Annotated in this window: 57 protein-coding genes and 2 tRNA genes (2 of these 59 running past the window's edge); 19 read left to right on the plus strand and 40 right to left on the minus strand. The window is 69.4% G+C overall.

Features of this window, described 5'->3' with window-relative positions:
- On the plus strand, positions 1-254 hold the 3' portion of the coding sequence (locus tag ACYVGQ_RS17105) for a DNA modification methylase (RefSeq protein WP_460785884.1). 337 nt of this gene lie to the left of the window's left edge; 254 of the gene's 591 nt are visible here — the last part of the coding sequence; the start codon falls outside the window, past its left edge; the stop codon is at positions 252-254.
- Positions 255-315: 61 nt separating this feature from the next.
- On the opposite strand, the gene ACYVGQ_RS17110 is transcribed toward ACYVGQ_RS17105, so the two are convergent.
- Positions 316-999, minus strand: a complete 684-nt coding sequence (locus ACYVGQ_RS17110; protein WP_460785885.1) for a response regulator — start codon at positions 997-999, stop codon at positions 316-318.
- On the minus strand, positions 996-2,210 hold the full coding sequence (locus tag ACYVGQ_RS17115; protein WP_460785886.1) for a sensor histidine kinase: 1,215 nt from the start codon (positions 2,208-2,210) through the stop codon (positions 996-998). Before ACYVGQ_RS17115 ends, ACYVGQ_RS17110 begins: the two co-directional genes overlap by 4 nt.
- Before the next feature lie 193 nt (positions 2,211-2,403).
- On the opposite strand from ACYVGQ_RS17115, the gene phoU reads away from it, so the two are divergent.
- The gene (phoU, locus tag ACYVGQ_RS17120; protein ID WP_460785887.1) at positions 2,404-3,114 is read left to right on the plus strand and encodes a phosphate signaling complex protein PhoU; all 711 of its coding nucleotides are present in this window, start codon (positions 2,404-2,406) and stop codon (positions 3,112-3,114) included.
- A 93-nt stretch (positions 3,115-3,207) separates the two neighbouring features.
- On the opposite strand, the gene ACYVGQ_RS17125 is transcribed toward phoU, so the two are convergent.
- Positions 3,208-3,957, minus strand: a complete 750-nt coding sequence (locus tag ACYVGQ_RS17125; RefSeq protein WP_460785888.1) for a phosphoglyceromutase — start codon at positions 3,955-3,957, stop codon at positions 3,208-3,210.
- Positions 3,958-4,016: 59 nt separating this feature from the next.
- Between ACYVGQ_RS17125 and ACYVGQ_RS17130 the strand changes: the two genes are divergently transcribed.
- The gene (locus ACYVGQ_RS17130) at positions 4,017-4,865 is read left to right on the plus strand and encodes a class I SAM-dependent methyltransferase (protein ID WP_460785889.1); all 849 of its coding nucleotides are present in this window, start codon (positions 4,017-4,019) and stop codon (positions 4,863-4,865) included.
- A gap of 510 nt (positions 4,866-5,375) precedes the next feature.
- Here ACYVGQ_RS17130 and ygfZ read toward each other — a convergent pair.
- From ygfZ to ACYVGQ_RS17145, 3 genes are all read right to left on the minus strand, one after another.
- A complete protein-coding gene (gene ygfZ / locus ACYVGQ_RS17135) occupies positions 5,376-6,482 on the minus strand; it encodes a CAF17-like 4Fe-4S cluster assembly/insertion protein YgfZ (protein ID WP_460785890.1) in 1,107 nt (368 codons plus the stop codon).
- On the minus strand, positions 6,479-7,111 hold the full coding sequence (locus ACYVGQ_RS17140) for a nitrobindin family protein (RefSeq protein WP_460785892.1): 633 nt from the start codon (positions 7,109-7,111) through the stop codon (positions 6,479-6,481). Before ACYVGQ_RS17140 ends, ygfZ begins: the two co-directional genes overlap by 4 nt.
- 125 nt (positions 7,112-7,236) lie before the next feature.
- Positions 7,237-7,530 (minus strand): hypothetical protein, encoded by a 294-nt coding sequence (locus ACYVGQ_RS17145; protein ID WP_460785893.1) that lies wholly within the window; start codon positions 7,528-7,530, stop codon positions 7,237-7,239.
- 138 nt (positions 7,531-7,668) lie between these two features.
- Here ACYVGQ_RS17145 and ACYVGQ_RS17150 point away from each other — a divergent pair, with 138 nt between their 5' ends.
- The 8 genes from ACYVGQ_RS17150 to ACYVGQ_RS17185 all read left to right on the plus strand — a co-directional run bounded on the left by ACYVGQ_RS17150 (position 7,669) and on the right by ACYVGQ_RS17185 (position 16,856).
- A complete protein-coding gene (locus ACYVGQ_RS17150) occupies positions 7,669-8,352 on the plus strand; it encodes a winged helix-turn-helix transcriptional regulator (protein WP_460785894.1) in 684 nt (227 codons plus the stop codon).
- A 54-nt stretch (positions 8,353-8,406) separates the two neighbouring features.
- Positions 8,407-10,572: an RNA degradosome polyphosphate kinase gene (locus ACYVGQ_RS17155; protein ID WP_460785895.1), complete on the plus strand. Its 2,166-nt coding sequence runs from the start codon at positions 8,407-8,409 to the stop codon at positions 10,570-10,572.
- Positions 10,569-11,549, plus strand: coding sequence for an NUDIX hydrolase (locus tag ACYVGQ_RS17160; RefSeq protein WP_460785896.1), 981 nt, complete (start codon positions 10,569-10,571; stop codon positions 11,547-11,549). The genes ACYVGQ_RS17155 and ACYVGQ_RS17160 overlap by 4 nt, the downstream gene beginning before the upstream one ends.
- 148 nt (positions 11,550-11,697) lie before the next feature.
- A complete protein-coding gene (gene pstS, locus ACYVGQ_RS17165) occupies positions 11,698-12,804 on the plus strand; it encodes a phosphate ABC transporter substrate-binding protein PstS (RefSeq protein WP_460785897.1) in 1,107 nt (368 codons plus the stop codon).
- A 120-nt stretch (positions 12,805-12,924) separates the two neighbouring features.
- Positions 12,925-13,893 carry a phosphate ABC transporter permease subunit PstC gene (gene pstC, locus ACYVGQ_RS17170; RefSeq protein WP_460785898.1) on the plus strand — a complete coding sequence of 323 codons (969 nt, stop codon included), beginning with the start codon at positions 12,925-12,927 and terminating at the stop codon, positions 13,891-13,893.
- A gap of 2 nt (positions 13,894-13,895) precedes the next feature.
- A complete protein-coding gene (pstA, locus tag ACYVGQ_RS17175; protein ID WP_460785899.1) occupies positions 13,896-14,987 on the plus strand; it encodes a phosphate ABC transporter permease PstA in 1,092 nt (363 codons plus the stop codon).
- A gap of 35 nt (positions 14,988-15,022) precedes the next feature.
- Positions 15,023-15,802 (plus strand): phosphate ABC transporter ATP-binding protein PstB, encoded by a 780-nt coding sequence (gene pstB, locus ACYVGQ_RS17180; protein WP_460785900.1) that lies wholly within the window; start codon positions 15,023-15,025, stop codon positions 15,800-15,802.
- A gap of 259 nt (positions 15,803-16,061) precedes the next feature.
- Positions 16,062-16,856: a DUF559 domain-containing protein gene (locus ACYVGQ_RS17185; RefSeq protein ID WP_460785901.1), complete on the plus strand. Its 795-nt coding sequence runs from the start codon at positions 16,062-16,064 to the stop codon at positions 16,854-16,856.
- 129 nt (positions 16,857-16,985) lie between these two features.
- On the opposite strand, the gene ACYVGQ_RS17190 is transcribed toward ACYVGQ_RS17185, so the two are convergent.
- The 12 genes from ACYVGQ_RS17190 to ACYVGQ_RS17245 all read right to left on the minus strand — a co-directional run bounded on the left by ACYVGQ_RS17190 (position 16,986) and on the right by ACYVGQ_RS17245 (position 27,806).
- A complete protein-coding gene (locus ACYVGQ_RS17190; RefSeq protein ID WP_460785902.1) occupies positions 16,986-17,870 on the minus strand; it encodes an aminodeoxychorismate lyase in 885 nt (294 codons plus the stop codon).
- Between the two features lie 336 nt (positions 17,871-18,206).
- A complete protein-coding gene (locus ACYVGQ_RS17195) occupies positions 18,207-18,830 on the minus strand; it encodes a DNA-directed RNA polymerase subunit beta (RefSeq protein ID WP_460785903.1) in 624 nt (207 codons plus the stop codon).
- Positions 18,746-20,080, minus strand: coding sequence for an MFS transporter (locus tag ACYVGQ_RS17200; RefSeq protein ID WP_460785904.1), 1,335 nt, complete (start codon positions 20,078-20,080; stop codon positions 18,746-18,748). Before ACYVGQ_RS17200 ends, ACYVGQ_RS17195 begins: the two co-directional genes overlap by 85 nt.
- Positions 20,077-21,402: an NtaA/DmoA family FMN-dependent monooxygenase gene (locus ACYVGQ_RS17205; RefSeq protein ID WP_460785993.1), complete on the minus strand. Its 1,326-nt coding sequence runs from the start codon at positions 21,400-21,402 to the stop codon at positions 20,077-20,079. Before ACYVGQ_RS17205 ends, ACYVGQ_RS17200 begins: the two co-directional genes overlap by 4 nt.
- Positions 21,403-21,407: 5 nt before the next feature.
- Entirely contained in the window at positions 21,408-22,097 is a 690-nt protein-coding gene (locus tag ACYVGQ_RS17210) for a cysteine hydrolase family protein (protein ID WP_460785905.1), read from the minus strand.
- Entirely contained in the window at positions 22,094-23,161 is a 1,068-nt protein-coding gene (locus ACYVGQ_RS17215) for an LLM class flavin-dependent oxidoreductase (RefSeq protein ID WP_460785906.1), read from the minus strand. The genes ACYVGQ_RS17210 and ACYVGQ_RS17215 overlap by 4 nt, the downstream gene beginning before the upstream one ends.
- A gap of 43 nt (positions 23,162-23,204) precedes the next feature.
- On the minus strand, positions 23,205-24,305 hold the full coding sequence (locus tag ACYVGQ_RS17220) for an ABC transporter substrate-binding protein (RefSeq protein ID WP_460785907.1): 1,101 nt from the start codon (positions 24,303-24,305) through the stop codon (positions 23,205-23,207).
- Between the two features lie 117 nt (positions 24,306-24,422).
- Positions 24,423-25,301 carry an ABC transporter permease gene (locus ACYVGQ_RS17225; RefSeq protein WP_460785908.1) on the minus strand — a complete coding sequence of 293 codons (879 nt, stop codon included), beginning with the start codon at positions 25,299-25,301 and terminating at the stop codon, positions 24,423-24,425.
- 11 nt (positions 25,302-25,312) lie between these two features.
- Complete coding sequence (locus tag ACYVGQ_RS17230; protein ID WP_460785909.1) at positions 25,313-26,149, minus strand: ABC transporter ATP-binding protein; 837 nt, start codon at positions 26,147-26,149, stop codon at positions 25,313-25,315.
- 2 nt (positions 26,150-26,151) lie between these two features.
- On the minus strand, positions 26,152-26,643 hold the full coding sequence (locus tag ACYVGQ_RS17235) for a flavin reductase family protein (RefSeq protein WP_460785911.1): 492 nt from the start codon (positions 26,641-26,643) through the stop codon (positions 26,152-26,154).
- Positions 26,640-27,176 (minus strand): NADPH-dependent FMN reductase, encoded by a 537-nt coding sequence (locus ACYVGQ_RS17240; protein WP_460785912.1) that lies wholly within the window; start codon positions 27,174-27,176, stop codon positions 26,640-26,642. Before ACYVGQ_RS17240 ends, ACYVGQ_RS17235 begins: the two co-directional genes overlap by 4 nt.
- A 174-nt stretch (positions 27,177-27,350) precedes the next feature.
- A complete protein-coding gene (locus ACYVGQ_RS17245; protein WP_460785913.1) occupies positions 27,351-27,806 on the minus strand; it encodes a hypothetical protein in 456 nt (151 codons plus the stop codon).
- A 751-nt stretch (positions 27,807-28,557) separates the two neighbouring features.
- Between ACYVGQ_RS17245 and ACYVGQ_RS17250 the strand changes: the two genes are divergently transcribed.
- Positions 28,558-29,022, plus strand: a complete 465-nt coding sequence (locus ACYVGQ_RS17250) for a type 1 glutamine amidotransferase domain-containing protein (RefSeq protein ID WP_460785914.1) — start codon at positions 28,558-28,560, stop codon at positions 29,020-29,022.
- 18 nt (positions 29,023-29,040) lie between these two features.
- Here the strand turns inward: ACYVGQ_RS17250 and ACYVGQ_RS17255 are convergent, their stop codons facing one another.
- From ACYVGQ_RS17255 to ACYVGQ_RS17330, 16 genes are all read right to left on the minus strand, one after another.
- Positions 29,041-30,582: an MFS transporter gene (locus tag ACYVGQ_RS17255; protein ID WP_460785915.1), complete on the minus strand. Its 1,542-nt coding sequence runs from the start codon at positions 30,580-30,582 to the stop codon at positions 29,041-29,043.
- A gap of 7 nt (positions 30,583-30,589) precedes the next feature.
- Positions 30,590-31,195, minus strand: coding sequence for a PadR family transcriptional regulator (locus tag ACYVGQ_RS17260; protein WP_460785916.1), 606 nt, complete (start codon positions 31,193-31,195; stop codon positions 30,590-30,592).
- A gap of 42 nt (positions 31,196-31,237) precedes the next feature.
- Positions 31,238-31,759, minus strand: coding sequence for a CGNR zinc finger domain-containing protein (locus tag ACYVGQ_RS17265; RefSeq protein WP_460785917.1), 522 nt, complete (start codon positions 31,757-31,759; stop codon positions 31,238-31,240).
- Positions 31,760-31,965: 206 nt separating this feature from the next.
- On the minus strand, positions 31,966-32,631 hold the full coding sequence (locus ACYVGQ_RS17270) for a YigZ family protein (RefSeq protein WP_460785918.1): 666 nt from the start codon (positions 32,629-32,631) through the stop codon (positions 31,966-31,968).
- Complete coding sequence (locus tag ACYVGQ_RS17275; RefSeq protein ID WP_460785919.1) at positions 32,628-33,185, minus strand: DUF1697 domain-containing protein; 558 nt, start codon at positions 33,183-33,185, stop codon at positions 32,628-32,630. The genes ACYVGQ_RS17270 and ACYVGQ_RS17275 overlap by 4 nt, the downstream gene beginning before the upstream one ends.
- Positions 33,182-33,751: an isochorismatase family protein gene (locus ACYVGQ_RS17280; protein WP_460785920.1), complete on the minus strand. Its 570-nt coding sequence runs from the start codon at positions 33,749-33,751 to the stop codon at positions 33,182-33,184. The genes ACYVGQ_RS17275 and ACYVGQ_RS17280 overlap by 4 nt, the downstream gene beginning before the upstream one ends.
- Positions 33,752-34,046: 295 nt before the next feature.
- Positions 34,047-34,122 (minus strand) — tRNA-Thr (locus ACYVGQ_RS17285).
- Between the two features lie 59 nt (positions 34,123-34,181).
- Complete coding sequence (locus ACYVGQ_RS17290; RefSeq protein WP_460785921.1) at positions 34,182-35,744, minus strand: alpha/beta hydrolase; 1,563 nt, start codon at positions 35,742-35,744, stop codon at positions 34,182-34,184.
- Positions 35,741-36,889: a DNA polymerase III subunit delta' gene (locus ACYVGQ_RS17295; protein ID WP_460785922.1), complete on the minus strand. Its 1,149-nt coding sequence runs from the start codon at positions 36,887-36,889 to the stop codon at positions 35,741-35,743. The genes ACYVGQ_RS17290 and ACYVGQ_RS17295 overlap by 4 nt, the downstream gene beginning before the upstream one ends.
- A 587-nt stretch (positions 36,890-37,476) precedes the next feature.
- A complete protein-coding gene (gene tmk / locus ACYVGQ_RS17300; RefSeq protein ID WP_460785923.1) occupies positions 37,477-38,106 on the minus strand; it encodes a dTMP kinase in 630 nt (209 codons plus the stop codon).
- A complete protein-coding gene (gene topA, locus ACYVGQ_RS17305; RefSeq protein ID WP_460785924.1) occupies positions 38,103-40,922 on the minus strand; it encodes a type I DNA topoisomerase in 2,820 nt (939 codons plus the stop codon). Before topA ends, tmk begins: the two co-directional genes overlap by 4 nt.
- A 78-nt stretch (positions 40,923-41,000) precedes the next feature.
- Entirely contained in the window at positions 41,001-41,330 is a 330-nt protein-coding gene (locus ACYVGQ_RS17310) for a helicase (protein ID WP_460785925.1), read from the minus strand.
- Positions 41,330-41,671, minus strand: a complete 342-nt coding sequence (locus tag ACYVGQ_RS17315) for a TadE family type IV pilus minor pilin (protein ID WP_460785926.1) — start codon at positions 41,669-41,671, stop codon at positions 41,330-41,332. Before ACYVGQ_RS17315 ends, ACYVGQ_RS17310 begins: the two co-directional genes overlap by 1 nt.
- Complete coding sequence (locus ACYVGQ_RS17320) at positions 41,671-41,877, minus strand: DUF4244 domain-containing protein (RefSeq protein ID WP_460785927.1); 207 nt, start codon at positions 41,875-41,877, stop codon at positions 41,671-41,673. Before ACYVGQ_RS17320 ends, ACYVGQ_RS17315 begins: the two co-directional genes overlap by 1 nt.
- 60 nt (positions 41,878-41,937) lie before the next feature.
- Complete coding sequence (locus ACYVGQ_RS17325; protein WP_460785994.1) at positions 41,938-42,855, minus strand: type II secretion system F family protein; 918 nt, start codon at positions 42,853-42,855, stop codon at positions 41,938-41,940.
- Positions 42,855-43,847 (minus strand): TadA family conjugal transfer-associated ATPase, encoded by a 993-nt coding sequence (locus ACYVGQ_RS17330; RefSeq protein WP_460785928.1) that lies wholly within the window; start codon positions 43,845-43,847, stop codon positions 42,855-42,857. Before ACYVGQ_RS17330 ends, ACYVGQ_RS17325 begins: the two co-directional genes overlap by 1 nt.
- 354 nt (positions 43,848-44,201) lie before the next feature.
- On the opposite strand from ACYVGQ_RS17330, the gene acs reads away from it, so the two are divergent.
- Entirely contained in the window at positions 44,202-46,169 is a 1,968-nt protein-coding gene (gene acs / locus ACYVGQ_RS17335; RefSeq protein ID WP_460785929.1) for an acetate--CoA ligase, read from the plus strand.
- Positions 46,170-46,308: 139 nt separating this feature from the next.
- Here the strand turns inward: acs and ACYVGQ_RS17340 are convergent, their stop codons facing one another.
- Positions 46,309-46,770, minus strand: a complete 462-nt coding sequence (locus tag ACYVGQ_RS17340; protein ID WP_460785930.1) for a RidA family protein — start codon at positions 46,768-46,770, stop codon at positions 46,309-46,311.
- On the minus strand, positions 46,767-46,991 hold the full coding sequence (locus ACYVGQ_RS17345) for a DUF4177 domain-containing protein (RefSeq protein ID WP_460785931.1): 225 nt from the start codon (positions 46,989-46,991) through the stop codon (positions 46,767-46,769). The genes ACYVGQ_RS17340 and ACYVGQ_RS17345 overlap by 4 nt, the downstream gene beginning before the upstream one ends.
- Positions 46,992-47,072: 81 nt before the next feature.
- Between ACYVGQ_RS17345 and ACYVGQ_RS17350 the strand changes: the two genes are divergently transcribed.
- The 6 genes from ACYVGQ_RS17350 (at position 47,073) to ACYVGQ_RS17375 (ending at position 52,853) form a co-directional block, all read left to right on the plus strand.
- On the plus strand, positions 47,073-49,634 hold the full coding sequence (locus ACYVGQ_RS17350; RefSeq protein ID WP_460785932.1) for a transglycosylase domain-containing protein: 2,562 nt from the start codon (positions 47,073-47,075) through the stop codon (positions 49,632-49,634).
- Positions 49,634-50,566: a metallophosphoesterase gene (locus ACYVGQ_RS17355; protein ID WP_460785933.1), complete on the plus strand. Its 933-nt coding sequence runs from the start codon at positions 49,634-49,636 to the stop codon at positions 50,564-50,566. The genes ACYVGQ_RS17350 and ACYVGQ_RS17355 overlap by 1 nt, the downstream gene beginning before the upstream one ends.
- A 53-nt stretch (positions 50,567-50,619) precedes the next feature.
- Positions 50,620-50,693: transfer RNA gene (locus ACYVGQ_RS17360), tRNA-Pro, on the plus strand.
- Between the two features lie 70 nt (positions 50,694-50,763).
- Entirely contained in the window at positions 50,764-51,225 is a 462-nt protein-coding gene (locus ACYVGQ_RS17365; protein WP_460785934.1) for a VanZ family protein, read from the plus strand.
- Positions 51,222-51,977, plus strand: coding sequence for an HAD-IIB family hydrolase (locus ACYVGQ_RS17370; RefSeq protein ID WP_460785935.1), 756 nt, complete (start codon positions 51,222-51,224; stop codon positions 51,975-51,977). Before ACYVGQ_RS17365 ends, ACYVGQ_RS17370 begins: the two co-directional genes overlap by 4 nt.
- 36 nt (positions 51,978-52,013) lie before the next feature.
- Positions 52,014-52,853 carry a DUF1295 domain-containing protein gene (locus ACYVGQ_RS17375; protein WP_460785936.1) on the plus strand — a complete coding sequence of 280 codons (840 nt, stop codon included), beginning with the start codon at positions 52,014-52,016 and terminating at the stop codon, positions 52,851-52,853.
- Between the two features lie 244 nt (positions 52,854-53,097).
- Here the strand turns inward: ACYVGQ_RS17375 and ACYVGQ_RS17380 are convergent, their stop codons facing one another.
- From ACYVGQ_RS17380 to ACYVGQ_RS17395, 4 genes are all read right to left on the minus strand, one after another.
- On the minus strand, positions 53,098-54,357 hold the full coding sequence (locus tag ACYVGQ_RS17380) for an alpha-hydroxy acid oxidase (protein WP_460785937.1): 1,260 nt from the start codon (positions 54,355-54,357) through the stop codon (positions 53,098-53,100).
- Between the two features lie 56 nt (positions 54,358-54,413).
- Positions 54,414-55,136, minus strand: a complete 723-nt coding sequence (locus ACYVGQ_RS17385; RefSeq protein WP_460785938.1) for a FadR/GntR family transcriptional regulator — start codon at positions 55,134-55,136, stop codon at positions 54,414-54,416.
- Between the two features lie 190 nt (positions 55,137-55,326).
- Positions 55,327-55,983 carry a thymidine kinase gene (locus tag ACYVGQ_RS17390; protein WP_460785939.1) on the minus strand — a complete coding sequence of 219 codons (657 nt, stop codon included), beginning with the start codon at positions 55,981-55,983 and terminating at the stop codon, positions 55,327-55,329.
- Positions 55,984-55,992: 9 nt separating this feature from the next.
- Positions 55,993-56,028, minus strand: the end of a protein-coding gene (locus tag ACYVGQ_RS17395) for a malate:quinone oxidoreductase (protein WP_460785940.1). Its footprint extends 1,437 nt past the window's final position; the window shows 36 of its 1,473 coding nt (coding positions 1,438-1,473); its start codon lies off the right edge, out of view; it ends in the stop codon at positions 55,993-55,995.

Below are 56,028 nucleotides of genomic sequence, written 5' to 3' on the forward strand. Positions count from 1 at the left end.
AGGGCGTTCCCGACGAGGACTCGGGCCTCGAGGGCGTGGACTTCGCCCCCGGCTCGACGGTCGAGGTGCACTTCCAGTCCGGCGACAGCAACGGCGTCACCGCGAACGTGCCCGTCCTCGACGGCGCCCTCCCGTACTACACCGATCTCGTCCCCGAGCCCGTGCCGATGACCGCTCCCGGGGAGATCCCCGTCACGGACGAGACCTCGACGCCGGTGCCGACCGATGCGCCGGAGGACGACGGGAGCCACTGAGCCCCTCACCTCGAGAGAGGCCGGTCGCCCTCGAGGACGACCGGCCTCTTCTCTTTCGCCCTCAGCCCTCGAAGCGGTATCCGAGGCCGCGGACGGTGACGAGCATCGTCGGCTCGCCCGGGTTCTCCTCGATGCGCGAGCGGATGCGCTTGATGTGCACGTCGAGGGTCTTGGTGTCCCCGAAGTAGTCGCTTCCCCATACCCGGTCGATGAGCTGACCCCTGGTCAGCACGCGGCCGGCGTTGCGCATGAGCACTTCGAGGAGCTCGAACTCCTTCAGCGGCATGTTGATCTGGGATCCGGCGACGCTCACGGTGTGCCTGTCGATGTCGAGGGTGACCCTTCCGCCATCCAGCACGCGCTCGTCGAGCTCGCTCTCGGCCTGGACGACGCGGCGCAGCACTGCACGCATGCGGGCGAGCAGCTCCCGTGAGGAGTACGGCTTGGTGATGTAGTCGTCGGCGCCGAGCTCCAGGCCCACGACGATGTCGACCTCGGAGTCCTTGGCCGTGAGCATGATGATCGGCACGGCGGAGGTCGATCGGATCTGACGGCACACCTCCGTTCCCGGCATCCCCGGGAGCATGAGGTCGAGCAGGACGATGTCGGCGCCACGCTCGCGGAACGCGGCCAGCGCTCCGGGGCCGTCCTCGGCGATCTCGACCTCGTATCCCTCACGGCGGAGCAGGTACGCGAGCGGATCGGCGAGGTCGGGCTCGTCCTCGACGAGAAGGATGCGGGTCATGCGTTCTCTCCGGTTCGGGCGCGTGCGAGCTTGGTCGCCTTCTTCGCGCGCTTCTTGTTGATCTTGGCGGTCAACCGGTCCTGCTCCGGCGCTTCGATGCGCGGCAGACGGATCGTGAACGTGGAGCCTCGGCCCGGTCGCGACCACAGCCGCACCTCGCCGCCGTGCCTCTGCACGGCGTGCTTGACGATCGAGAGCCCGAGGCCGGTGCCGCCGGTACGGCGGGACCGGGCCTCATCCGCGCGATAGAAGCGCTCGAAGATGCGCTCACGATCCGCCTCGGAGATGCCGATCCCCTGATCGGCGACGGCGATCTCGACGACATCGCCGTCGATCTTGACGCCGACGCCCACACGCGATCCGCGAGGAGAGTAGACGATCGCGTTCGCGATCAGGTTCCCGACGGCCTCGATGAGGATCTGCGCCTCACCGCGCACCCATGCGCCTCGGTCACCGCCGCGGATGAGCTCGACGCCGGCGGAGTCCGCCTGGACGACGTGCGCCTCGATGGATGCGGCGAGCACCTCGTCGATGGCCACCGAGGCCACATCCGAGAGCCCGTCCGCCGCCTGGAGGCGGGACAGGCTCATGATGCGGCCGGTGAGCTGGCCGAGGCGGGCCGCCTCGGCCGAGATCCGCGCCGCGAACACCCGCACCTGCTCGGGATCGTCCGCGGCGGACTCGATGGCCTCGGCGAGCAGGCTGACCGCGCCGACCGGCGTCTTCAGCTCATGACTGGTGTTCGCCACGAAGTCGCGGCGCACCTGGTCGAGACGCTCCTGCTCGGTCACGTCGCGGATCACGAGCAGTGTGAGGCGGGCGCCGACCACGCTCGCGCGGGCGGAGACCAGTCGAGGATCGAGTGTCGAGCCGCCGCGGCTGAGCCGCATCGTCTCAGTGTGCGGACCACCGCTGGAACGTACCGTGCGGACCAGCTGGCGCAGCTCGTCGTTGTCCAGGGTCGCACCGATCTCGATGCCGAAACGAGCCGCGGCGCCGGAGCGCGCGAGCACGAGTCCCGAGGCGTCTACGACGCACGCGGCGTCGTCCATGCTCTCCAGAACCTCCGCCGCCCCGGGGGGGACGATCGTCGACGTCGCCTGCTCCGCACGAGCCCTGGCCCGGTATGCGAAGAGGATCAGCAGGACCAGGCCGGCACCGATCACTGCGCCGAGAGCGAGGGCGAGCAGCGCGATCTGCGGCGTGGTCATAGCTCAAGAGTAGAGTGCGTTCACCGGCGCTTCGGCGGGTTTCCGCGCCAGGACGGGGGTGCGAGAACTAGTATTCACGTTCTGGGCACCGTTCGTTAACCTTCAGCGAACACAATCGCCTCGGGCCTGCGCGAAGCGCTGCGCTCGAAGAACGGCCCCTTACGCCGCCGAGAACCGAAAGGTTGCGCCGCACATGCGCGAAGTCTTCCACCAGTCCCTCGAGGACGTCCAGTCCCGTCTCGTGGAGATCGCCGATCTCGTCACGGTGTCGATCGACAAGGCCACCAGGGCGTTCGCGACCAGCGACGTCGCCCTGGCCGAGGAGGTCATCGCCGACGACGCGAAGATCGACGAGCTCGCCGTCGCCCTCGATGAGCAGGCGATCGAGATCCTGGCCCGTCAGCAGCCCGTCGCGCGCGACCTGCGCATCGTGGTCACGGCGCTTCGCGTGAGCGCCTCCCTGGAGCGCATGGGCGACATGTCCGAGCACATCGCCCAGCTCGCCCGCCTGCGCTTCCCCGAGCGCGCCATCCCGAAGGGCCTCAAGGGCACCTTCACGAAGATGGGCGAACTGGATGTCGAGATCGCCCGGACGCTAACCGAGCTGCTGCGCACGCAGGATCTGCGCATGGCCGACACGATCCGCAACACCGACGACGACATCGACGAGCTGCACGCCAGCGTCTTCGAGAAGGTCCTCAGCGACAACTGGAAGGGCGAGGCGACCGCGACCGTGGACGCGACCCTGGCGAGCCGCTACCACGAGCGCTTCGCGGACCACGCGGTCGCCGTGGCCAAGAAGGTCGTCTATCTCGCCACCGGCGACTGGCGCATCGACGAGGAGGACATCGCCCTGGTGGTCGAGGCCCAGGAGGCCGAGCAGGGAGAGATCGGGCACGCCTGACCTCGGAGCTCCGAGACCCCGTCCTGACGACGAGACCCCGTCGCATCTGCGCAGATGCGACGGGGTCTCGTCGATGAAGAGGGCCTCGAACGTCTACTTCGAGCCCTGCGCCGCAACCGCGGCGGCACCGGCGGCTGCGGCCTCGGGGTCGAGGTAACGACCAGGACCGGTCGGCACGTTGTTCTCGTCCAGCTCGTAGACCAGCGGGATGCCGGTGGGGATGTTCAGCTCGGCGATATCGTCGTCGCTGATGCCCTCCAGGTGCTTCACGAGGCCGCGCAGGGAGTTGCCGTGCGCCGTGACGAGAACGGTCTTGCCCGCCTCGAGATCGGGGATGATCGCGCTCTCCCAGTAGGGCAGCAGCCGGTCGATCACGAGCTTGAGCGACTCGGTGCGGGGCACCTCGCCGTCGATGCCGACGTAGCGCGGGTCGTTCACCTGGCTGAACTCGCTCTCGTCGTCGAGCACGGGCGGCGGCACGTCGAAGGAGCGACGCCACAGCTGGAACTGCTCTGCACCGAACTGCTCGAGGGTCTCGGCCTTGTCCTTGCCCTGCAGCGCGCCATAGTGACGCTCATTGAGGCGCCAGGAGCGCGTCACGGGGATCCAGAGACGGTCGGCGGCGTCCAGGGCGATGTCCGCGGTCTGGATGGCGCGGCTCAGCAGCGAGGTGTGCAGGACATCGGGGAGGATGCCGGCCTCGGCCAGCAGCTCGCCGCCGCGGCGTGCCTCGTTCTTGCCCTGCTCGTTCAGGCGGACGTCCACCCAGCCGGTGAAGAGGTTCAGTTCGTTCCATTCGCTCCGGCCGTGGCGGAGCAGGATCAGGGTGCGCGTCGCAGTCATGACCCCAGTTTATCGGCGCAGGGTCTCCGCGCCCATCGGAAGACCGCGACAATGGAGACATGGCGTCATCTCCCCTCGGACATCCCACTCGAGGCACGACGGGGACGAATCGCCTGCGTCGCAACGACCGCTGGATCGCGGCGAGCCCTGCCCTGCGTCATGCCGCCGATCCGCTGGTGGTCGACCTCGGATACGGCGCGAGCGGGGTGACAGCCTTCGAGCTCGCCGCGCGCCTGCGACAGGTGCGGCCGGATGCCGAGGTGCTCGGACTCGAGCTCGACCCGGAACGCGTCGCGACGGCCCGTGCACAGCTGGACGACGTGCGCGCGGGGCGGACGCCTTTCCCCTCCGATCTGCGGGTCTCCTTCGCCAGGGGCGGATTCGAGGTCCCGACGCCCGGAGGCCGCCGCCCTGCGGTGATCCGCGCCATGAACGTGCTGCGCCAGTACGACGAGGCGGAGGTCGCCGGCGCGTGGCGGACGGTGGCCCCGCGACTCGCCCCCGGCGGCCTGTTCGTGGAGGGCACCTGCGACGAGATAGGCCGCATCGCGAGCTGGATCGACGTCACCGAGGAGGGCGCTCCCGCGCGCTTCACCCTCTCTCTGCGGCTCGCCGAGCTGGAACGGCCGAGCATCGTCGCCGAGCGTCTGCCGAAGGCGCTCATCCATCGCAACGTGCCCGGCGAGCGCATCCACACCCTGCTCGCAGACCTGGACCGGGAGTGGGATCGCGCCGCCGCCCTGTCCACGTTCGGCGCGACGCAGCGGTTCCTCGCCGCCGTCACCGCCCTGAAGGCTCAGGGCTGGCCGGTGGTCGGCGGTCGCGCCCGGTGGCGTCTGGGGGAGATGACCGTGCCGTGGGAGGCGGTCGCGCCGGCCTCCGCGCCACCCGCCTCATCCGCTCGTTGAGCGAGCGCCGTCTGCCCGCACGTTGGGCGAGCACCCCCACCCGCACGTCGAGCGAGTACCCCCTGCCCGCTCGTTGGGCACGCCACCCCCACCCGCTCGTTGGGCAGCCGCCCCCACCCGTTCGTTGAGCGAGCGCAGCGAGTCGAAACGCCCCCACCACAAGACCCGTTTCGACTCGGTCGGCTCCGCCGTCCTCGCTCAACGAACGAGAGGAAGGAACCGGCTGCTCCGCCGTCCCGCCTCGTCCGCTCGTTGAGCGAGCGCAGCGAGTCGAAACGCCCCCACCACAAGACCCGTTTCGACTCGGTCGGCTCCGCCGTCCTCGCTCAACGAACGAGAGGAAGGAACCGGCTGCTCCGCCGTCCCGCCTCGTCCGCTCGTTGAGCGAGCGCAGCGAGTCGAAACGACCCCACACGCGCACGCCCACCCTGCCCCGCTCGTTGAGCGAGCGCAGCGAGTCGAAACGCTCCGCCGTCCTCGCCCGACGAACGGGAGAAGACGAGCGGAAGGTCAGGCGTCGCGAGGGTCGGGGGCGGAAGGGCGACGGGACAGTCGCGTCAGCCGCGGGACCTCGACGGTCGCTCCGGCATCCGCGGGCACGATCACCTGCTGCGCCGCGGCGATCTCCGCCCCGTCTGCACGGACGACGAGATCCCCCTCCGGAGCACGCCGCGAGAGGATCGCGAGCGCGATGGGACCGTCCTCATGATGCCGCGCGACCGAGGTCACATGCCCCACCTCGACATCGCCGGCGAACACCGGCGAGCCGGGCTCCGGGAGGACGTCATCGCTGCCGTCGAGGTGGAGGGCGGCGAGACGGCGAGGAGGATGACCGAGATTGTGCACCTTCGCGACGGTCTCCTGTCCGCGATAGCAGCCCTTGTCCAGATGCACGGCGGTGCGGATCCAGTCGGTCTCGTGCGGCAGCGAGCGGTCGTCGACCTCGGCGGCCCAGCGCGGCCGCCACGCGGCGACCCGGAGAGCCTCGGCCGCCAGCATCCCCGCCGCCTCGACGTCGTCCAGCGACGCCTCCGCATCCGCACCCGCGATCGCGATGCGCCAGGCGAAGCCCGCACCGGGGTGATCGACGACGCCGGAGTACTGATGCCCGCCGGCCCGCACCTGCTGCCAGGGGTCGGTCCACACCAGCGGCACGTCGTTCGGCGACGACACGACCTCGGCGACGGACGCCTCCGCGACCCCGCCTGCGAAGAATCCGAGAAGCACCAGATCCGGTCGCTCCACGACGCTCACCTGCGCGCGGAAGACCATGCGCTTCAGCCAGCCGACCAGCGGCTCGACATCCCCGGCGTCCACGATGAGCCAAGCCGAGGCGCCGTCGTCCACGATGCCTGCGGCATGCTCGACGCGCCCCTGCGGGTCGAGGATCAGCAGTTCGCTGCTCTCCCCCGGCGCCAGCCGCGTCGTCGACTGGGAGGTGAAGGAGTCCAGCCAGGAGAGCCGCTCGGGGCCGCCGACCTCGACGGCACGACGATCGCCGAGGAGCGCGACCGCGTCGCCGGCGGCCAGCCGGCGCTGCTCGCGCATCGGCTCGCCGTAGTGCAGCACCACGTCTCCGTCGGAGACGGCGCCGGCCCGCGTGGCGAAGGAGCTCATACCTTCGCCAGACGTGCGGAGGCGTGCGAGGCGAGCTCGGACCCGAGGGCTGCGATGTCCCATGCCCAGAGCAGGTGCCCGTCGACCAGGCCGTACATCCGGGTGGCGGCGCCGTACGCCTTGCCGCCGGCCCCGCGGACGATCGCGTCCGTGGCGATGTCGATGCGCGGTCCCTTGATCTCCCCGAGGTACAGCTCGAGCGATCCGTCCGAGTGCGCGAGCGACACCTCGATCGGGAAGCCTCCGGACGCTGCGCGCAGCAGCTCGACGTCATCCGCGGTGCGGACGGGCGCCGCATCCACGGAGGGCAGCAGCGCAGGACCGGGGTCGGCGTCGGTGGCCGGCCGGGCCAGCCGCCAGTAACCGGTCTCGGCGACGAGAGGCCGCGCCTCGGGCTGCTCCGCGCCCTCGACGGGCTCCGCCGCGGGATCGACGGGGACGAACCAGGCGGTCGCCGAATAGTTCAGGTACGGTTCGCCGTCATGGCTGAAGCTCACCCGGTGGGTGAACTCGCCGCGATGCCGGTGCTCTCCGACGGTGTAGTCGATGACGCCTGTGCCTTCCCAGACGCCGATCAGCCAGGAGAGCGGGACGAGATCGGCGGGAAGATCCGTCGGCAGATCGAACACGATCAGCGCTGGCCGCGGAACAGGTTCCGCAGCACGACGCCCGAGACGAAGACGATCGCCAGACTCGCGAGGCCGAGCAGGCCGATGAAGAAGACCTCGAGCGCGAAGATATCCATGCGGTCAGTCTACCCCGCCGGTATCAGGGCGGCGAGGCCGAAGCCGACGGACACCACGCCCATCAGCAGCAGCGCTCCCATGATGCTGCCTGACACGCGCACGATGAATCCGTGCGTCCGGCCGTAGCCGAGCTGCACGGCGAACGACAGCAGCACAGCGCCGCCGAACGCGACCAGCAGCGAGGGCATCCGCCATTCCTCGCCGACGAAGATGCCGATCGCGACAGCGGCGAGCAGGGCGGCGATCCAGACGGCGAGCATTCCGCCGAGCGCGTTGCGCGGGGCCAGAGCCGGTTCGGACATGCATCCATTGTTGCGCATCCGTTGCCTTCGGCGGCCATGGGAGGCCGCACACAGCGGACGGCATCGGTATCATAGGCGCACGGCGTCGTACCCGATCGCCGTTCAGGGCGTCGGTTCTGACGCCCGGAAGGAAGTCGTGTGGCAATCCTGCTGGTCCTGACATCCGCATCCACCGCGGAGCCGGTTCTCCCCGCCCTGGAGCTGCTCAGCCACCGGGTGCGTCAGATCCCGGCCGAGCCGGCCCAGCTCGTCTCCGCGCCGGAGAGTGACATCGTCATCGTCGACGGCCGCACCGACCTCGCCGGCGCCAAGTCGCTGTGCAAGCTGCTGCGCACGACGGGCCAGGACGCCCCCCTGCTGCTCGTCGTCACCGAGGGCGGCATGAGCGCGGTCTCCGGCGACTGGGGCATCGACGACGTCCTGCTCTCGAGCGCCGGTCCCGCCGAGACCGATGCCCGCATCCGCCTCGCGATCGCCCGCGGCGATGCCACGGCGGAGCCGTCCCGCGTCCAGGCGTCCGGCGTCACGATCGACGAGCAGTCCTATTCCGCCAAGCTGCACGGCCGCCCTCTCGACCTGACCTATAAGGAGTTCCAGCTCCTGCATTTCCTCGCCACGCATCCCTCCCGCGTTTTCACGCGGGAGCAGCTGCTCAGCGAGGTGTGGGGATACGACTACTTCGGTGGCACCCGGACCGTCGACGTCCACGTCCGGCGACTGCGCGCGAAGCTCGGCGATGCAGAGCAGATCATCGGCACCGTGCGCAACGTCGGCTACCGGTTCAACGTCTACGAGGACGATCAGTTCGCCGACGCGCGCTGAGCGGCGCGCACCCCGTTCACGCTCTCGTCACCTGGCGGTGCTTAGATGAATCCCATGATCGATCCCGCACTCGCCGACGCCGGCCTCGGAGACGCCGACGACGATGACTTCGACGCGTTCGCGACGACGGACTCCCAGCTCCCCGATCACCGCTTCCTCGACCGCGAGCTGAGCTGGCTCGCGTTCAATCAGCGCGTTCTGGAGCTCGCCGAGGATCCCGCCCTCCCCGAGCTCGAGCGCGCGAACTTCCTGGCGATCTTCGCGAGCAATCTGGACGAGTTCTTCATGGTGCGCGTCGCGGGTCTCAAACGCCGCATCCTCACCGGTCTCGCGGTGCCAACGAACGTCGGGCGCACGCCCAGCGACGTGCTCGCGGACATCTCCCGCGAGGCTCACACCCTGCAGCTGCGGCACGCGAGCGTCTGGACGGACGCCGTCAGGCCCGCGCTCGCGGATGCCGGGATCGAGATCTCCGAGTGGTCGGAGCTGACCGACGGCGAGCGCGCCGCCCTCGGCGAGTACTTCCAGCTGCAGGTGTTCCCCGTCCTGATGCCGCTCGCCGTCGATCCGGCGCATCCCTTTCCCTACATCTCCGGGCTGTCGCTGAACCTCGCGATCCGGATCCGCAACGCCCGCACCGGTCGCCAGGAGTTCGCGCGGCTCAAGGTGCCGCCCATGCTCCCTCGTTTCGTCGAGGTGCCCGGCAGCGGCGAGATCAAGCGGTTCCTGCGTCTCGAAGAGCTCATCGCCAATCACCTGGACGACCTCTTCCCCGGCATGGAGGTGCTCGACCACCACGCGTTCCGCCTCACCCGCAACGAGGATGTCGAGATCGAGGAGGACGAGTCCGAGAATCTCATCCAGGCGCTCGAGGCTGAGCTGCTGCGCCGCCGGTTCGGTCCTCCCATCCGTCTCGAGATCACCGACGACATGGACGATCTCACCCTCGACCTGCTCGTCAAGGAGCTCGACATCACGGATCAGGAGGTCTATCGCCTCCCCGGGCCGCTCGACCTCCGCGGCCTCTTCGACCTCGGCCGGATCGACCGTCCCGATCTGCGCTACCCGCCGCACGTGCCGACGACCGCGCTGGCCTTCCAGCCCGGCGACAACAACGAGCGCAGCGACATCTTCACCGCGATCCGCAAGCGCGACGTGCTCGTGCACCACCCGTACGAGTCATTCGCGACGAGCGTGCAGGCGTTCCTCGAACAGGCCGCCCGCGACCCGCACGTGCTCGCCATCAAGCAGACCCTGTACCGCACCTCGGGCGACAGTCCGGTCGTGCAGGCGCTCATCGACGCCGCAGAGGCGGGCAAGCAGGTGCTCGCCCTCGTCGAGGTGAAAGCCCGCTTCGACGAGGCCAACAACATCGTCTGGGCCCGCAAGCTCGAGAAGGCCGGCGTGCACGTCGTGTACGGTCTGGTCGGGCTGAAGACCCATTGCAAACTCGCTCTGGTCGTGCGCGAGGAGGACGGGATGCTGCAGCACTACGCGCACGTCGGAACCGGCAACTACAACCCCAAGACCAGCCGCATCTACGAGGACTTCGGCCTCTTCACCGCCGACGCCCAGGTCGGCAAGGACCTCACCCGCCTGTTCAACGAGCTCAGCGGCTACGCGATCGAGAAGAAGTTCAAGCGTCTCCTCGTCGCGCCTCTGCACCTGCGCAAGGGGCTGCTCCGTCAGATCGAGCACGAGCGCAGGAACGCGCTCGACGGGAAGCCGGCGCACGTCCGGATCAAAGTCAACTCCATGGTCGACGAGCAGATCATCGACGGTCTGTACCGGGCGAGCGCGGCGGGTGTGAAGGTCGACGTCTGGGTCCGCGGCATCTGCAGCCTGCGCACCGATCTGCCCGGCGTCAGCGACAACATCACCGTCCGGAGCATCCTCGGGCGCTATCTGGAGCACTCCCGCATCTTCGCCTTCCACAACGACGGCGACCCGCAGGTGCACATCGGAAGCGCGGACATGATGCACCGGAACCTCGACCGCCGCGTCGAGGCCCTCGTGCGAGTCACAGAGCCCGCGCACGTGCAGGAGCTGCTCGCCCTGTTCGATGAGGCGATGGACGACGGGACGAACTCCTGGCACCTCGGCGAGAACGGCGTCTGGGAACGGCACACCGAGGACGCGAACGGCAAACCGCTCATCGACCTGCAGGATAGGACCATGAACCAGATCCGCAGGCGTCGCCGCAGTCGGTCGGTGCGATGACCCTTCGGCAGGCCGAGGGCTCGCTCACAGAGGTCGTCAGGGACGACAAGGCCGTCTACGCGGCCGGGGCCGTCGTGTGGCGGCTCGTGGACGGAAAGCTGCGCATCCTGCTCATCCACCGCACGAAGTACCGGGACATCACCCTACCCAAGGGCAAGGTCGATCCCGGTGAGATGCTGGCGCAGACGGCGGTACGCGAGGTGCACGAGGAGACCGGCATCCGCGTCGATCTCGGCGTCCCGGTGGGCGTGAGCCGCTACTTCATGCGTCCCAAACGCCAGAAGGTCGTGCACTACTGGGCGGCCGAGGCGACCGACGAGGCGATCCGCCGCTCGACCTTCGTGCCCAACAGCGAGATCGCCGCGCTCGAGTGGGTCGGACTGAAAAAGGCCCGCAAGCTGCTCAGCTACCCCGTCGACGAGGAGATCCTCGATGCCTTCGAGCATCTCGTGGAGGACGGGGTGCTGCGCACCTTCCCGATCGTCGCCCTGCGTCATGCCAAGGCCGTGGGACGATCGGACTGGGACGGACCGGATGCCGCGCGGCCGCTGACCGAGCGGGGCAGACTCCAGGCCAAGGGCGTCGTCGGCCCGCTGCGCGCCTTCGGCGTGCGCAAGATCATCACGAGCGACGCGGTGCGCTGCGTGCAGACCGTCGCCCCGCTGGCGAAGGCGCTGGACCGCGCCCCCTCGCAGACGCCGAAGATCAGCCAGGACGCCTGGGAGGACGGCCGCGCCGATGTGCGCGCCGTGATCGGCAAGCGCGTGCGGGCGGGCAAGCCCGCCGTCGTATGCAGCCACGGCCCCGTGCTGCCGGACATCCTCACCGAGATCGCCCTCGCCACGGGGACGCTGCGCGGCTCCTACGTCTCGAGCGCCTCCGCCCTCGAGGTCGGGGCCTTCTCGGTCGTGCACCTCTCGGCGACCAATCCCGGCTCCGGCATCATCTCGATCGAGACGCACGTGCCCAAGGTCTGACCCGCGTCATCCCGCGGAGGCCGCCCCAAGGGGACGCCCGCCGTTCACCTTCCGTTTACCTGCACGGGAGAGTCTCGTTAACCGCCGCCCATAGCGTCACTGTGTGCCCTGCACCGGGCCTCAACCATCCACGATCGAAGGATCCACAGTGAAGATCTCCCGAATCGCTCGCATCGGCGCCATCGGCGCCGTCGCCGCTCTCGCTCTCGCCGGCTGTGCCGCGAACGAGACGACGCCCTCCGATGACTCGTCCGACGCCCCCGTCACCTCCGAGCTCGCCGGTCAGGTCGAGGCCACCGGCGCCTCGTCGCAGGAGGCAGCCCAGCAGGCCTGGGTCGCCGCCTTCCAGACCGCCAACCCCGACACCACGGTCAACTACACCGCCACGGGCTCCGGCACCGGCCGTGAGAACTTCCTCGCCGGCTCCTCCAACTTCATCGGCTCCGACCGCGCGTTCAACGCCGAGGAGCTCGCCGCCGGCGGCTTCGGCTCCTGCGCCTCCGACGAGATCGTCGAGGTCCCGGTCTACATCTCGCCCGTCGCCGTCGCCTTCAACCTCGACGGCATCGACACGCTGAACCTGGACGGTGCGACCATCGCCGCCATCTTCGCCGGCGACATCACGAACTGGAACGACAACGCGATCGCCACGCAGAACCCCGGCGTCGAGCTGCCCGACCAGGCCATCGTCCCGGTCCACCGCGCGGACGCCTCCGGCACGCAGGAGACCTTCACGAACTACCTGAGCGCCGTCGCGCCCGACGTCTGGACCTCAGAGCCCAGCGACGAGTGGCCGCTGTCGACCGGCGAGGCCGGAGACGGCACCTCGGGCGTCGTCTCCGCGATCACGGCTGGCGTCGGCTACATCGGCTTCGCCGACGCCTCGCAGACGTCCGGCCTCGGTCAGGTCGCCATCGAGGTCGAGGGCGAGTACGTCCCCTACTCGGCTGAGGCCGCCGCCGCGCTCGTCGCCGCCTCGCCGCTCGAGGACGGCCGTTCCGAGCACGACCTCGCGTTCGCCGTCGACCCGGCCGCAGCGCCGGCCGGGTCCTACCCGATCGCGCTGGTCTCGTACCTCATCGGCTGCGTCGAGTACGACGACGCCGAGGTCGCCTCGCTCGTCAAGGCGTACTTCCAGTACGTCGCCTCTGCCGAGGGCCAGGACGTCTCGGCCGAGGCTGCGGGCAGCGCCCCGATCTCGGACGAGCTGCGCGAGCAGGTCAACGCCGCGATCGACGCCATCGTCACCGAGTGATCCTGCTCTCAGCCTGAGCTGAGAACCGCCCCCGCGGCGCTGTTCGACCGAACCGACCGGCGCCGCGGGGGCACCCGCATGAAAACCCGATAGCCCTCGAGCAACTGTGGAGCCGCTCAGATGACCACCACCACGACGGACAAGGACGGCGCGCCGGCGTCCGCGTCGAAATCGCCTCTGCTGCGCAGGGGGGATCGGATCTTCTCCGGCACCGCGCTCGGCGCCGGCATCATCATCCTCGTGACCCTGGCCGCGGTCGCGGTCTTCCTGATCGTGCAGTCCCTCCCGGCGCTCTCGCCGGACACCTCCGGCAACCACATCCTCGAGGGCGAGAACTTCTTCGTCTGGGTGTGGCCGTTCGTCTTCGGAACGCTGTGGGCCAGCTTCATCGCCCTGATCATCGCCGCTCCGATCGCCATCGGCATCGCACTGTTCATCTCGCACTACGCGCCGCGCAGACTCGCCGGCGTCCTTGGCTACGTCATCGACCTGCTCGCCGCCGTCCCCTCCGTCGTCTTCGGCCTCTGGGGCGCTCTCACCTTCGCCCCCATGCTGGTGCCCTTCTACAAGTGGCTCAACACGAACCTGGGCTGGATCCCGATCTTCTCCGGGACGCCGTCCGGCAGCGGCAAGACCATCCTCACCGCATCCCTCGTCCTCGCGGTCATGATCCTCCCGATCATGACCGCGATCTGCCGCGAGGTCTTCCTCCAGACGCCGAAGCTGCATGAGGAGGCGGCCCTCGCCCTGGGCGCCACCCGCTGGGAGATGGTCCGCATGGCGGTCCTCCCCTTCGCCCGCAGCGGCATGGTCTCCGGCGCGATGCTGGGACTCGGCCGTGCACTCGGCGAGACCATGGCGGTCACGCTGGTGCTCTCCCCGCTCGGCATCGTCACCTTCAACCTGCTCAACCCGGAGAACCCGACGACGATCCCCGCGATCATCGCCCTGCGGTTCCCCGAGGCGCACGACGAGGGCGTCAGCACCCTCATCGCGGCCGGCCTGATCCTGTTCATCGTGACCTTCGCGGTCAACTTCGTCGCCCGCTGGATCGTCTCCCGCCGCGCCGAGTTCTCGGGAGCCAACTGACCATGACCGCCATCGCCACCGCCCCCGCATCGGCCACGCGCACGAACACCGCGGGTCATCTTCCCAAATGGGCCCCGTGGGCTCTCCTGGCCGGCTCCTTCGTCATCGCCGCCGTCGTCTTCGCCCTGGCGAACATCGGCGGGGATCCGGCCGACTTCAACATCGCGCTGACCCTGGTCGTCGGGATGATCCTCTACATGGTGCTCGTCTTCGTGGTGTCGACGGTCGCAGAGAGCCGGCGGCACGCCACGGACCGCCTGATGACCGCGCTCGTCTCCACGGCGTTCGTCATCGCCCTGCTCCCGCTCATCTCACTGCTGTACACGGTGGTGGTCAACGGACTCGCGCGCTTCGACGGAGAGTTCTTCAGCTCCTCGATGCGCAATGTCGTGGGCGACGGCGGCGGCGCGATCCACGCGGTCTGGGGCACGCTGCTCATCACCCTCGGCGCGACGATCATCTCGGTCCCGATCGGGCTGATGACCTCGATCTACCTCGTCGAGTACGGCCAGGGCAAGAGGCTCGCCCGCGGCATCACCTTCCTCGTCGACGTCATGACCGGCATCCCGTCGATCGTCGCCGGTCTGTTCATCTACTCGGTGTTCGCGATCATCGTCGGCCCTGGGACGCGCCTGGGCATCATGGGCTCGCTGGCCCTCTCGGTCCTGATGATCCCCGTCGTGGTGCGCGGCTCCGAGGAGCTGCTGCGCATCGTCCCGAACGAGCTCCGCGAGGCCGCCTACGCACTCGGAGTGCCGAAGTGGCTCACGATCCTCAAGGTCATCATCCCCACAGCGATCGCCGGCATCACCACCAGCATCATGCTCGCGATCTCCCGCGTGATCGGAGAGACCGCGCCGCTGCTGCTCACCGTCGGCATGGTCCAGGGCATGAACCTCAACATGTTCAACGGCCAGATGGCGACCCTGCCGGTGTTCTCCTACATGCAGGCGAAATACCCGGGCATCCCGCCCGAGGCCTATATCGACCGCGCCTGGGCTTCCGCGCTCACCCTCATCCTCATCGTGATGGTCCTCAACCTCGTCGCGCGCCTGATCGCCAAGGTGTTCGCCCCCAAGACCGCCGGCCGCTGAGCCGCGCGCCGTTCCCGAACCAGAAGGATTCCCAGGTGTCCAAGAGCATCGAAGTCAACGACCTCAACGTCTACTACGGCGACTTCCTCGCCGTAGAGGGCGTCAACATCGACATCAAGCCGAACACCGTGACGGCTTTCATCGGCCCGTCCGGCTGCGGCAAGTCCACGTTCCTGCGCACGCTCAACCGCATGCACGAGGTCATCCCCGGCGCCCGCGTCGAGGGCGAGGTGCTGATCGACGGTCAGAACCTCTACGGGGCGAACGTCGACCCCGTGCTGGTGCGCCGCCAGGTGGGCATGGTGTTCCAGCGTCCGAACCCGTTCCCCACGATGTCCATCAGGGAGAACGTGCTCGCCGGAGTGAAGCTGAACAACTCCAAGATGGCCAAGAGCGACCAGGACGCCCTCGTGGAGAAGTCGCTGCGCGGCGCGAACCTGTGGAACGAGGTCAAGGACCGCCTGGAGAAGCCGGGCTCCGGCCTCTCCGGCGGCCAGCAGCAGCGCCTCTGCATCGCCAGGGCCATCGCGGTCTCGCCCGACGTCATCCTCATGGACGAGCCGTGCTCGGCCCTCGACCCGATCTCCACCTTCGCGATCGAGGAGCTCATCGGCGAGATCAAGGAGCAGTACACGGTCGTGATCGTGACGCACAACATGCAGCAGGCGAGCCGCGTCTCGGACAAGACCGCGTTCTTCAACATCGCAGGCACAGGACAGCCCGGCAAGCTCATCGAGTACGACGACACCGCGACGATCTTCACCACCCCGAACGTGCAGGCCACCGAGGACTACGTCTCCGGTCGCTTCGGGTGACTCTCTGGTTCTTGCTGGAAAACCCAGATCGACGGGCTCTCGGTCGGTGTGTCGCGCTTCGACACGCCGCATCCTGAGCAGTCGATCTGGGTTTTCCGATCTTCGGGGACCTCCATGAGTCGGTCTGCACCAGTCGGGGATGCTACGAGTTCTCCACAGGTACGTGCGATTCCAGGCATCACAGCGATCGTGCTCTACCGAATTCCTTCATCATCGGGGCATGTCGTCCGCGCACGCCACCCTGCTCGCACTAGGACGCATGGCTCGCACCTCCGAGCTGAAGAGACGCGGCGTCACCGAGCACGAGCTGACCAAGGCGGTCCGCGACGGCGAGGTCTTGCGCCCGCGACAGGGTGTGTACGCGCTTTCTGACACTGACACCGCGCTGCTGCATGCCGCTGAGCACGGTGGGACCCTTGGATGCTGCGAGGCAGGGCGCCTTCTCGGACTCTGGATCCTCACCGCCCCGCAACGGCATCACATCTGGATGGGTGCGGCGGGAACACCGAGAACCGACTGCGCGGACTGCCGCATCCACTGGGATGCCGGGCGCGTCCGTGTCGGCGTGCTGCCGCCGGTTGCGAACGTGCTGCTGCAGATCGCGGAGTGCGCCGACGAGGAGACCTTCTTCTGCGCCCTCGAATCGGCACTGCGCTGGTCGCGGATCCCGCCGGGAGACATCGCCTGGCTGTGGAAGCGTCTTCCCGCGTCGCTGCGATGGCTCGTCGGCTTCGCGCGGGCGGATGCCGACAGCGGGCTCGAGTCGCTCGTCAGACTGCGCCTGCGTCGGATCGGCATCGACGTCCGCACGCAAGTGCTCATCCACGGCGTCGGCGAAGTCGACTTCGTGATCGGCGGACGGATCATCGTCGAGGCGGATGGCAGGGAGAACCATGAGCGAGAACAGGAGCGGACGAAGGATCTCTACCGAGACGCCGCCGCGGCTGCCCTCGGCTACGAGTCGCTCCGGTTCACCTACGCGATGATCGTGCACGACTGGAAAGTCGTGGAAGCCGCGATCCTCGGCGCGATGCGCCGCGCCGGCCTGCGCTGAGCGGGTTGTTCCGGGCCTCATCCGGAAAACCCGGATCAGGTGATGCTCGGCCGGCGCGCCGAAGAGCGACACTCCATCGTCGTGCGTATTGATCTCCGTTTTCCGACGGGCTGACCAGAGCCGCGTGTCTCAGTCGCGCGGCGATAGCAGGTATTCGTTCAGGGCAGCCGTGAAGGCGGCGTCCACCGGCACGGCGGCGCCGTCGATGGCGGTGAGGGGAGCCGCCAGTCGCACGCTCGACACCAGCCATGCGGCATCCGCGTTCTGGAGATCGGATGCCGGCACCTGCGCGTAGTCGGTCGTGAAGCCCTGAGCCGCCAGGTGGTCGTAGACGCTCAGCTGCGTCGTGCCGTGCAGGATCCCGCCGCTCGGCGCGGGGGTGACGAAGCGGTCGCCGAAGCGGAGGATCAGCGACGCCGTCGGCGCCTCCAGCACGTATCCGTCGCTGGAGAGGAAGATCGCGTCGTCGGCGCCGCGTCGCGCCGCCTCGCGCAGCGCCGCCATGTTGACGGCGTACGAGAGCGTCTTGGCTCCGAGCAGCAGCCACGGAGCTCGCTCGGCGGCGCCCAGATCATAACCGCGATCCAGCGTCACCACGCGGATGCCCTCGGTGCGCACCCAGGAGAAGTCGGATGCCGGAGCCGCCGTCACCCACGCCGTCGGCGTCGGCCCGTGCTCCACGCCTCGACTGAGGATGAGCTTGATGACCCACTCCCCCGCAGGGCACCCGGCAGCGGCCGCCGCGACCGCCTGCCGCCACTGCTCGATGTTCGGCGCGGGCAGCTCGCAGAGCTCGGCCGAATGGGCCAGCCTGTGCAGATGCGGCACGAGCTCCTGAGGGTGCCCGTCGATCACGCCGATGGACTCGAACACGCCGTCGCCGCGCTGCGTGCTCAGCTCGCCCACGCTCAGAGCCGGCGCCGCGGCATCCACCTCCGTGAACGTGCCTGCATAGTCGGCGCGCTCCTCAGAAGCGGGGACGGGATCGATGATCAGAGCGAAGCGCCGGGTCATGGATCGACTCTACGGCGGATCAGGCGGCCGGGAATACCACCGGCACCCTGGCGTTACAATGGTCAGGCCGGGCCGCATAACCCCGGGCTCCAACTTCTGCCGCTATGAGCGGCCTTCCGCCGAGAGGCGTTCTTGCGGCCCGGTCTTTCTTTTGTCCGGGCTCGTGTCGGCCTCTGTCCGGGCTCGAACCGCCGCCGTCCATTCCGCAGGAGCATTCGCGCGTTCTGCAGGACCGTCTGGCGGAATCGTCGCGATCCGCCGCCGAAATCCGTCGATCCAGGACAATCGTCCTGCAGAACGGCCAGACCATCCTGCAGAACGGCCCCTGTCGCCCGATCAGGTCAGGACGCCCCGGCGCCAGTCCGTCGCCGCGGCAGCGAGATCGGCGGCGTAGACGCTCAGCCGCAGCGCGCGATTCGTCAGATCGCTGGCGCGAGAGGGCTCCGTCGGCTCGTAGTCGTCCGCGGTGTGCGTCGATCCGGACGCCTGCACCCGGCAGAACGCCGCCGCACGCTCCAGGGCCACGGCGAGATCGCCGCGGAACGCCCCGCGGAGGATCGTGTCGACGAGCACGACGAGCTCGTCGGGGCTCGCGGGCACAGGAGCCCCCGCGACGGCGGCGTCGACGGTGGGCAGCTCCACGCGCCCGCGCTCGTAGAGGAGGGCCGAGGTCGACGGATCTGCGCGCACGGCGAGCTGCAGCAGATACAGGCGCCACAGCACACCGGGGAGCGATCGTGCGGGGGAGGTCGACCAGAGCTCGGCGATCTCATCGATCCCGTGCTCCGCCGCGAAGGCGATCAGCCGCTCGGCGCTCGTCTCGTCCTCTCGCGCCCGGGTGAGCAGAGCGGATGCCGTCGCGTGGGCGACCCTCGTCACCTCGGCGGGGTCGAAGGACCCGACGAGGTTGTCGAAGGCCGCGCTGGGGCGGCGGACGGGACGGCGGAACTGCTCGGACATCCCTCCAAGGGTATCGGCGAAACGACCGTCGCCGGCACGGATCCACGGCGCCGGACGGTCACGATGGAGAAGACCGCCATCGCGACGAGCAGCACGAGCGCGGTCAGCCCCAGCGCGAGGAGCGGATGCCAGGCGTCGGCGATGGCGAAGACGACGAGAGGTCCGGCCGCGGCTCCGATGTCGCCGGCGGTGCGGGTGACTCCGACGGCGCCGCCGGCGCGGCGGCCGGGGAAGGCCTCAGCCGTGACGACGCCGGGGACGACGTTCGCGATGCTGGTGGCGAGCCCGTAGCCCACGACCGCAAGCGCGAACGCCCACGGGATGTCGAGGAGCCCGAACGCCACGAGCACGAGCGCGGATGCGAGGGACGACGGGATGACGACCGTCAGGCGAGCGCCGCGGTCGACTCGCCTGCCGACGAGGGGCAGCGCCGCGATACTGAGGACCGTCCCCGTGGCGAGCGCCAGCCCCAGCCCGAGCGGCTCCAGGCCGCCCTGATCATACGCGAGCACGGGGATGAGCCCCTGCTCGGCCGCGAACCGCGCGAAGAAGAGCGCGAACGACACGGCGGCGAGGGAGAGCAGCACAGCGCCCCTTCCCGGCACGCGCGCGACAGCAGCGGATGCCCCGACTGCAGCAGCGCCGTGCTCGTGCTCCCTCGGCTCCGCCCGCAGCGCATCCCAGTAGCCCTGCGCAGGGCGCGCGAGCTCCCAGGCGACGGCGAGCAGCACGGGGAGCGCGGCGGCGGCGAATGCGCCGGGCGGCCCGGCGAACGTCACGACCGCTCCCCCGAGCAGGGCTCCGACGGCGGCGGCGCTCATCTGCACGACGTTGGCGACGGAGACGACGCGACCGCGCCGATCGGCCGGAGCGCCGGCCAGCACCACCGCGAACGCGATCGTGACGGCTGCACCGCCGAGCACTCCGGCGAGCAGCCGCAGCGCGAACACGGCCGCGAGGTCTCCCACGAAGCCGGTCGAGGCCGTCACGACGGCGAGCGCGATCAGCACGGTGTGCAGCATGGCGCGGGAGTTCAGCCGACGCATCAGGAGCCCCGCGGGCACGTTGCCGAGGACGCGGCCGATCGCGAAGGCCGCGATGAGCGGCCCGAGCACGGCGAGGGGTGCGTGCAGCGCGGTCACATACAGCGGAAGCACGGGGACGACCACGCCCCAGGTCATCTGCGCAGTTCCGATCAGGCAGCAGAGCAGCACCGTCTGCTCCCCGCCGGCCGGGGCCGAGCGCCTCACGGCCGCAGGTTCTCGCGCAGCGTGCTCCCGGCATAGCTGGGTGCGAGGCTGCCGCGCCGCCGCAGCTCCGGCACGAGCAGCTCGGCGATGTCGTCGAGCCCGGACGGGGTCGGCGACGGCGTCGAGAACATGTATCCGCCGCGAGCTCCCGTGTCGGCGAAGTTCTGCTCGAGCTGATCGGCGATCTGACCCGGTGAGCCGCACAACGTGTGGTCGAGGCCCGTGGCGCTGCGCCAGCCGTGCTCGAAGAACTCGTCCCTCGTCATCTCATGGTCGGGTCCGTATTCGCCCACGAGCGTGCCGACCAGCCCCGAGGGGCTGGCCTGCGCCGCGCGGACCTCGTCGAGGAGCTCGCCGAGGACGAACCGCTCTGGCACGCGGGAGAAGTCGAAGCCCGCGTTGTGCGAGATGTACGCGCCGACGGCCTCCTCGTTCCAGAACTCCAGGACCTCCGCCCTGCGCGTCTCCGCCTCCGCGGCCGTGCGTCCGACGATCACCTGCGTCGCCCAGAGGATGCCGACGGCCGCCGGGTCCCTCCCCTCGGCGACGAGCGCCTCGTCCAGCGCCGCCCGGTGGCGCTGCTGACCCGCGAGCGCGCCGCCGAAGCCGAAGATCACGTCCGCGAACTTCGCGGAGGTCTCGATGCCGCGGGGCGAGTTGCCCGCCTGGACGAGGACCGGATGCCCCTGCGGGCTCGGCATGCTGCTGAGCGGCCCCTTGACGCGGAAGAAGCGTCCTTCGTAGTCGATCGGCGCGATGAGCGAAGGGTCGGCGAAGCGGCCGGTTTCGCGGTCCATGAGGATCGCCTCGGAGGGCACCGAGTCCCAGAGCCGCTGGCACACGTCGATGAACTCCTCCATGCGCTCGTAGCGCAGGCCGTGCTCGAGGAGCTCCTCGAAGCCGTAGTTCGCCGCATCCGCGCTGCGCGAGGAGGCGACGACGTTGAAGGCGATGCGGCCCCCCGTGACGTGATCGAGCGAGTTGAGCAGGCGCGCGACGTAGAAAGGGTGCATGAACGTCGAGGAGTAGGTCAGGCCGAAGCCGATGTGCTCGGTGACCGCCGCCATCGCGGCGATGAAGGGGCTCATGTCCTGCCTCGGCCATTGCACCCCCCACTCCACGGCCGGGGCGATCGATCCGCGCCAGGTGTCGGGGATGCCGCTGCCGTCGCCGAAGAACAGCAGCTCGACGCCCGCACGCTCGGCGGTGACCGCGATCTCCTGGAACATCCGCACGTCGGGGAAGGTGCGCCCGACCCAGGAGCCGGGCCGGGCCCAGCGTCCCTCGGTATGAGTGAACGACAGGTCGAAGGCGATGTGCATCCCGCTCACGCGACGCTCCCGTTCACGAGTTCCGCATCCGGGACGGATGCCGGCGACGCGCCGTTCCACAGCGAGACGAGCTCCGCACTCGTGCCGATGACGCCGACGTTCAGCGCCATCTGGGCGAGCGCCCCCTCGTGCAGGCCGAGGTCGTACGCGGCGGTCGCATCCCGCGGGATGTACACCGGCCAGTCGAGCTGGACCGCATCGGTGGCGGTCGCCTGGATGCAGCATTCCGTCGTCAGACCCGCGACGGCCACCCAGCGGATGCCGTCGGCACGCAGGCGCTCGGCGAGACCCGTGCCGAGGAATCCGCTGTACCCGGTCTTGCGCACGCGCATCTCGCCAGCGCCCGGCGCGAGCCCGTACCACTCGGCGCCCGGCGTGCCGACGACGCAGGGCTCGTCGTCGCCGAGCGGCGCGTCGAGGTCGCCGCTGCGCAGCCAGGCGCTCGCCCTCCAGCGGGTCTCGGTCGCCAGCTCGATCCAGTAGACGGGGACGCCGGCGGAGCGGGCGGCGTCGACGAGCTGTCCGCATCGTTCGACGGCGGCCGCCACCGCGGCGTACGCGGCGTCGTCGAGACCGTATCCTGCGAGCATCGCCGGATCCCCGAACGAACGCTGCACATCGACGACGAGAAGGGCTGCGCCGTCGGCCGTCAGCGTGCCGAGCTGGCGTTCGCGAAGGCCGGTCACGGGACGAGCTCGGCGGCCTCGTGGGCGCGCAGCACCGGCAGCACGCCCTCGCCGAAGGCCGGCATGTCTTCGAGGTAGTCGGGGAAGATCAGCATCAGACCGTCGAGCTCCGCCGTCTCGAGCACGGCGAGGATGCGTTCGGCGACGGTGTCGGCCGTGCCGGTGACATAAGGCGTCTGGAACGCCTCCTCGCCCTTCGCGCCCTGCGCCCAGGAGAGTGCGCGCTGCGCGTCCCAGCCCCAGGAGCGGCGCATGTTGCCGAGCGCCTCGCGATCGAGTCCATCGCCGTAGCGCAGGGCCCTCGCTTCCGCCGCGGCATCCGTCTCGTCCTGCACGATCGTGAGCATCGAGTAGGTGCGCACCGAGCGTCCGAGGGCCGCTGCCCTGTCGTGCACGTCGCGCGACAGGTCGCGCATGTCCTCCAGGCTCTCGGAGCCCAGAAAGGCCCCGTCGGCATAGCTCGCCTGGAACGCGCGGCCGCGGTCGGAGCGGCCGGCGCTGATGATCGTCGGCTTCGGATCGGGATGCGGTCGCGATTCGCAATCGGTGAGGGTGAAGAACTCCCCGTCCATCGTCACCGAGGGCTCGGACCACAGGCGCAGCACCGCCTGCGTCCACTCCTCGGTCATGCGGTAGCGCGCGTCATGGCTCAGCTCCGCATCCCAGATGCCCATCTGCTCGAACTCGTCGGCGTACGAGCCGTTGACGATGTTCATGCCGGCCCGGCCATGGCTGATCTGCTGCAGCGTCGTGAAGACCTTCGCGGCGAACGCCGGGTTCTGCATGTTGGCGTGCACGGTCGCCCAGATCTTGACGCGTTCCGTGGCCTCGGCGAGGCCCGCCATCATGGTCATCGACTCGAGCGTCTCGCCCCAGTGGTCCGTGGCGCCGCCGAAGCCGCGCCACTTCGCCATGGCCATGATGAAGTCGAGGCCGATGTCCTCCGCGAGGCGGGCGACGCTCCGGTTGTAGTCATAGCTGGCCGGCGGATAGGGCGCGGTCGAGGAGATCATCCAGCCGCCGGCGGCGTTCGGCAGGAAGACGCCGTAGTCCTTCGTGGTCATCGTGGGTTCCTTCGGTCGGTGTGCGGATGGGTGCGGGAGGCGGTCACGGAGCGGGCCAGACGACGGCGCCGTCCTCATAGATCGCCTCGACGAACGCGGGCTCGAAGAAGGCGAGCGCCTCCTCGCCGGTGAGCGGCGTCTCCAGAAGCGAGTACGTGTCGAGCATCTCGGCGACGGCCTCGACGTTGGCGGGGTCGATCGCACCGAGATCGCCGGTCTGGCTCTCGCGGATGACCTCGGTCTCGGTCTCCCAGACCTTCAGGTTGTGCTCGGCGTCGTATCCCTCGCCGGAGATCTGCGCGGCATAGCCGACGCACTCCTCGCCGTTCTCCTCGCAGTACTCGAACGCGTGGAAGGCCGCCCGCAGGAAGTCCTCCACCGCCGTGGGATTCTCCTCGGCGAACGACGGGTTCACGGCGAGGGCGCCGAGGGATCCGGGGACGTCGAAGTCGTACGGCCGCCAGACCGTCACCTCCTCGCCCGCCGCCTCGAGCAGGTTGGGCTCGTTCGAGATGAACCCGGTGAGGGAGTCGACCTGGCCGCGGGGCAGCACGCTGGGGTCGTAGCCGACCGTCACCTGCTGGATGCTGTCGACGTCGACCCCCGCGTTGTCGAGCATGGCGTGCACACCGGAAGGCAGCGCGCCCTTCTGCCCGAGGATCGTGCCGTCCAGCTGCGTGAGATCGGTGATGTCCGTGGGCGTCATGAGGATCTCGAGGCCGACGTTCGAGTACGACGAGATGCCGAGGAGCTCGATGCCGTTGTCGTGGGCGGTCAGCAGATCCTGCTGGCTGACCGAGGTGAACTGCACCTGGTCGCTCGCGACGAGCTGGGTGTTCTGTCCTGTGTCGCCCGTACCGGGCTGGATCTCCACCTCCAGGCAGAGGTCGGAGAAGTATCCGAGCTCCTGCGCCGCGAGGATCTCGAGGATGGAGGCGGACGCCTGGTACTGGTAGCCGGTCAGGAAGGTCACCGTGCCCGCGGACTCGTTGAGGGCGCAGCGGTCTTCGGAGATCGCGGAGCCGACGTCGTCGGAGGCATCGGGCTCGGCGTCTGCGGGACCGGAGCAGGCCGCCAGCGCTGCCGAGGCGGCGAGCGCGACGAGCACGGCGGCGGACGTGCGGAGGGGAGTGCGGAGTGCCATGGAAGCTCCTTCAGGTGCGGTGGAAGTGATGCAGAGCGGGGTTCTATTGCGGGATTCGGGGTCGGCGGACCATCGCGCCGTGCCGTCGGCTCGGCGCGATGGAAGGGCAGCGGGGCGTTACTCCTTCTCGCCCCTGTGCGTGTCGTGCCAGTGCAGCGCTCGCTTCTCCACGGCGGTGATGATGCCGAGCAGGGAGGCGCCCATGACGGCGAGGAGGGCGATCGAGGCGTAGACCACCGGGAGCTTGTTGTTCGAGCTCGCGAGGCTGATCGCCGTGCCGAGGCCTTCGGATGCCCCCGGCGCGAACATCTCGGCGACGACCGCGCCGACGATCGACAGGGGGAAGACGATCCGGAGCGAGGCGAAGAGGTAGGGCAGGGCGCTCGGCACGCGCACGTGCCAGAGCATCTCGCCCCGAGACGCATGTACGGTGCGGTAGAACTGGAGCACTGCCGTCGGCACCGAGCGGAGACCGACGGAGACGTTGATGAGGATCGGGAAGAAGCAGATGAGGGCGGTGACGATGAGCTTCGGCTCCGGTCCGAACCCGAAGGCGACGACCAGCGCGGGGGCGATCGCGACGAGAGGCGTGACGTTGAACACCACGGCGATCGGCATGATCGCCCAGCGCAGCACCGCCACCTCGCTGATCGCGACGGCCAGGACGGACGAGCCGACGAACGCGATGGCAAGTCCCAGCAACGCCTCCTGCAGGGTGACCCAGGCGTTGGAGAGGTAGTAGGCGGGGTTGCCGGCGAGCGCCTCGCCGATCGCCCCGAGCGGCGGCAGCAGGTAGGGCATCGCCCCAGCGCCGAGCTCCCAGAGCACGGCGAGCAGCGCGACGGTGATGACGATCGGCAGCCAGCGGCTCGGTCGCAGGAACCGGGGAAGGACGCGGGCACGGATGCGCGCGGCGGCCTCCGTGGGCCGCGTCGGCCGTGCGGTCTGGGGCAGCTCCGCTGGACGTGTGCCGGCGGATGCGTCGAGAGCGGTCATCGTTGTTCTCCTCAGGCGGCGTTCGAGAGATCGGGCGACTGCCATGCGGCCTGCAGCCGATCGCGGATGAGGTCTTCGAAATGATGGAAGTCGGCGGTCTTGATGAGGCTCGCGCTGCGCGGTCGGGGCAGATCGATGTCGATGACGTCGACGATCCGTCCCGGCTTGGGGGCCATGACGACGACCGTGTCGGAGAGGCGCACGGCCTCGGTGACCGAGTGCGTCACGAAGACGACCGTCGTCTTGATCTCGTCCCAGAGGTCGAGGAGCTGCTCCTGCAGCGATTCGCGCGTGAACTCGTCCAGCGCGGAGAAGGGCTCGTCCATGAGGAGGACCTCGGGCTGCAGCCCGAAGGCGCGCACGATGGCGGTGCGCTGCTGCATGCCGCCGGACAGTTCGGAGGGCAGCTTGTGCATGGCCTCGCCGAGCCCGACCTCGTGCAGCAGCTTCCGCATGTCGGGAGCCGCCCGTCCGGCTCCCGCGGCTGCGGCGGCTGGACGTCTCTTCTCCGCTCCGCGATTGACCTTGTGGGGCAGCGTCACGTTCTGCAGCACGTTCAGCCAGGGCAGCAGCGCGGGCGCCTGCGGCACGAAGCCGATGAGCTTCGCCGCGCAGGCGTCTTCGGGCGTGACTCCGAAGATCTCCACCGAGCCCTCATCGGGGGCCTCGAGACTCGCGATGAGGCGCAGGAGGGTCGATTTGCCGCACCCGGAGGGTCCGATGATGCTCACGAACCGGCCAGGCTCGATCGAGAGGTCGACGCCGTCGAGGGCGACGAGCGCGTTCTGCGCCCCGCCGTAGACCTTGCGTGCGCCGGATACCGCGATGGCGGTGGTGGATGCGTGCATGCTCAGACCAGCTTTCTGAAGACGCGGTTGTGGTAGACGAGAGGATCGCGATCGTTGTAGACGACGTGGTCGACGGCGATGAGCAGCATGAGGTGATCGCCGACGGAGTACCGCTCGTCGATGACGCCGACGATCGATGCCATCGCGCCCTGGACCACGGGCACGTGCGCGTGCTCCGCGTCCAACTCGATGCCGGCGAACTTGTCGACGCCCTTGGTGGCGAACGTGCGTGCCAGATGGCCCTGATCGTCGGCGAGGATGTTGACCGCCACATGCTCGGTCGCCTGGAAAGCCCCGTAGCACTCGGCCGTGTCCGCCAGGAACACGGTGACGAGCGGGGGCTCGTTCGAGACGGCCGCGAAGCTGTTGGCGGTGAACCCGTGCTGGACGCCGTCGTGGGTGGTGGTGACGAGCGTCACCGAGGTGGCCATGTGACCGAGAGCGCGTCGCAGCGGGTTCGGCGGAGCCGGCCGCTCGTCCTCGACGATCGTCACGCCGCGACCTCCTCGGAGCGGCCGCTCGCCACCGCACGGAACAGGGCGACCCGCTCCGCGACCCACGACGCGAGGAAGCCGTCTCGCTCCTCGCCGGCGATGTCGGCCTCCAGCAGGGCCAGCGTGCCGAAGGGCGTCTGCGCGCCCAGCTCGTGCAGGAGCGGGCGCAGATGGATGTCGGCCGCGACGGAGGTGTGCGCCGGAGAGCCGGCGACGACGAGCGGGATCGCGGAGACGCCGGAGAGCGACGTCGGGCCGTAGCCGTCCAGGAACGCCTTCAGAAGCCCCGTGTAGGAGCCCTTGTAGACGGGGGTGGCGACGATGAGGATGCGCGAGCCGGCGACGCGCTCGCGGGCGGCGGAGACCGCGTCGTCCGAAGCGGCGAGCACCGCCGGCCCGAGCTCGGCGAGCTCGATGGGCTCGAGGAGCGTCATCGATGTCCGCTCGGCGATCAGCTCGCCGAGGCGGACGGCGACGGCTGACGTCTTCGATGGTGTTCTCGGGTTGCCCGAGAGTACGACGAGGGAAAGCATGGATCCTCCACAGGACTCAATCCGATGACTGCTGAGTGGAGAGCGTGCGGAGCGAATCACTGTCGTGGTGTTGCTCCGCGGAGGTCCATCTGGCACCGACTCTACGAAGACCGTGTTTCACCCATCGTGCGGACATGTTTCGCCTCGGTAAACTCCCCGACGCGAAGCGCCGCTTCACCGCGTGCTCTCCCCCGGAGCATCGGGCTCGGAGAAGAGCGGACGGGCGCGGTCGTCCTCCACGACGTAGAGCTCGATGCCCAGATCGCGCGCGGCGAGCGTCGCCCAGCCCGTGGAGGTGAACGCCTGCGCCGCGGTTCCCGTGACGCAGAGGATGGCGCGTGCGCCAGGGCGCACCGAGGCGGTCAGCCAGGCGAGCTTGAAGAGGTTGGCGCTCACCCTGTTGCGATGCGGCGACTTGAAGACGCCCTGGTTCGCGACCAGCTGGCAGAAGACGGCGCCCTCGGCATCCGCGCCCTCCACCTCGAGCCGGGTCGCGCCGTCGACCATGACCGTCACGGGGACGAGCTCCGTCCCGATCGCGGCGGAGAGCGCGGCGAGCATGCGCTGTTCGACGTCGTCCTCCTGCCACCGACGGCCCGCCGTCTCGATCTCGACGTCGTGCTCACCCATGTGCACCGCCTCCCTCCATGTCGACAGGGTAGGCATCCCGTGTTTCAGCCGGGTTTCCGGCGGCTGCCGGAGGGCGCCGGAGGCTCGGATCGCCACGCCCTCCCCGTCGCATTAGACTGGGGTTCGCGGGCCTCTAGCTCAGTTGGCAGAGCATCGGACTTCAACAGAATAGGAGCGCCTCGGGGGAAACTCCGAGGATGACACCACTCAAAGTCGGGGAACCCTTCCTGGGCAACCAGTTGGCGATCCCGAGCCAAGCCGGACGCGAGTCCGGAAGGTGTAGAGACTGGACGGGTGGCACCTACAGCGAAAGCCATGGTGAAGGGACAGTCCAGACCACGAACGCCCTCGGGCGGCGGCGAAAGCCGAAGTGGCATGTTAATCCGCGGGTCGAGGGTTCGAGCCCCTCGGGGCCCACCGCATGGCGTTGCCGTATGAGACGACACCGGTTGCTCGTCCGTCAGCCGTCCTCTTGACGGTCTCTGCCCGGCGATGCCGCCGACCTGACGCCGAGGAAGCAGGAGACGGGATGCAGTACGGGTACCCGTCACACGGCCAGCCATCGAACGGATGAGGAGCAACTGGCGATCCGTCGCGATGCCCATGCAGCCTCCCGGGCGCGATCGCGCGCAGGCTCCGCTATCACGATCCTCCGCTGTCCGCGACCCCCTTCCGCGGCATCCGTCGTCCAGGAGATCGTCGAAGGCGTCGTCCCGAGCGGGACGTCTCCGCGATGAGAAAGGATGCGACCGTGACCGGCGCCGGCGCCTCGGCGACGATGATCGCGCCCTCGGCAGAGGACATCACCGGCAAGAACGGGCACGTCCAGCCCGTCGACCGCACGGCGTCCGATGCGAAGGCCGACCACTTCGACGCGCTCGTGCTCCCCGGCGGCGTGGTGAACGCGGACCATCTGCGTCTCGATCAGGGTGCGATCGCGTTCGCACGGGGCTTCTTCGAGCAGGGCAAGCCCGTCGGCGTCATCTGCCACGGCGCCTGGATCCTCATCGAGGCCGGCGTCGTGGACGGCCGGACGCTGACGAGCTATCCGAGCCTGGCCACGGATCTTCGGAACGCCGGGGCGCACTGGGTCGACGAGGAGGTCGTCGCCGACCAGGGGCTCGTATCCAGCCGGACCCCTGGTGATCTGCCGGCCTTCAACGCCAAGGTGATCGAGGAGATCGGCGAAGGACCGCACGCCGGCCAGCGCCCGTGACGTCGCGCAGCCGATGCCTCAGTGCAGCGATACCCGTTTCGGCAGCGCCCACACCAGGGCGAAGGCGATGACCGCGAAGGCGACGCTGAGCGCGAGCGACGAGGTGGCGGCGGGCACGAAGTGCTCCGCGAGGACGGCCGACGCCGCGGCATCCGCGGAGGAGTAGTCCCCCGTCTGCATCGCCGCGCCGATATCGTCGCCGATCCCGTCGAGATCGGCCACGGCGAACAGCACGCTGGAGACGACCGCGATGCCGATCGCCGATCCGATGCGCTGCACCGTGCCGATCACGCCGCTCGCGGCGCCCGCCTCCTCACGACGGACCGTCGCGACGATGAACCGCGCGTTCGGCGCGATGAAGAGCCCGTTGCCGAAACCTGCGATGACGAAGGGCGCGAGCAGCGACCAGCTCGTGAGATCCGCGGCCGGGACCGCGGCGAGGACCAGCCACACCGCGACCAGCCCCACGACGAGAAGACCCGTCCCGAGCAGGAGGACGGTGCGGCCGAGCCGCTGCGCGAGCCGGTCGCTGAACGCCGCGCCGAAGATGTTCCCGATCGCGAACGGGATCGTGACGAGCCCGGACTCGAGCGCCGTGTGGCCGAGTCCGGCCTGCCAGAGCAGCGCGATCACGAAGAAGATGCTCGTGAAGGCCGCGAAGTACACCAGTGCGAGCAGGGTGCCGCCGGTGAACTGCGGATGGGAGAACAGCCGGGGCGGCACGAGCGGCGCGACGCCCCGGCGCTCGAGGGAGGTCTCCCAGAACCAGAACACCACCAGCACGACGACGCCGGCGACGAGCGACACGAAGGTCCACGCCGGCCAGCCCTCGTCCTGTCCCTGGATGAGCGGGACCAGGATCGCCGTGATCCCGCCCGCGAGCAGCAGAAGTCCGAACAGGTCCGTCGCCGACTTCTGGCCGGCCTTGACGGCGGGGATCACCGTCGCCGCGAGGATCAGCGCCACGACGCCGATCGGAATGTTGACGGCGAAGATCCAGCGCCATCCGGCATCCTCGCCGAGAGCCTGGATCAGCAGTCCGCCGACGATCGGGCCGAGCGCGGTCGAGACGCCGATCACGGCGCCCATGACGGCGAAGGCCTGCCCGCGCTTGAGCGGCGGGAACAGCAGCTGGCCGAAGGCCGTGACGGCGGGGAAGAAGATGCCGCCGCCGAGACCCTGCACCACGCGGGCGACGATGAGCTCGGTCGGGCTCTGCGCGATCCCGCAGGCGATGCTCGCCGCGGTGAAGATCGCGAGCCCGGTGAAGAACACCCACTTGTGGCCGAAGCGGTCGCCGATGCGCCCGGCGGGGATCAGCGCGAGGCCGAAGGCGAGCGCGTAGCCGGAGATGATCCACGCGAGGGTCGCCTCGTCCGCATCGATGGAGTCGCGGATCGTCGGCAGCGCGACGTTGACGATCGTGGTGTCGAGCAGGGACATGAAGGCCCCGATGAGCAGCACGGCGAAGGCCACCCAGGCGCGGGCGGGGGTGACGCCGGGGGGCGGTGTCCACTGCGGAGGCCCCTGGCGCTCCGCGGGTGCGGTCTGTTCTGTCATGGCATCCTCAAGGTCGTGATGTCGTATCCGTGTTCTGGGGCTTCTCGCCCTGGTGGCGACGACGCTCCCGCTCGTCCTCCATCAGATCGGGCACCTGATCGATCAGCGCATCGTGCCAGGCGACCTCGGTCTCGAGCCGCCGCAGCTTGTGCTCCAGGGCGAGGCGCTCCGCCCGCCAGAGATAGCGATCGATGCGCTCGAGCCGCATCCGGCCCTCATCGAGCATCTCCTGGTACGCATCCCTGCGGTCGGCGAGGGCGCCGGCGAGCTCTGAGATGCGCTCGGGATCGAGGCGGGAGAAGGCGAGATCGAAGGGATCGGGACGCGTGTCGAGTGCACGGAAGGTGCTCTCGCGGATCTCGTGCAGCGCACCGACTCCCTCTTCGGTGATCCGGTAGATCTGGCGCGCCGGGTAGTTCCCCTCGCGCTCGACGCGCTCGATCTCGATGAGCCCTTCGGCGAGCATCCGCTTGAGCGCCCCGTAGAGCGCCCCGACCGAGATGTCGGTCCATTCGTGCACGTGCTCCTGCTCCGCCAGGTTGCGCAGGGCATGCCCGTGCATCGGCCCGCGCTCGACGAGCGAGCTGAGGATGTACAGGCGGATGCTCGACACCGGAGTACTCTTGCACGAGTAGTCACCTGTCGTCAAGTCATCTCACTGCGGACTGCGCGCCCGGTGCCTGCGCACCGCCGCCCTGTTCGCGCAGCGCACGGAGCAGAATCGCTGGCGCCCGTTGCGCGTCACATCGACGACGACCTTCGTGCACGGATCCGCGGCACACCGCCCGAGGCGATGCATCCCCCGCGTCGCGAGGTGGAGGGCAGTGCCGACGCCGATCACGGCACGCAGGACGAACGGGAGCGCGTCCGTCTCATCCCGGTAGTGCAGATGCCACCCCTCGCCGTCGTGATCTGTGAGACGGGGGTACGCCGCCGCCTGCGCCATCTGCGCGTTCAGCAGGATCGCACGCTCAGCGGGATCGGCCGCGTCGACGATGCGCAGCCAGTCATCGATCGCGCTCCTCGTTCCGGCGTGATCGTCGACTTCCGGCGGGAACGCCATCGTCATCCCGAAGTCGCGGGTGCGACGCTCGATGCCCGTACGATCCTCCGGCCATTCGTTCGCGAGAGATGCGGCCAGCAGAACCGCGTACTCACCGTAAGGGTTGAGATACATAAGACCATTACAGCACGCTGGATGCATGGCCTCTCCGCGCACCCTTCCGACTCCGCATCCCTCTCGCGCCGTCCCCCACGAGCACGCCTGGCTCGTCGACTCGCGGCACGCCACCAGCGAAGGACGCATTCTCTACGTCCGATGCGCGGCCTGCGGTGCTCGTCGCGTAGACCTCCAGTCGCACCCCGCGAGCCCGCCGGAGGCGATCAGCCGGTCGCTGAGCTCCTCGGAACGTCCAGAAGCCTCTGCACGCCCGTGAGCACCGTCTCGACTGCACCGCCGGATGCTTCGGCGACCTGCGCGGAGAGCGAGCCGACCGAGACGTTCGGACTCCACACCTCGAACACGGCCTGCGCGCCGTATGCGGTCTCCCCCAGCAGGGCGTCCGCACCGCGCGCCCACTCACGCAGCAGGTTCTCGAAGCGCCCGGCGTCCGCGTGCGGCACGGCGAAGGTCACCTGCGAGAGCTCTTTCCGATCGACGAGGCGGGCGAGGTCCAGCGCCTCGGACACCGCGGTGGAGTATGCGCGCACGAGCCCGCCGGCGCCGAGTTTGACGCCGCCGAAGTAGCGTGTGACGACCGCCACGACGTCGGTGAGCTCCCGTCGGCGCAGGACCTCCAGCATGGGCACGCCCGCCGTTCCGGAGGGCTCGCCGTCGTCGGACGACCGCGCCCTGTCCCCTCGCGCGCCCGTCACCTGGGCCGAGCAGTTGTGTCTGGCGTCCCAGAAGCGCTTCTTCACGCCGGCGATGATCGCATCCGCCTCCTCGGAGGATGCGACCGGTGCGATCTGGGCGATGAATCGGGACTTCTTGATGACGAGCTCCCGCTCCACGGCCTTCGCGATCGTGGACGGATAGCCGGCGGTCACGATGACCCGCCGCGTTCGTCGGATACGGCGCCGGCCGTGAGGTCGGCGAGAGCGCGCACCGTGCGGAGATTGCGCGCGGTGCCCACCACGCCCAGCGCACGATCGAGCACGGCCTTGGTGAGCCTGCTCGAATGCACGCCCCCGGCATAGTCGATCCAGAGGTCGTGACCGACCAGCGCCAGACGCTCTCCCCCGGCCAGCCGCTGCTCGAGTGCGCCGACGGCTCCGGCGGCGGGCGGCTCCGCCAGGAACATCGCGTGCACGAGCCTCTCGTTCCCGTCCGCGAAGGGCTGCGCGGCGATCGATGCCGAAAGAGCCTCGTGCGTGCGCGCGATCACCGGGGTGTCCACGCCGAACTCCGCCGCGATCGCTCCTCGCACCAGAGCACAGCATGCAGAGACATCCGCCGGCGTCTCGCAGATGATGTTGCCGCTGGCGATGTAGGTGCGGATCTCGCCGAGCACGGGTGTCAGCACCTCGCGCAGGCCCTCCATCGGCACACGGTTGCGGCCGGAGACGTTCACGGCCCTCAGCAGCAGGACGCTGCGCGTCACGGCACGAGTTCGGCGCCCGCGTGCGCGAGCTCGGCGAGCGCGGCCTCGCTGGAGGCCGCGCCGACCCCCGCGATCAGCCCCGTGAGTATCCGCACATGGACTCCGTGCGATATGGCATCGAGAGCGGAGGCGCGCACGCAATGGTCCGTGGCGATGCCGACGACGTCCGCGGTGAGGACGCCGCGCTCGCCGAGCACCTCCGCCACGGTGCGTCCGTCCTCCGTCACGCCCTCGAACATCGAATAGGCGGGCTTGCCCTGCCCCTTGCGGACGTGGTGGGTGACGGCGTCCGTCGCGAGGAGCGGGTCGTATTCCGCCCCCGGAGTACCGGCGACGCAGTGCACGGGCCAGGTGTCCACGTAATCGGGGTCGGCCGCGAAGTGTCCGCCGTTGTCGCCGTCGGCATCATGCCAATCGCGCGACGCGACGATCACCTCGTATTCGCCGGCATGGGCGGCGAGATGCTCCGAGACGGCAGCCGCCACCGCATCCCCGCCCGCGACGGCGAGCGCGCCGTCCTCGGTGAAGTCGTTCTGCACATCGACGATGAGAAGCGCCCTGGTCATGCTCCGAGCGTACGCCGCGGGCCGCACGAGGTGTAGCGGTCCGCCGCGGATCGAGCAAGATCACTCGGCAGCCCTGGCATGCACGGCGGCTCGAGGACCGCTGCACGGCCGTAGGCCGAGAGCACAGCTGCCGGTCGGGTTCGGCCGGATCGACCGACATCTGCTCTTCCCACCGACATCTGTGTCACCGCGCCCGCCCCCTCCGCGCCTCCTGGCCGATCCCCTCGGCAGGCCGAGCCCGGCGGAGACGCAGAAGGCCCCGTGATGTTCTTCGCATCACGGGGCCGGTCCGGTGTGGAGCCGCCTGTCAGAATCGAACTGACGACCTTTTCATTACGAGTGAAATGCTCTGCCGACTGAGCTAAGGCGGCGTGCGCTCGCGAGAGCGGCACGATCAGCAATAATACCGGTCGGGCCGCTCAACGCGAAATCACTCGCAGCGCAGGCCGTCCTCGGGAACGACGTCATCGAGGAAGAACGCCTCGACCGCGTCGTCGACGCAGCGGTTGCCCTTGTTATAGCCGGTGTGCCCCTCGCCGACACGGGTGATCAGCACACCCTCTTCGAGCTGGTCGGCGAGCGCCTCGGACCACTCGTAGGGGGTTGCGGGATCGTTCGTCGTGCCGACCACGAGGATGGGCCCAGCGCCCTCGGCATGGATCTCGCCGCGGGTGCCGGTGGGCGGATACGGCCAGACGGAGCAGGAGTCGGGTCCCGACCAGTACGGCGCGACCGTCGGAGCGCCCTCGGCGATCTCGGCGTCCGCCGCCGCCTCGGCATCCGGATCGTCCTCCACCGGGTAGTCCATGCAGTTGTAGGCGCGGAACGCCTCGCTGGAGTTGTCGAGATAGCTGCCGTCGGCATCGCGGGCGTTGTAGAAGTCGGCGAGATAGAACATCGTGTACGGATCGCCCTCGAGGATCTCGGCCAGACCCTGTGTGAGGTAGGGCCAGCTGTCCTCGGAGTACAGCGCCGCGATGATGCCGGTCATCAGGGAATCGGCGCCCATCCGCCGGCCGTCGCCGTTGTCGAACGGGGTCCGGTCCGCGGTCGCGAGCAGCGCGGCGAGGTCGGCCATGCCGTCGTCGACCGTGCCGCTGAACGGGCACTGGCTGGATTCCTGGCAGTCCTGCATGTAGGCGCGCAGCGCCGACTCGAACCCGAGCGCCTGCGTCGCGCTGACCTCGTAGCCGCTCGTCGCGGGGTCGATGGCGCCGTCGAGCACGAGGCGTCCTGCGCGCTCCGGATACAGCTCCGCGTACGTCGCTCCGAGGAAGGTGCCGTAGGAGTATCCGAGGTAGTTCAGCTTCTCATCGCCCAGGACCGCACGGAGCAGATCCATGTCTCGCGCCGAGTTGATCGTGGTGATGTACGGCAGGATGCCGCCGCTGTTCGCCTCGCAGGCGTCGGCGAACGCCCGGTGCGCCTCGAGCAGCTCGTCCTCCCACTCCTGGCTGCCTCGCGCACCGGCGGGGATGTCGTAGAGATAGGCGTCCATATCCGCGGCGTCGAAGCAGGTGACGGCCGTCGACTCGCCGACGCCGCGCGGATCGAATCCGATGACGTCGTAGTTCTCGATGAGGTCCTCCCCCACGGCGAAGTCGAGGCTGTCGTGGACGAGCTCCACACCGCTCGCCCCCGGACCGCCCGGATTCGTCAGCAGCGAGCCGATCGGAGTGCCGGTCGCCTGGTGGCGCACGACGGACAGCTCGATCGTCTCGCCGGACGACGGGTTCTCCCAGTCCAGCGGCGCGGTGACGTCGGTGCAGTCGAAGCCCTCGCCGCACTCCGACCAGGCGAGCTCCTGACCGTAGAACGGCAGCAGCGCCTCGGCGACGCCGTCTGTGTCCGGGGCGTTGGTCGTCGAGGGGCGCGGCTCCACGCCCTCGGGGATGGCCGCGTACAGGCATCCGGAGAGCATCACGGATGCCGCGGCGAGCGCAGCCACGGCGACGGCGATGCGGCGCGCGCGAGAAGTCTGGCGAGATGTCACGGTTTCCTCCCGCTCGTGATGGTCACGAGCAAACTCTCCAGGGCGAGCAGCGGAGCGACGTTGCGCTCCAGCGCCTCCCTGGTCTCGGCGAGATGGTCCAGCACGACAAGCGTACGTGCCACGGGCCAGTCGCCCGCGAGCGCGCCCAGCTCGGCGCCCAGCTCGCGGTTGATGAGGTCGGCGCCCTGCCCGAACTGGAGCATGACGACATCGCGGTAGAGCGACTGCAGATCGGTGAGCACGCGGTCGATGCCGTCGCGGAGACTCCTGGTCGCCCGCTTCTTCTGGTCGTCCTCCAGCGCCGAGATCTGCGCGCGCAGGGCGGGAGGGACGGCCTGCCCCTCCGCGATGCCGACGGTGCGGAGCAGCGAGGCCCGCTCCGCGGCGTCCCGTTCGGCGGTGAGCGCCTTCGCGTCCTCGGTGGCGGCCTGGATGACCGCGCCCGCGACCTCGACCGCGGCGTTCACTCCGCGGACTCCGAGCACGGAGCGCAGCGTCTCATCGCGGCGCCGGCGGGCGGCGTCGTCCGTCGCGAGGCGCTGAGCCATCCCGATATGGCGCTGCGCGTGACGGGCGGCCTGCTCCGCGACCTCCTGGTCGACCCCCGTGCGCAGGGTGATGAGCCGTGCGACGTCGTCGACATCCGGCTCTCGCAGCCGCAGCGAGCGCACCCGAGAGCGGATCGTCGGGAGCAGGTCGGCCTCGCTCGGAGCGCAGAGCACCCACACGGTGCGCTCCGGCGGCTCCTCGAGCGCCTTCAGCAGCACGTTCGAGGTGCGTTCCACCATGCGATCGGCGTCCTCGACGACGATCACGCGGTACCGACCGGTGGACGGGGCGAAGTAGGAGCGCTCGACGAGGGCACGGGCCTCGGCGATCGTGATGATCACCTTGTCGGTGCGCAGCGCCGTCACATCGGGATGGGTTCCCGCGAGAACCTGCCGCATCGTGTGCTCGTCGTCGGGGTCGTTCGCGATCAGGGAGGCCGCGAAGGCGTGGGCGAGCGTGGACCGCCCGGAGCCCGGCGGACCGGTGATCAGCCACGCATGCGAGAGCGCGGCGGGATCGGCGACGGCATTGCGCAGCGTCTCGACCGCGGCATCCTGTCCCCAGACATCGGTCCAGGGGAACGGTGCAGCGGTCATTCCCACAGCCTATCCGGCGGTGCCGACAGCATCCCTCTCCGTCTCTGGGTCCGGACCTCGTCTCTGGTTCCGGCGCCTTCGTTCCTCGTTCCGGCCCCTTCGTCTCTCGTTCCGGCCTCTTCATCTCTCGTTCCGGCCCCTCTCCGTCCCTCGTTCCGGCCCCTCTCCGTCCCTCGTCCCGGCCCCTTCGCCTCTCGTTCTGCCCTCTCTCCGTCCCTCGCCCCGCCTCGTTCCGACCCCTCCATCCCTTGCCCCGCGCCCTGCCAGGCTCCGCCTTCCCGATCCGCGCTACCGTCTCGCTCACCCGTTCGCACGCCCGGCTCGCCCGGCTCGCCCGGCTCGCGCGGCTGAACCCCGAGTCGCGCTGCTGTTCCCTCCTCACGTGGCGGCAATATCTGCAGCACCATCCCGAAACAGCAGCGCGACTCGGGGAAGAGCAGCGCCCCCTCAGGAAAGAACTGCACAGCCCAGGAAAGAGCAGCGCGAACCACGAACAACGGTGCGAACCGGTGAGCGCCGGTGGAGGACGGCCGCAGACGTCGGAAGGTCCGGGCAAAATACCCGAGGGCGGGAACGCCCAGCGAGCGTCAGCGGAGGAGCGGAGCGACGCGAGCGCGGACGGCGGCGGCGATCTCGGATGCCGGTGCCGACGCATCCACCACGAGGAAGCGGTCCGGTTCGGCCGAGGCCAGGGCGAGGAACGCCTCCCGGACGCGGGTGTGGAACTCGGACTTCTCCGCCTCCAGGCGATCGAACGGCTTGTCGTCGGCGTCGAGGCGCGCACGCGCCGCCGCGGGATCGAGATCGAGGAGAACCGTGAGGTCCGGGAGCGCTCCCTCCGTCGCCCAGAGGGAGAGATCGCGCACTTCGACGGAGTCCAGCACGCGACCGGCGCCCTGGTAGGCGACGGATGAGTCCAGGTACCTGTCCTGGATCACGATCTCGCCCCGCTCCAGCGCGGGCCGCACCACCGTGGCGATGTGATGGGCGCGATCGGCGGCGTACAGCAGCGCCTCGGCCCTGGGCGCGATGTCGCCGTGATGGTGCAGCACGATGTCGCGGACCAGCTGCCCCACCTCGCTGCCGCCCGGCTCGCGGGTGCGCAGAACGATGCGTCCTGTGCTCGTCAGCCAGGACTCCAGGAGATTCGACTGCGTCGTCTTCCCGGATCCGTCGCCCCCCTCGAGGGTGATCCAGAGACCGGCCCTCGAGGTCACGCCTTCGCCTTCGCCGCCGCGTTCGCGGCACGGGTCGCCGCCGCCTTCTTCGCGGCCGCCGAGCGGGCCGCCGCCTTCTCCTCATCGGTCGCCGCCTTCGCAGCCGGGGCCTTCTTGGCAGGAGCCTTCGTGGCCGCGGTCTTGGCCGGAGCCTTGGCGGCGGAACGCGCACCGCGCTTGGGAGCCGGCCCCTTCGCCCGCTTGTCGGCGAGCATCTGCACGGCGATCTCGAAGGTGATGTCGGCGACCTGCTGTCCGCGCGGGATCGTGACGTTCGTCTCGCCGTCGGTGACATAGGCGCCGAAGCGTCCGTCCCGGATGCGGATCGGCTTGCCGCTGACAGGGTCCGCATCGAATTCGGCGAGCGCGCTGGACGCTCGTCGCGCGCCGTACTTCGGCTGCTTGTAGATCTCGAGCGCCTGCTCGAGGGTCACGTCGAAGATCTGCGATTCGCTCTCCAGCGAACGGGAGTCGGCGCCCTTCTTGAGATACGGCCCGAACCGGCCGTTCTGCGCGGTGATCTCCTCGCCGCTCTCCGGGTCGGCGCCGACGATGCGCGGCAGGCTCAGCAGCTGCAGGGCCGTATCGAGCTCGATCGTGTCGACGGACATGGAACGGAACAGCGAAGCCGTCCGCGGCTTCGGCGCCGTCTCCTTCTTCGCGCCGCGCTTCGGCTTCGTCTCGACGACCTCCCCCGTGGTCTCGTCGACGGCGGCGTCATCGGAGACGGGATCGTTCTCCTGGACGTACGGCCCGAACCGGCCGTCCTTCACGACGATGATCTTGCCGTTCTCCGGATTCTCGCCGAGCACGCGGTCGCCGGCGACCGGAGCATCGATGAGCTCCTGGGCCTTGGCCGCGGTCAGCTCATCGGGCGCGAGGTCCTCGGGCACATTGACGATGCGGGGCTTCTCGTCCGGAGCATCCGGATTCGCGACCTCGAGGTAGGGGCCGTACTTGCCGAACCGGAGAGTCGCGGTGTCGGTGATCCGCGTCGAGTTCAACGCTCGCGCGTCGATCTCGCCGAGGTTGTCGACGACCTGCCGGAGGCCGACCTGCGCGTCGGATCCGTAGTAGAACTCCTTGAGCCACTCGACGCGGTTCTGCTCACCGCGCGCGATGGCGTCCAAGTCGTCCTCGAGCGCCGCGGTGAAGTCGTAGTCGATGAGGTCGGCGAAGTGCTCCTCCAGCAGACGTACGACGCTGAACGCGAGCCAGGTCGGCACGAGGGCCTGTCCTCGCTTCGTGGCGTATCCGCGGTCGATCACGGTCCCGATGATGCTCGCGAACGTCGACGGGCGGCCGATGCCGTGCTCTTCGAGCGCCTTGACCAGCGAGGCCTCGGTGTAACGGGGTTTCGGCGATGTCCTGTGCCCCTTCGCCTCGGACTCCGTCATCGAGAGCTCGTCGCCGACGGCGACGACGGGCAGCGACTGCTCGGCCGCGGCATCCTGGGAGTTGCGCTTCTCGTCGCGCCCCTCCTCGTACGCCTCCAGGAAGCCCTTGAAGGTGTACACGGTCCCTGACGCGGTGAACTCGGCCAGCTGCCCGCCGGCCTGCACCGCGACGGTGACCGTGGTGGTCTCGTACTTGGCGTCGGCCATCTGGCTGGCGACGGTGCGCTTCCAGATCAGGTCGTAGACGCGCAGCTCCTCACGATCGAGCTGCGCGGACACGGACGCCGGGGTGCGGAAGGTCTCCCCCGACGGGCGGATCGCCTCATGGGCCTCCTGCGCGTTCTTGCTCTTGGACTTGTACACCCGCGGCTTCAGCGGCACCGCGGTGTCGCCGTAGAGAGAGACGGCCTGGCTCCGCGCGGCCTGCACCGCCTGGGTGCTCAGCGCCGTGGAGTCGGTGCGCATATAGGTGATGAAGCCCTTCTCGTAGAGGCGCTGGGCGACGCTCATCGCCTGCTTCGCGCTCATCGAGAGCTTGCGGCCCGCCTCCTGCTGCAGCGTCGAGGTCGTGAAGGGAGCATAGGGACTGCGGGTTCCGGGCTTCGCCTCCACCTTGGTGACCGTGCCGGCTCCTGCGGCGTCGACCGCATGGGCGAGGGCGCTGGCCTTCGCCTCGTCCAGGATGACGACGGCCTTCTTCAGCTTTCCGGTGTCGTCGAAATCGGTGCCGCGGGCGAGCTGGCCTCCGTCGACGCGCACGAGGCGGACGCGGAAGGCGCTCTGCGAGGCCGCCGTCGACTCGACATCCCAGTAGTCGGCGGACACGAACGCCATCCGCTCGCGCTCCCGATCGACGATCATGCGGGTGGCGGCGGACTGCACGCGCCCCGCGGAGAGGCCGGTCTTGACCTTGTACCAGAGCACCGGCGAGACGTCCCACCCGTAGAGCCGGTCGAGGATGCGCCGTGTCTCCTGCGCGTCGACGAGGGCGAGGTCGAGCTCGCGCGTGTTCCCGACGGCTGCCTGGATGGCGTCCTTGGTGATCTCGTGGAAGACCATCCGCTTGACCGGGACCTTCGGCTTGAGGGTCTCCAGCAGATGCCAGGCGATCGCCTCGCCTTCGCGATCCTCATCGGTGGCGAGAAGGAGTTCGTCGGCGGACTTGAGGGCGCGCTTGAGCTCGGCGACCGTCTTCGTCTTGCGATCGGAGACGACGTAGTACGGGTCGAACCCGTTCTCGACGTCGATCGAATACTTCCCGTATGCCTGCTTGTCGGCGGCCGGGATGTCCTTCTTGTCCGCAAGGTCGCGAATGTGGCCGACCGAGCTGAGCACCTCGTATCCGTCGCCGAGGTATCCCTGGATCGACCGCATCTTCGTCGGGGACTCGACGATGACGAGCTTCTTGCCTTCAGCCAAGGGTGCGTCCTTTCTTCGAAGCACACCATACACACCGCTGTCCTGGTGTGGTTCACAGCGGCGTTGTACGTGCAGCCGTCAGAATCCCTCGGGTGGCCCGGCACGGGCTCGGGAGACGGCTGCCAGTCCAGCGTACTTCGCCTGGACCTCGACGGTCGCAACGACGCCGATGACCTCGCAGAGGGTGAGCTCCGCTCCGGATGCCGCAGCGACCCGTGCGGCCAGCGCGCAGGGACCGTCCGGAGCGACGACGGCGCCGGAGGCCGCGTCCGCGGCGGCGAGCGCAGCGGCGTCCGCGGCCCCCGCGATGCGCTGAGCCGTCACGGCGGCTCCGCCGACCGCGACGAGGCCGAGGCCGAGGGTCGCGGCGACCGCCAGGACTCCGCAGGCCAGCGACGTCCCCGCCATCACAGGCCGCCGGCGAGCGCGCAGCTCGATGCACGGAGCGGGATCGTGAGGATCCGGCCGAGGCGCACGTCGGCCGAAGAGGTGACGCAGGTCAGGTCGCCGCGTCGCTCGGTGCTCACCCTGGCCCCCTCCACGGCCGATGCCACGATCGATGCCGCGTCTGCCGCGGACTCTCCTCGTCCCAGCAGCCGCGCGGCATCGGCGGAGGCGTCCTGCAGAGCGACCTGCTTCGCAGCGGCGCCGAGGGCCGAGGCTCCGAGCAGAAGCGTCAGCAGAACGGCGGGAAGCGCGACGGCGAGCTCCGCCGCGACCGATCCTTCCTCCCGATGGCGCGCGAGCATCACGACACCGTCAGCGCCCGGCGGACGAGATCGGTGAGGATGCCGCGCACCTCATCGCTGCGCATGATGACGACGAGCAGGCCGGCGAAGGCGACGGCGGCCATCGTCGTGATGGCGTACTCGGCGGTCGCGGCCCCGGATTCGTCCGCGAAGAGCCGGGCGGCCGTCGAACGGGTCAGGGCGGGCAGTGCGTGTCTGGTGTTCATGGTGTTCCTTATCTCTCTTTCCCGGATCGCTGCGCGGTCCGTGGTCGTAGGGGCTCCCGTTCACCCGAACGGGAGCGGCGTCGAGGCGAGCACGCTGAGCATCAGCGGAGCGACGCCGAGCAGCAGGAAGGCCGGCAGCGTGCAGACGCCGAGCGGGATGAGCAGCCGGGAGGAGAGCCTCGCCGCCCGCATGCGCCCCGCGATCCGTGCCGAATGCCGTTCCTGCGCGGCGGCGGCGCGGAGGAGCTCGACGGCCGGGACGCCCGCGGCTCGCGAGAGCTCGAGCACCGCGGCGGTTCGTTCGCCGCCGACCTCGTCCGCGGCCGAGCTGTCCGCCACGAGGCGCATCGCGCGTTCGATGGAGACTCCTCCGGACAGCGCGACCGACGTGAGCTCGGTGTGCATCCCCGGTGCGCGATCACCCGGCTGGGCGGCGCGTACCAGGCGCCCCGTCCACAGCCGCGCCAGAAGCACCAGCATCAGTCCGACGACGACGCACGCCATGCCGATCGGCTGGGTCGCGATCACGGTGAGCGTGTCGAAGCCGAGGGCGAATCCGAGCAGGAGCCCGGCCGGCGGCATCCACAGCAGCAGACGCGCCGTGCCGGCCGGCTCGGCCAGGGCGACGCGCACATCGTCGACGGCCGTCGCGGCATCCTGAAGGGCCTCGGCGACCGCCCGGAGGACGTCGGCCAGCGGCGCGCCGACGGCGGTGGCGATCTCCCATGCCGCGGCGGCATCGATCCATGCGCCGCCCTCCGCCTCGATCGCCGCGGGCAGCGCCGCACCGGACTCGCATCGTCCGACAACGCGTCCGGCGCAGGGGTCGCCGGTGTCGGCGAGATGGCGCCACGCGGACGAGGGCGTCGCGCCGGCCTGCAGCAGCACCGCGAGCGTGCGGATCGTCGACGAGGCCTGCGCAGCGACGACCGCGGCGTCCTCCGTCCCGCGCGACCTCCTCGGTGCGCGCCGTCGCATCACCACGGCGCCACCTCCTCGATCGACAGTCGATCGCCGGCGAGGACGAAGCGCCCTGCGCGCTCGATGCGCCGCACCCCGTCGGCGCCCCGCCCCAGGTGCAGCACGATCGTAAACGCGCTCACCACCTGTCTCGCAAGTGCAGGCGGGTCCATGCCCGCCAAGGCGCCCAGCGCCTCCATGCGAGCGGGCACATCGACGAGACTGCTTGCATGCAGAGTGCCGGCCCCGCCGTCGTGACCGGTGTTGAGCGCTGTGAGCAGCTCGCGCACCTCTTCTCCCCGGCACTCGCCGACGACGAGACGATCGGGCCTCATCCGCAGGGACTCCCGGACGAGACGGGCCAGCGTGATCGCGCCGGCGCCCTCGAGATTCGCCTGACGCGCCTCGAGGGCGACATGATGCGGATGGGCGGGACGCAGCTCGGCGACATCCTCGATCGTCACGATCCGATCGCCGGGAGGGGCTGCGGACAGCAGAGCGCTCAGCAGGGTGGTCTTTCCCGTGCCCGTGCCGCCGGTGATGAGGATGTTCGCCCGCTGCGCCACCAGCTGCGCCAGCCAGATCCGGCCCGCGCTCTCGAAGCATCCGAGTCGGGACAGCGCGTCGAGGTCGCCGGCCTCGACGCGCGGGATGCGGATCGACAACGCCGTTCCGCCCGTCGCGACCGGCGCGAGCACGGCGTGGACGCGGATGCCGTGCGCCAGCCGCACATCGACGCAGGGCGAATGGTCGTCGAGGTGCCGCCCTCCGAGCCCGACCAGGGCGACGGCGAGATCGCGCACCTCGCGCTCGGAGGCCTGCCATCCAGGGACCTCCTCCGCGCCACGACCGCGGTCGACGAAGAGGCCGTCGGAGCCGTTCACGAACACATCCGTCACCGTGTCGTCCTGGCAGTGCACGGCGAGCGGGCCGAAGGCGGGGTCCAGCGTCGCCCGGAGGCCGGGGACGGCTGATCCGGTGCGCGGAGCGATGACGAACGGGGTGACCATGCCCCGACGCTAGAGCGCCCGGCCGACGCCGGGAGACCGGAAGTCCACGACTCGTGCACAACCGGTTCACAGCTCGGGGAGTGCAGAACGAGTGCGCCCTGAGACGAGAATGGGCGGCACCTCACGGGGGGAATGAGATGCCGCCCACCGCGCGTCCGTATCGGGGGATATCGGGCACGCAAAAGCCGGAATGAGAATTCGGCTGACGTCGAGTGTACGCACCAAGACCGTCCTGGCAAAACCGACGGGAGTACCGACTTTCGGCAGTATGCCCGTGTCGGCGGCTCCCACTAGATTCACCGTGTCCCGGTCGTGTGCCCTGCACGATCACGTCCCGCCGCAAAGGAGCGCGCCATGAGCAGCCAGATCGACCACCTCCTGGACGAGACCCGGCGCTTCCCGCCGTCCGCAGAGTTCGTGGAGAACGCGATCGCGCGCCCTGCGCTGTACGAGAGGGCCGCCGAGGACCGCGAGGCGTTCTGGGGCGACCAGGCGAAGGATCTGCTGCACTGGCACACGCCCTTCACCCGGGTGCTCGACTGGTCGACGCCGCCGTTCGCGAAGTGGTTCGACGACGGCGAGCTCAACGTCGCCTACAACTGCCTCGACCGGCACGTCGAGGAGGGCAACGGCGACCGCGTCGCGCTCCTCTGGGAGGGCGAGCCCGGCGATTCCCGCCGGATCACCTACGCGGAGCTGACGGAGGAGGTCAAGCGCGCGGCCAACGTGCTCGCCGATCTCGGCATCGGCCACGGCGACCGCGTCGCGATCTACCTCCCGATGATCCCCGAGGCCGTGGTCTCGATGCTGGCGGTCGCCCGGCTCGGCGCCATCCACTCGGTCGTCTTCGGCGGGTTCAGCGCCGACAGCCTGCGCTCGCGGATCGACGACGCCGGCGCCAAGCTCGTCATCACCGCCGACGGCGGCTATCGCAAAGGCCGCGTCTCCGCGCTGAAGCCCGCGGTCGACCAGGCGCTCGGCGATCGCGGCGAGGGCGAGCAGCAGACCGTCGAGCACGTGCTCGTCGTGCGCCGCGGGGAGAACGACGTCGACTGGGTCGAAGGCCGCGACCTGTGGTGGCACGACGTGGTCCCCACGGCATCCGCAGCGCACGCCGCGCAGCCCTTCCCCGCCGAGAACCCGCTCTTCATCCTCTACACGTCGGGCACCACGGGGAAGCCCAAGGGCATCCTGCACACCTCCGGCGGCTATCTCACCCAGGCCGCGTACACGCACAGGAACGTGTTCGACCTGCATCCGGAGACCGACGTCTACTGGTGCACGGCCGACATCGGCTGGATCACGGGGCACAGCTACGTCGCCTACGGCCCGCTCGCGAACGGCGCGACGCAGGTGCTCTACGAGGGCACTCCGGATGCTCCGCATCCCGGTCGCTGGTGGGAGATCATCGAGAAGTACGGGGTGACGATCTTCTACACCGCCCCGACGGCGATCCGCTCGTTCATGAAGATCGGCCGCAAGGTCCCCGGTCAGTTCGACCTGTCGAGCCTGCGCCTGCTGGGATCCGTCGGCGAGCCGATCAATCCGGAGGCGTGGATCTGGTACCGGGATGTGATCGGCGCGGGCAAGGCTCCGATCGTGGACACCTGGTGGCAGACGGAGACCGGCGCGATCATGGTGTCCGCGCTGCCGGGCGTCACGGCGACCAAGCCCGGCTCGGCGCAGGTGCCGTTGCCGGGCATCTCGATCGACGTGGTCGACGAAGCGGGCAGCGAGGTGGGCAACGGCAACGGCGGCCTGCTCGTCATCACCGAGCCGTGGCCGAGCATGCTGCGCGGCATCTGGGGAGATCCGGAGCGCTACGTCGAGACCTACTGGGAGAAGTTCGCGAAGCAGGGATACTACTTCGCCGGCGACGGCGCGCGTCTGGACGAGGATGGCGACCTCTGGCTGCTGGGCCGCGTCGACGACGTCATGAACGTCTCGGGTCACCGGCTCTCGACGGCCGAGATCGAATCGTCGCTGGTGGCGCATGAGGCCACCGCCGAGGCGGCCGTGGTCGGAGCATCCGACGAGACCACCGGCCAGGCCGTCGTCGCGTTCGTCATCATCAAGGAGAGCTATCTCGCCGCGCACGACCCCGCAGGACTCGCGACGCTGCTGCGGCAGTGGGTCGGCGAGCAGATCGGCGCGATCGCACGCCCCCGCGACGTCTACATCGTCGGAGAGCTCCCCAAGACCCGCTCCGGCAAGATCATGCGCCGTCTGCTGCGCGATGTCGCGGAAGGCCGCGAGGTCGGCGACACGACGACCCTGGCCGACACCGCGGTGATGAGCATCATCTCGGCGCAGGTGAAGTAACAGCGCCTGCCGCGGTGGCGTCTGGACGACGCGAGTCCGGGGGCCGACACGCCAGATGTCGGACCGAAGGGCGCGAGACGCCCTGCACGTGGCGTGTCAGCCCCCAGACTGTCGCGAGACGGGCGCCACCCTGCCCGTCTCAGCCGGCCAGCAGGAAGACGACCTCGACCTCGACGGGGCTGTCCAGGGGCAGGACGGGCACGCCGACGGCCGCGCGGGCGTGACGACCGGCGTCGCCGAAGATCTCGCCGAGCACCTCGCTCGCGCCGTTGATGACGCCCGGCTGGCCCGTGAACGAGGGGTCGGATGCCACGAAGCCTCCCACGCGCAGGACGCCGGCGATGTTCTCGAGCCCGCCGGCGGCATCCGCCGCCGCAGCGAGGGCGTTCAAGGCGCACGTGCGGGCGTAGGCCTTGGCGTCCGCGGGATCCACGTCGGCGCCGACCTTGCCCGTCGCGGGCAGCGCGCCGTCGGTGAAGGGCAGCTGACCCGACGTGTGGACGAGCCCGCCGTGCACGACGGCGGGGACATAGGCGGCCACCGGGGCTGCGACGGCGGGCAGCTCGATGCCGAGCTCCGCGAGGCGCTGCGCGATGCTCATGCCGCACCGCCTTCGAACTGGCGCGCGGCCTGTTCGGCGGCCGCGAGGCCCGCGGTGTTGGAGCCGTCCTGCGCCGCCGGGCGCTTGAAGTAGGCGACGAGCCCGCCCTCCGGACCTTGGACGACCTGCACGAGCTCCCACCCCTGCCTGCCCCAGTTGTTGAGGATGGCCGCGGTGTTGTGGATCAGCAGCGGGGTGGTGAGGTACTCCCACGTGGTCATGGCACTCCTGCGCATCGGCGACGTGCGGAGCGGGTCCGCCGTCGAGGTGGTTTTTCAGGGAACTCCCCTACGATCAAGCGTATGCCTCAGAACAAGCGCACGCTGAAGGGCGTGCTCGGCGGTCTCGTCGGGCTCGTCGCACTCAGCGCCGTCGCCGGAGTCCTCGTGACGGCGACCGTGACCCCCGCGATCGCCATGACGGGACTGGCCGGATCCCAGGCACTCACCCTCTTCGAGGACATCCCGAACGACCTCGACGTGACGGCGCCCATGGAGCCGACCACGATCTGGGCGACGAGATCCAACGGCAAGAACGTCAAGCTGGCGTCCTTCTACGACCAGAACCGCATCCCCGTCACCTACGACCAGGTCGCCCCGGCGCTGTACGACGCGATCCTCTCCAGCGAGGACAAGTCGTACTACGAGCACGGCGGCGTCAACATCGCAGCGACGGCGAGCGCGCTGGTGGACTACGCGCGAGGCGCCTCGAGCCGAGGCGCCTCGACGATCAGCCAGCAGTACGTCAAGAACGTCCTGGTGCAGCGCTGCGAGCAGAACGTCGACACCAACAGCGAGACCTACACGGAGGACCTCGAGCAGTGCTGGCTCGACGCGACGAACGCCTCGGGCGTCGACGGCATGGAGCGCAAGCTCCAGGAGCTGCGCTACGCGATCCAGATCGAGAAGGAGTACTCGAAGAACGACATCCTCCTCGGCTACCTCAACCTCGCGAACTTCGGCGGCACGACCTACGGCATCGAGGCGGCGGCGCAGTACTACTTCGGCGTCTCCGCCGCGAAGCTGAACCTCAACCAGGCCGCGACGCTCGCCGGCATGGTGCAGAACCCGAACCGCTTCCGCATCGACAGGCCGAACGGCTCGTACACCGACAGCAGCACGGGCGAGCTGGTGAACAGCGCGGAGGACGGATACGCCAAGACCCTCGTCCGCCGCAACTACGTCCTGAACCGCATGCTGGAGGACGGCAAGATCACGCAGGAGCAGTACGACACGGTATACGCGCAGCCGATCACGCCGAAGATCGTCCCGGCCAAGCAGGGCTGCGTGACCGCCGGCCGGAACGCCTACTTCTGCCAGTACGTGAAGTCGGTCATCGAGACCGATCCCGCGTTCGGCGCGACCCCGGAGGAGCGCGCGCTGACCCTCAAGCGCGGCGGGCTCGACATCTACACCACGCTCGACACGATCGTGCAGGCGACGGCAGTCGAGTCGATGAAGTCGAACGTCCCCGCCTCGAAATCGGGGATCAACCTCGGTGCGGCGGGCGTCTCGGTCGAGGCGAGCACGGGCCGCATCCTCTCGATGGTGCAGAACACGAACTTCTCCGAGTCCTCGGAAAAGAAGGCCGGTTCCACCGCCCTCGTGTACGCGAGCGATCTGCAGCACGGCGGATCGCGCGGATTCAACGTCGGTTCGACGTACAAGCTGTTCACTCTGCTGCAGTGGCTGGAGGAGGGGCACTCCGTCAACGAGGTGCTCAACGGCGTCTCCCGCGTGTTCTCCCCCGTCACGATCTGCGGCAACACCCAGACGAACACGGTGAAGATCGGCAACTCGGGCGGCAATGGCGGCTACACGGGAACCGTGATGCGGTTCACCTCCGCCTCTCTCAACTCGGGCTTCCTGGCGATGGCGCAGCAGATGGACATCTGCGACATCAACAAGATGGCCGACCGGCTGGGCGTGACGCTGGGCACCGGTGAGAAGGTGACGGGGACGAACTACTTCAACGACGTCATCGGCTCGAAGGCGATCTCGCCTCTGGCGATGGCCGGCGCCTATGCGACCGTCGCCAACAAGGGCGTCTACTGCACCCCGAAGGCGATCGACAGGATCGTCAACCAGGAGGGCGAGGAGCTTCCGCTTCCGCAGTCCTCGTGCGAGCAGGCCATCTCCCCCGAGGTCGCGGCGACGGCGGCGTACGCGCTCCGCGGTGTGATGAACGGCGGCACCGGCGGCGCCGCGAATCCTTACGACGGCACCCCCGTCATCGGCAAGACGGGAACCCACGAGGCGACCCAGACGATGATGATCGAAAGCAGCACCAAGGTCACGACGGCGATCTGGGTCGGCAACGCCTCCGGCAACGCCTCACTGCGCGCGCACGGCGTGAACTACCTCCGCTTCTACCTCGCGAAGGACATCCAGCGCGCGGCCAACGCAAAGTACGGCGGGGATGCGTTCCCGGCGCCGGACTCCAACCTCACCCGCCAGGTCTACACGGATCTCCCCAGCGTCATCGGCATGACCGTCGAGGAGGCCACGAGGACCCTCCAGGATGCCGGCTTCGGCGTCACCGTCGGAGGCGCCGTCGACAGCACCGAGGCGAAGGGCCTGGTCGGCGCCCAGTCGCCGGGCGCGGGCAGGGTCGCCGGCGGGACCACGGTGACGATCCAGCCCAGCACCGGCAAGGCGCCGGCGGTGGACGTCCCCCAGGTGGTCGGGATGAGCTTCGGCCAAGGATCGCAGCAGATCACGGGCGCAGGCTTCCTGGTGGCGAGCGACGGCTGCGAGAACGGCGATGCCCAGATCACCGGGCAGAGTCCGGGCAAGGCCGCACCGGGCGCGACGATCACCCTGACCTGTGCGCAAGAGGGCGACGGCGGAGGCAACGGCCACTGATGCCCCGCCCGTCCGCTCACCCGGCCCTCATCGCGCTCGGCGCGGTGGGGGCCGCCGGTGTCGGCGCCGCCGTCTGGGGCATCGGCATCGAACGCTACCTGTTCACCGTGCGGGAGGCGTCCGTCGCGGCTCTCCCCCCGGGATCCGCGCCCCTGCGCATCCTGCACGTCTCCGATGCGCACATGGCGCCCTGGCAGCATCGCAAGCAGGACTGGCTCGCCTCGCTCGCCGAGCTCGAGCCGGACCTCATCGTCAACACCGGTGACAACCTCGGGCATCGCGACGGACTCGCCGGCCTGCGGCGCGCCTTCGACGCCTTCGCCGGAGTCCCCGGCGTGTTCGTGCACGGCTCGAACGACGTCCATGCCCCGTCACCGCGCAATCCGCTCAAGTACTTCATGGGCCCGTCGACTCTGCGCAGCGAGCCGGAGCGCCTCGACACCGCGGCGATGAACGCCTACTTCGAGGACGAGCTCGGCTGGACGGATCTCAACAACACCGCCGCCCGACTACAGGTCGCGGGGCGCGATGTCGATCTGTTCGGTGTGAGCGACGCGCATCGCAGCTGGGACCGCCTCGATGCGCTCCCCGACGCCATCGCCGCTCTCGGTCCGCGTGATGCCGTCACCCCCCTGCTCGGCGTCACGCACGCGCCGTATCAGCGGGTGCTGAACGCCTACGTCGACCTCGGCGCGGATGCGATCTTCGGCGGTCATACGCACGGTGGCCAGGTGTGCCTGCCCTTCTACGGCACGATCGTCGCGAACTGCGACATCCCGCTGAAGCAGGCCAAGGGCCTGAGCACCTGGGGCCACGGCGGTAAGAGCATCCCGCTCAACGTCAGCGCCGGGTGCGGGCACTCCATCTACGCGCCCGTGCGCTTCGCATGCCGCCCCGAGGCGACGCTGCTGACGCTGACAGCTCTCAGGTGAGCCATCGATTCGGCGCCGACCGAGTTTCGTTGTAGACTCGAACGGTTGTCAAACGGGGTGTGGCGCAGCTTGGTAGCGCGCTTCGTTCGGGACGAAGAGGCCGCAGGTTCAAATCCTGTCACCCCGACACTGAAGAGGGTCCACCGCAGGGTGGGCCCTCTGTCGTATCGGGGCTCGAACGATCGGGAAGGGGGAGGATGCCTCAGCAGCTGCCCTCTCCGCACCTTCTCACCCGCCGGATCGCGATCGCCATCAGCATCCCGTTCCTCGCGGCACTGGCCTACCTGACGCTCTGGCCGACAAGGGTCGAGGATCGGATGCCGACGACCCTGGACGGGGTGCTCGGCCTCTTCCGCGACCGTCTGGGCTGGACCTGGCTGGGCTTCGCACAGCTCGAGCTCATCGCCAACATCCTCGTGTTCATCCCCGTCGGCGTCCTCGCCTTCCTCCTCATGCCGCGCCGCATCTGGGGCATCGCCTTCGCCGTCGGCCCCGCGATCTCGCTCGCCATCGAGGCCTGGCAGGCGATCGCCCTCCCCGAGCGGGCCGCGACGCTCGCCGACGTCGCCGCGAACAGCGCGGGCGCCACGATCGGCGTCGGCCTCGCGATCCTGTCCACCCTGCTCCTCTCCCGCCGCCGTACCCTGGAGTCACCATGACGAGTCCCCGCCTGGTCGCCTTCGACCTCGACGACACCCTCGCCCCCTCGAAGGGCGCCATCTCGCCGCGCATCGCTAACCTGCTGCGCGCCCTCCTCGGGCGTGTGGACGTCGCGATCATCTCGGGCGGCAACGAGGATCAGTTCCGCACCCAGGTCATCGGGCAGCTCGGCGAGGCGGATGCCGCAGAGCTCGGCCGCCTCCATCTGCTCCCCACCTGCGGAACCCGCTACCTGAGACACGACGGCACCGCCTTCACCACCGTCTTCGCGCACGATCTCTCGGACTCGGAGAAGGAGGCGGCGCTCGCCGCGCTGCGCGAGGAGGCCGTGCGCCTCGGTCTGTGGGAGGCGGACCCCTGGGGCGAGATCCTGGAGGACCGCGGCTCGCAGATCACCTTCTCGGCGCTCGGCCAGCGTGCTCCCCGGGAGGCCAAGCACGCCTGGGATCCGGATGCGAGCAAGCGCGCCGCGCTTCGCGATGCCGTGGCCGCGCGCCTGCCAGGGCTCGAGGTGCGGTCGGGCGGCTCGACCTCGATCGACATCACCCGCGCCGGCATCGACAAGGCGCACGGCATGCGTGCGCTCACCGAGCACACCGGCATCCCCCTCGCCGACATGCTGTTCTACGGCGACCGTCTCGATGAGGGCGGCAACGACTACCCGGTGCTCGCCCTCGGCGTGCGCTCCATCGCGGTGGAGGGCTGGGAGGACACCGCCGACAAGCTCGACGAGCTGCTGAAGGCGCTGTAGCGGCGGCAGGGCTCTCGAACGCCGTAGCATGGCGCCATGGATGCTCTCCTCGCCGTCGTCGTCACCGCGGCCATCGCCAGCGCCGCCTGCTGGGTGCTCTCGCTGATCACCCGCGACACCTCCTGGGTGGACCGCGCATGGTCGATCGTCCCGGTGATCTACGTCTGGATCTTCGCCGCCGCGGCGATCGGCGGCGGCGAAGATGCGGCACGCCTCGTCGTGATGGCGCTGCTCGCGACGGCCTGGGGGGCGCGCCTGACGTTCAACTTCGCCCGGAAGGGCGGCTACACCGGCACCGAGGACTATCGCTGGGCGATCCTGCGCGGAAGGCTGTCGCCGTGGCTGTTCCAGGTGTTCAACCTGCTGTTCATCGTCGGATTCCAGATGGCGCTTCTCGTGCTCATCACCCTCCCCGCGTACGTCGCGCTCCAGCATCCCGCGCCGTTCACCGCCTGGGATGCGGTCTTCACGCTGCTGTTCCTCGCGCTGCTCACAGGTGAGACCGTCGCCGATCAGCAGCAGTGGGCCTTCCATCGGCGCAAGGCGGCGGGTGAAGCGTCCGGCTTCCTCACCGCCGGGCTCTTCCGCTACAGCAGGCATCCCAACTTCTTCTTCGAGCAGAGCCAGTGGTGGGTCTTCTACGCCATCGGTGCGACCGCCGCCGTGTCCGGCGGCGCCGGGTTCCTCGGCGGCGTGCTGAACTGGTCGATCCTCGGCGCAGTCCTGCTGACCGCGCTGTTCATCGGCTCGACGATCTTCACCGAGTCCATCTCGGCATCCAGGTACCCCGCCTACGCCGGCTATCAGCGCACGACCTCGATGATCGTCCCCTGGCTCCCCCGGAACGACGTGCCGGCGTCCGGGACCCCTGCGTGATCGCTGCTCGGTCCGAGCATCCGCATCCGCGCGCAGAGCACCCGCACGCGCACGCAGAGCATCCCTCCGCACCGGACGCATCCGTACCTCCCCGCGTGTCCGGGATGTTGCGGGTTCTCGCGCACCAGACACGCAACAACCCGGACATCGACCGCTGGCGTGTCCGGGTTGTTGCGACTGACGAGGTGCCTGAACCGCCACAACCCGGACACAACCGCACCGGGTCAGCGGCAGGATCGGGGCGTCAGCGGACGACGGCCTCCGCCGCGGACTTCGCGACCGGCACCAGGCGCTGCAGCTGCGTGACGTGCTTCGGCTCGAGCTCCGCGAGCGAGGAGACGCCGAGCAGGCGCATCGTGCGCTCGATCTCGGTGCGCAGGATCGCGATCGTCCGGTCGACGCCCGCGCGTCCGCCGGCCATCAGGCCGTACAGATACGCCCGGCCGATGAGCGTGAAGTCGGCGCCGAGGGCGACGGAGGCGACGATGTCGGCGCCGTTCATGATGCCCGTGTCGATCATGACCGTGAAATCGTCGCCGACGGCCTCGCGGACGGCGGGCAGCAGGTGGAACGGGATCGGTGCACGGTCGAGCTGACGCCCGCCGTGGTTGGACAGCACGATGCCGTCGACTCCGGCATCCCGCAGCCGCACCGAGTCCTCGACGTTCTGGACGCCCTTGATCACGATCTTGCCCGGCCAGAGGTCGCGGATCACCGCGAGGTCGTCATAGCTGATCGTCGGGTCCATCGCCGCATCCAGCAGCTCCCCGACGGTTCCGCCCGTCGTGCTGAGCGAGGCGAACTCGAGCTTCGGCGTGGTGAGGAAGTCGTACCACCACCACGGGCGAGGGATCGCGTTGATGATCGTGCCGAGGGTCAGCTGCGGCGGGATCGAGAAGCCGTTGCGCTTGTCTCGCAGACGGGCGCCCGCGACCGGGGTGTCGACCGTGAAATGCAGGGTGTCGAAACCCGCGGCTGCCGCTCGTCGGGTCAGCTCGTACGAGATCTCGCGATCGCGCATGACGTACAGCTGGAACCAGTTGCGCCCGTCCGGGTTGGCCTTCTTCACACCCTCGATGGAGGTCGTGCCCAGCGTGGACAGCGTGAAAGGGATGCCTGCCGCAGCGGCGGCTCCGGCGCCGGCCTCCTCCCCCTCGGTCTGCATGAGGCGCGTGAACCCGGTCGGCGCGATGCCGAACGGCAGGGCGCTGGGGCCGCCGAGGATCTCGACGGAGGTGTCGACCGTCGGGGCCGGCTTGAGGATGCCGGGGTGGAACTCCACATCCTCGAACGCCTGCCGGGCGCGCGACAGCGACAGCTCGCCCTCGGCGGCGCCGTCGGTGTAGTCGAAGGCGGCCTTGGGTGTGCGGCGCTGCGCAATCTTCCGCAGGTCGTAGATCGTCAGCGCCGCGTCCAGGCGACGCTTCTTGCCGTCGAGCTCGGGCTTCTTGAACTTCATCAGCTCGAAGAGCTCGGCCGGATTGGGGATCTGGCGGGTGACCATCGTGGTCCTCTCGGGTTGGTCCGCGGAGCCTGTCCGAGCGCTCTGCGGGGGGGCGGTCAGTCTCTGGCGATGCTCGCCGTCGTCGTGCGGGTGAGTCCCGCGGCGGTGTAGTAGCCGGTGATGTGGTCCTTCACGAGCGCACGCGCACGGTCCGCGTCGCCGTCGTCGATGGCCTCGACGAGGTCACGGTGCTCGGCGCGCAGGTGATCGGCCATACCGGCCCAGTCTGCGAGGCGGGCCGCGCCAGCCTGCACGTAGGACTCGATGGAGGTGCGCAGCCCGGCCATCATCGCGGCGATCACGGCGTTGCCGGATGCTTCCGCGAGCGCCAGATGCAGCTGAGCGTCGAGCACGAGGAACTCGTCCGCGCTGAGCGACCCGGCATCCATCGCGTCCAGGATGCGGTGCGCCTCCGCGGTGTCGCGCGCGGGATCGACGGCGAGACGACCGACGACGGCATCCTCCAAGACGAGGCGCGTGCCGACCACATCCGCCAGCGGGAAGCCCTGTGCGGCCACCTGGAGCCGCAGGAGAGCGGACATCCCCCCCGTAGGCGTCGCGATGACGATCGCGCCGGATGCGGGCCCGGAACCGGTCGCCGTGCGGATCAGCCCCATGACCTCGAGGACCCGCAGCGCCTCGCGGACGCTCGACCGCCCGACGCCCAGCTCGGAGGAGAGATCGCGCTCCGAGGGCAGCCGGTCGCCGGGACCGAGGCGCCCGTCGAGCAGGTCGCGCTCGATGTGCTCGAGCACGGTGCGCCAGGCGCGCTGCGTCATCGACTCTCCTCCTGTGGTCTGACCACAGAGTAGCGCGTGTGGTCAGACCACGCAAGCGGTCTGCCGGACCACCGCGTCCAGGTCGCAGTTTGTGTCGCCCTTCGTGCGTCAGAACAGCACGGATTGCGACCTGGACGGCGGCGACCACCACGAAGCGACACCGTTTGCGACTGCAACCGCCGAGCACGACTCAGCCCAGTCGTCCGCCGGACTCCTCGAGGTAGCAGTTGCCGCACAGCGATTCGTAGGTGACGACGTCCGCAGGGGCGGTTCCGCCCGCCCCCTCATCGATCGCGACCTGGTCGCCGTCGAAGACGAAGCGCCCGCCGATGACCCGGCCGTTGAACACGGCCTTCCGCCCGCACCGGCAGATCGTCTTGAGCTCCTCCAGCGAATGCGCGATCGCCAGCAGACGCGCCGATCCGGGAAAGGCGTGGGTGAGGAAGTCGTTGCGGATGCCGTAGGCCATCACCGGGATGCCGTCCAGCACCGCGATCCGGAAGAGATCGTCGATCTGCGCAGGCGTGAGGAACTGCGCCTCGTCGATCAGCAGGCAGGCGACGTCCGCCGGGCGCTCGGATGGGATCAGCCCCTCGTCGTCGCGTCGGCGCATCCTCTCCCTCTCGCGCAGGAAGAGCGCGCGCGCGTCATCCTCTCGCCCGATCAGGAAGTCGACCTCGCGCGTGACGCCGAGCCTGCTCTCGATCTGCGAAGCGCCCTTGGTGTCGATCGCGGGCTTCGCGAGCAGCACGTGCTGCCCGCGCTCCTCGTAGTTGTACGCCGCCTGCAGAAGCGCGGTCGACTTGCCCGAGTTCATCGCGCCGTAGCGGAAGTAGAGCTTCGCCACGGTCGCCTTCTACCGCGAGATGCCGAGCGCGGATGCCGTCGCGGA

This window comes from Microbacterium tumbae (assembly GCF_054780175.1).

Coding starts and splice junctions, on each gene's coding strand:
- ACYVGQ_RS17255 (WP_460785915.1), bottom strand. CDS start 30,582: ATGACAGAACAGACCGCACCCGCGGAGCGCCAGGGGCCTCCGCAGTGG.
- ACYVGQ_RS17240 (WP_460785912.1), bottom strand. CDS start 27,176: ATGCTTTCCCTCGTCGTACTCTCGGGCAACCCGAGAACACCATCGAAG.
- ACYVGQ_RS17380 (WP_460785937.1), bottom strand. CDS start 54,357: ATGGTCACCCGCCAGATCCCCAATCCGGCCGAGCTCTTCGAGCTGATG.
- ACYVGQ_RS17315 (WP_460785926.1), bottom strand. CDS start 41,671: ATGCTCGCGCGCCATCGGGAGGAAGGATCGGTCGCGGCGGAGCTCGCC.
- ACYVGQ_RS17320 (WP_460785927.1), bottom strand. CDS start 41,877: ATGAACACCAGACACGCACTGCCCGCCCTGACCCGTTCGACGGCCGCC.
- ACYVGQ_RS17370 (WP_460785935.1), top strand. CDS start 51,222: ATGACGAGTCCCCGCCTGGTCGCCTTCGACCTCGACGACACCCTCGCC.
- ACYVGQ_RS17160 (WP_460785896.1), top strand. CDS start 10,569: ATGACCCTTCGGCAGGCCGAGGGCTCGCTCACAGAGGTCGTCAGGGAC.
- ACYVGQ_RS17225 (WP_460785908.1), bottom strand. CDS start 25,301: ATGACCGCTCTCGACGCATCCGCCGGCACACGTCCAGCGGAGCTGCCC.
- ACYVGQ_RS17195 (WP_460785903.1), bottom strand. CDS start 18,830: ATGTCCGAGCAGTTCCGCCGTCCCGTCCGCCGCCCCAGCGCGGCCTTC.
- ACYVGQ_RS17115 (WP_460785886.1), bottom strand. CDS start 2,210: ATGACCACGCCGCAGATCGCGCTGCTCGCCCTCGCTCTCGGCGCAGTG.
- ACYVGQ_RS17205 (WP_460785993.1), bottom strand. CDS start 21,402: ATGCACATCGCCTTCGACCTGTCGTTCACTCATACCGAGGGACGCTGG.
- ACYVGQ_RS17355 (WP_460785933.1), top strand. CDS start 49,634: ATGCCCCGCCCGTCCGCTCACCCGGCCCTCATCGCGCTCGGCGCGGTG.
- ACYVGQ_RS17190 (WP_460785902.1), bottom strand. CDS start 17,870: ATGACCCGGCGCTTCGCTCTGATCATCGATCCCGTCCCCGCTTCTGAG.
- ACYVGQ_RS17265 (WP_460785917.1), bottom strand. CDS start 31,759: ATGTATCTCAACCCTTACGGTGAGTACGCGGTTCTGCTGGCCGCATCT.
- ACYVGQ_RS17215 (WP_460785906.1), bottom strand. CDS start 23,161: ATGACCACGAAGGACTACGGCGTCTTCCTGCCGAACGCCGCCGGCGGC.
- ACYVGQ_RS17155 (WP_460785895.1), top strand. CDS start 8,407: ATGATCGATCCCGCACTCGCCGACGCCGGCCTCGGAGACGCCGACGAC.
- ACYVGQ_RS17220 (WP_460785907.1), bottom strand. CDS start 24,305: ATGGCACTCCGCACTCCCCTCCGCACGTCCGCCGCCGTGCTCGTCGCG.
- ACYVGQ_RS17295 (WP_460785922.1), bottom strand. CDS start 36,889: ATGACCGCTGCACCGTTCCCCTGGACCGATGTCTGGGGACAGGATGCC.
- pstA (WP_460785899.1), top strand. CDS start 13,896: ATGACCGCCATCGCCACCGCCCCCGCATCGGCCACGCGCACGAACACC.
- acs (WP_460785929.1), top strand. CDS start 44,202: ATGAGCAGCCAGATCGACCACCTCCTGGACGAGACCCGGCGCTTCCCG.
- ACYVGQ_RS17230 (WP_460785909.1), bottom strand. CDS start 26,149: ATGCACGCATCCACCACCGCCATCGCGGTATCCGGCGCACGCAAGGTC.
- ACYVGQ_RS17130 (WP_460785889.1), top strand. CDS start 4,017: ATGGCGTCATCTCCCCTCGGACATCCCACTCGAGGCACGACGGGGACG.
- ACYVGQ_RS17110 (WP_460785885.1), bottom strand. CDS start 999: ATGACCCGCATCCTTCTCGTCGAGGACGAGCCCGACCTCGCCGATCCG.
- ACYVGQ_RS17245 (WP_460785913.1), bottom strand. CDS start 27,806: ATGGGTGAGCACGACGTCGAGATCGAGACGGCGGGCCGTCGGTGGCAG.
- ACYVGQ_RS17345 (WP_460785931.1), bottom strand. CDS start 46,991: ATGACCACGTGGGAGTACCTCACCACCCCGCTGCTGATCCACAACACC.
- ACYVGQ_RS17330 (WP_460785928.1), bottom strand. CDS start 43,847: ATGGTCACCCCGTTCGTCATCGCTCCGCGCACCGGATCAGCCGTCCCC.
- ACYVGQ_RS17350 (WP_460785932.1), top strand. CDS start 47,073: ATGCCTCAGAACAAGCGCACGCTGAAGGGCGTGCTCGGCGGTCTCGTC.
- ACYVGQ_RS17325 (WP_460785994.1), bottom strand. CDS start 42,855: ATGCGACGGCGCGCACCGAGGAGGTCGCGCGGGACGGAGGACGCCGCG.
- ACYVGQ_RS17310 (WP_460785925.1), bottom strand. CDS start 41,330: ATGGCGGGGACGTCGCTGGCCTGCGGAGTCCTGGCGGTCGCCGCGACC.
- ACYVGQ_RS17375 (WP_460785936.1), top strand. CDS start 52,014: ATGGATGCTCTCCTCGCCGTCGTCGTCACCGCGGCCATCGCCAGCGCC.
- ACYVGQ_RS17125 (WP_460785888.1), bottom strand. CDS start 3,957: ATGACTGCGACGCGCACCCTGATCCTGCTCCGCCACGGCCGGAGCGAA.
- ACYVGQ_RS17185 (WP_460785901.1), top strand. CDS start 16,062: ATGGCTCGCACCTCCGAGCTGAAGAGACGCGGCGTCACCGAGCACGAG.
- ACYVGQ_RS17340 (WP_460785930.1), bottom strand. CDS start 46,770: ATGAGCATCGCGCAGCGCCTCGCGGAGCTCGGCATCGAGCTGCCCGCC.
- pstC (WP_460785898.1), top strand. CDS start 12,925: ATGACCACCACCACGACGGACAAGGACGGCGCGCCGGCGTCCGCGTCG.
- ACYVGQ_RS17365 (WP_460785934.1), top strand. CDS start 50,764: ATGCCTCAGCAGCTGCCCTCTCCGCACCTTCTCACCCGCCGGATCGCG.
- phoU (WP_460785887.1), top strand. CDS start 2,404: ATGCGCGAAGTCTTCCACCAGTCCCTCGAGGACGTCCAGTCCCGTCTC.
- ACYVGQ_RS17145 (WP_460785893.1), bottom strand. CDS start 7,530: ATGTCCGAACCGGCTCTGGCCCCGCGCAACGCGCTCGGCGGAATGCTC.
- ygfZ (WP_460785890.1), bottom strand. CDS start 6,482: ATGAGCTCCTTCGCCACGCGGGCCGGCGCCGTCTCCGACGGAGACGTG.
- ACYVGQ_RS17385 (WP_460785938.1), bottom strand. CDS start 55,136: ATGACGCAGCGCGCCTGGCGCACCGTGCTCGAGCACATCGAGCGCGAC.
- ACYVGQ_RS17280 (WP_460785920.1), bottom strand. CDS start 33,751: ATGACCAGGGCGCTTCTCATCGTCGATGTGCAGAACGACTTCACCGAG.